Source organism: Pseudomonas sp. 01L34, from assembly GCF_056400265.1.
The window spans coordinates 560,862-617,875 of sequence record NZ_JBFTSX010000005.1 but is presented as its reverse complement, the minus strand read 5'-3'; the positions used below and the strand labels follow the sequence as shown (position 1 = coordinate 617,875).

Here is a 57,014-nt window from a genome sequence, read left to right as displayed (position 1 = left end):
TCGCGCTTGCCTTCCTGGGCGTGTTTGTTGGCTCGGGTCTGGTATTGGGTCCAGAGGCCAGACAATTCTCCACTCCAGACCCGGTCCTTCTGCACCTGAGCACCGAGTTTCTCGAAACGCTGCTCGACTGCTTTCAGGTAACGCGGCAGTTCCTTGAGCCACGGCATCGGCGTTTCCCGCACGAACCCCGGGTACACCAGATGGCTGAGCTGCTGCTTGATGTCGTTCAAGGCCACGGCTTGCGCCAGGTCGATCTTGCCCTTGAAGCGTTTTTGCAGGCCGTGCCAGTGCTTGAGAATCTCCAGGGTCAGCCTGGCCAGACGCTCGGCGTGCTCGGTCCAGGCACCGCGTTTACGTTCGGCCAGGGACGCCAGTGCGGCACCATCGCGTGGCAACGGGTCTTCGCCGTCGAGGATGCAACTGTCCAGACTGGCCAGCAGAATGTCTTCCACCAGGCTGTCGATGCGCCCCAGCTCGCGGTACATCAGGCCCAACTCGGTCAGCCCCGGCAACTTGCCGCGCAAGAACTTCGCCGGCTCCGCCAGTTGTTGCATCAGCAAGCGCTGCAAGGCCCGGCGATGCTGGAACTCGGCTTCGGCCGGGGTCGAGAAACGTCCTTCCTTGACCGTCCCGGCCTCTTCCACCAGCGCCGGATACACCGTCATCGACAGTCCGGCGATCTTCTGCTGGGTTTTCTCGGCGACGGCGGCAAAGACTTTCGCCTCCACCGGTTGCTGGCTTTTCGCGGTTTGCGGCACGGCCAAGGCGGCCTGGCTGGCCTCGGCAAAGCGTGCGGTCAACTCCGCCAGATCACGCCCTTCGCCAAGGAACTTGCCCTGGCCGTCGACGATTTCCAGGTTCATCCGCAAATGGCTTTCGACCTGCTGCGACGCTTCGGCCCAGGCCTCATCGCTGACCCGTGCGCCGGTCATGCGCAATAACTCGCGACCCAGCGCCAGAGGCAATGAGCCCTCGCCGAAAGTCATGCGCTGCATCGCGGCTTTGACGAAATCCGGCACCGGCACGAAATTCTTGCGCAGGGCCTTGGGCAGGTTGCGCACCAGCGCAATGCACTTGGCCTCGATCACGCCTGGCACCAGCCATTCCAGGCGTTCCGGCGGCAGCATCGGCAACAGCGGTGCGGGCACGCGCAAGGTCACGCCGTCACGCGGATGGTTGGGCTCGAAGTGATAACTCAGCGCCAGTTCCAGGTCGCCGATGTGCAGGGTGTCGGGGTAATGCGCGGCGGTGACTTCACTGGCTTCGCGGGCCAGCACGTCTTCTTCGCGCATGATCAGCAGCTGCGGGTCTTTCTGGCTGTTGATCCGGTACCAACTGTCGAAGGTCGCGGTCTGATGGATCTCCGCCGGCAGGCGCGCATCGTAGAAGGCGAACAGGGTTTCTTCATCGGCCAGAATGTCTCGGCGACGCGCCTTGGCTTCCAGTTCGTCGAGCTGTTCCAGCAGTTGCTTGTTGGCCGTCAGGCACTTGGCTTTGGATTGAATCTCGCCACGCACCAAGGCTTCGCGAATAAACAATTCGCGGGACACCACCGGGTCGACCGGGCCGTAATGCACCGGCCGGCGTCCGACTACGATCAGCCCGAACAGGGTGATTTGCTCGAAGGCCACGACCTGCCCACGCCTCTTCTCCCAATGGGGTTCGAAGTGATTTTTCTTGATCAGGTGCCCGGCCAGCGGCTCGATCCAGTCGGCGTCGATCTTGGCGACCATCCGCGCGTAAAGCTTGGTGGTCTCCACCAGTTCGGCGGTCATCAGCCATTGCGGGCGTTTCTTGCCCAGTCCCGACGACGGGTGAATCCAGAAGCGTCGCTGACGGGCGCCGAGGTAATCGCCGTCTTCGGTTTTCTGGCCGATCTGGCTGAGCAAACCCGACAGCACGGCTTTGTGCAGCTTCGGGTAATCCGCCGGCTCTTTGTTGAGGCTCAGCTGCATGTCGCGGCAGATCAGGCTCAACTGGCGATGGGAATCGCGCCACTCGCGCAGGCGCAGGTAATTGAGGAAGTTCTTGCGGCACCAGTTACGCAGCGGACTGGCCGTCAGGGCCTGGCGCTGTTCTTCAAAACCCCGCCACAGATTGACCAGCCCGGCGAAATCCGAGTCCACGTCTTTCCACTGGGCGTGGGCCTGATCGGCGGCTTGCTGACGCTCCGGCGGACGCTCGCGCGGGTCCTGGATCGACATGGCGCTGGCGACAATCAGCACTTCCTGCAAGCTGCCGAGTTTGGCCGCTTCCAGCAGCATGCGGCCCATACGCGGGTCCACCGGCAGCCGCGCCAGTTGCCGGCCGAGCGGGGTCAGCTGGCTGTTACGATCCACCGCCGAGAGTTCTTGCAGCAGGTTGAAACCGTCGCTGATGGCCTTGCCATCCGGCGGTTCGATAAACGGGAAATCAGTGATCTCGCCGAGGCGCAGATGGAGCATCTGCAAAATCACCGCCGCGAGGTTGGTCCGCAGGATTTCCGGGTCGGTGAATTCCGGCCGGCCGATGAAATCTTCTTCGCTGTACAAGCGCACGCAAATACCCGGCTCGACCCGCCCGCAGCGACCTTTACGCTGGTTGGCACTGGCCTGGGAAATCGCTTCGATCGGCAAACGCTGGACCTTGGCGCGGTAGCTGTAACGACTGATGCGCGCGGTGCCGCTGTCGATCACGTAACGAATGCCCGGCACCGTCAGAGAGGTTTCCGCAACGTTGGTCGCCAGAACCACTCGACGCCCCGGATGCGACTGGAAAATCCGCTGCTGTTCGGCCGGCGACAACCGCGCATACAACGGCAGAATCTCGGTGTGCTTGAGCTGTGCCTTGCGCAGCATGTCCGCCGCGTCGCGAATCTCGCGCTCGCCGGGCAGGAACACCAGCACGTCGCCGGGGCTCTTGCGCTCACTGCGTTCGAACGCGGCGATTTCGTCGAGGGTGGCTAGGATCGCCTGATCCACGGTCAGGTCATCCTCGACACGGTTGCCCTCCTCGTCCTGCTCCAGGGTCAGCGGGCGATACCAGGTTTCCACCGGGAAGGTGCGACCGGAGACCTCGACAATCGGCGCGTCATCGAAGTGTTTGGAGAAACGCTCCAGGTCGATGGTGGCCGAGGTGATGATGACTTTCAGGTCCGGACGACGGGGCAGCAGGGTTTTCAGGTAACCGAGCAGGAAATCGATGTTCAGGCTGCGTTCGTGGGCTTCGTCGACGATGATCGTGTCGTAGCGCTCGAGGTAGCGGTCGTTCTGGGTTTCCGCCAGCAGGATGCCGTCGGTCATCAGTTTGATCAGGGTGTTGGCATCGCTCTGGTCCTCGAACCGCACCTGATAGCCCACCAGCGCACCCAACGGTGTCGCCAACTCTTCAGCGACCCGGCTCGCCACGCTGCGGGCGGCGATTCGACGCGGCTGGGTATGGCCGATCAGGCCGTGCTGGCCGCGGCCGATTTCCAGGCAGATCTTCGGCAACTGGGTGGTTTTACCCGAACCGGTTTCGCCGGCAATGATCAGCACCTGATGTTTGAGCAACGCCGCTTTGATTTCGTCGCGCTTGGCGGCGATCGGCAGGCTGTCGTCGTAGCGAATCACCGGCAGGCTGGCGCGCCGCGCCAACACCTGATCACAGGACGCCTGTGTGCGCGTCACCCACTGGGCCAGCTTGGCCTCGTCAGGTTTCTTGCGCAGCTCAAGCAACTGCCGCCGCAGCCGGTGGCGGTCGGCGAGCATGGCGTGATCGAGGTTTTTCAGCAGTTTGTCGATGGAAGGCGATTCGTCAGTCATCAGGTACGCAAAAGTCGTCTAGTGGCGCAGGAGGCGGATTGTCGCAGATTTGGGCACATGTCGACGAATGCAACCTGCTTTTGTGGCGAGGGGGCTTGCCCCCGTTCGGCTGCGAAGCAGCCGTAACCTGGCACTCGCGGTTTTTCTGAATCACCGCGCTGGCTGTTTTTTGGGGCGGCTTCGCCACCCAACGGGGGCAAGCCCCCTCGCCACAGTGTGTTCACTCAGGCGGTCTATTCGTTATCCAGGCCCTTGCGCCGATACGGAAACACATCAATCACCTTCCCCGCCCGAATCGCTTCCTGCAGCCCCTTCCAGTAATCGGCGTTGTACAGCTCGCCGTGCAACTGATCGAACAACTTTCGCTGCCCGGAATCGGCAAACAGGAACGGTGGAAACTCCTCGGGGAACACGTCCAGTGGCCCGATCGAGTACCACGGTTCGGAGGCCATTTCGTCTTCCGGCGTGCGCGGTTGCGGGATGTGGCGGAAGTTGGCTTCGGTCAGGAAGCAAATTTCGTCGTAGTCATAGAACACCACGCGACCGTGACGGGTGACGCCAAAGTTTTTCAGCAGCATGTCGCCGGGGAATATGTTCGCCGCCGCCAGTTGCTTGATCGCCAGGCCATAATCTTCCAGCGCCTCGCGCACCTGCGCCTCGTTGGCGTGTTCCAGATAAAGGTTCAACGGTGTCATCCGGCGTTCGGTCCAGCAGTGACGGATCAGCACCGTATCGCCCTCCACCGACACCGTGGACGGCGCCACTTCAAGCAACTCCTCCAGGCATGCCGGCTCGAACTTGCTCAACGGGAAACGGAAGTCGGCGAACTCCTGCGTGTCGGCCATGCGACCGACCCGGTCGACGCTTTTTACCAGGCGATACTTTTCGATCACCGTGGCACGGTCGACGTTTTTCGAGGGTGAGAAGCGGTCCTTGATGATTTTGAATACGGTGTTGAAGCCCGGCAGCGTAAACACGCTCATGACCATCCCGCGCACGCCGGGGGCCATGATGAACTGGTCGTCGGTGTTGGCCAGGTGATTGATCAGCGCCCGGTAGAACTCGGACTTGCCATGCTTGTAGAAGCCGATCGAGGTGTACAGCTCGGCGATGTGTTTGCCTGGCAGGATGCGTTTGAGAAAGCCGATGAACTCCGCCGGTACCGGCACATCGACCATGAAGTACGAACGGGTGAAGGAGAAGATGATCGACACCTCCGCCTCGTCGGTGATCAGTGCATCGATCTGGATGCCCCGCCCTTCGCGGTGCAGCAGCGGAATCACCAGTGGCCATTGATCGTCCTGGGTGAAGATGCGCCCCACCAGATAGGCGCCCTTGTTGCGGTAAAGCACCGAGGAAAACAGCTCGACACTCAGTTCCGGGTCCTTGCAGACCCAGTCCGGCAGGTTCTCGCGCAATTGCACTTCGAGACGGCGCAGGTCGCCGGGCAAATCGGCGTAGTCCTCGCTGAAGCGATAGTCGGTAAAAATACTCGCGAGCATGCCGGACAACTGGCCATGGGGCTTGTAGGTGCGGGTTTGCGCCGCCCGGGCGCGGCGCAAGCTTGGCCGTGTAGTGTGGATGAACATGCAGCCGTCGCTGATCAGGTCGTGGCTGAACAGCCCGCAGAAAATCGAGTTGTACCAGGTCTCGGACAGTTCATCGTCGAAGCGCAGGTCGATCAGGCTGATATAGGCGCTTTTGACCAACGGCCAGCTGCTGACGTCCATCAGCACATCGGCGGCGAACGACTGATGCAGGCGCCCGACCGTTTCGCCGACTTTCTCTTCGTAGAGGTTGATCCGCGCCGCCGACGCGACTTGTGTCGCCTGCCACTGGGCTTGCTCGAAGCGGCCTCGGGCACCGTCGGTGATCTGACGGAAATGCTCGCGGTAATCGTCAAAGCCATCGAGGATCATTCGGGCGATGTCGGCGGCTGGCCATTGCTGCGGCATGGTGAAACCTCTGCGGCTGTTCTTATCGTTGGAGCTTGAGCTTAGTGGCCCCGTGTGACGCAACGCAACCATTGCCTTGTACCCCGACTGGCGCGACACTTGCGCGCCAATCAAGGAAGGAAAGTGCTGTGAACCCCGTCGATATCCTGCGTTTGTTGTCACTTGCCGCCATTTGGGGGGCGAGCTTTCTGTTCATGCGCATTATCGCCCCAGTGATTGGCACAATCCCCACTGCCTTTTTCCGTGTATCGATTGCCGCTGTCGGGCTGCTGGTGATCGTCGGGCTGCTGGGTATCAGCTGGGATTTCAAAGGCAAACTCAAGACGGTGATGCTGCTCGGAGTGATCAACTCCGGGGTTCCGGCGACGCTCTATTCCGTGGCCGCGCAAGTGCTGCCGGCCGGCTATTCGGCGATTTTCAACGCCACCACGCCGTTGATGGGCGTGTTGATCGGCGGGTTGTTCTTCAGTGAAAAACTCACCGGAGCGAAGGTCTGCGGGGTGTTTCTCGGACTGTTTGGCGTCGGCATCCTCACCCGTGCAGGTCCGGTGGCGTTCGATATGCAACTGCTGATGGGCGCACTGGCGTGCCTGATGGCTACCACCTGTTATGGCTTTGCCGGCTTCCTCGCCCGCCGCTGGCTCGACCAGGCCGGCGGCCTCGACAGTCGCCTGTCGGCCCTGGGCAGCATGCTCGGCGCCACCTTGTTTTTGCTGCCGCTGTTCGGCTACAGCGTGATCAGCCAGCCACCGGCGAGCTGGGGCGGCTGGAGTGTCTGGTTGTCGTTGCTGGGATTGGGCTTGGGCTGCACCGCGTTTGCCTACATCGTTTACTTCCGTTTGCTCAGCTCGATCGGCCCGGTGAAGTCGATGACCGTGACCTTCATGATTCCACCGTTCGGGGTGTTGTGGGGCGCGCTGTTGCTGGATGAGCCGCTGTCGATGGCGCACCTCTATGGCGGAGTGTTGATTGCGGCGGCGTTGTGGCTGGTGTTGAAGCCAGCCGTGGTGAAGCCGGTTGAGGTGGTTGCCCGATAAAACGCCTTCGCAGGCAAGTCGGATCACTTACAAGGCCCGGAGCTCATGAGCAAGCGCGCATAAAAAAACCGCTCCCAAGGAGCGGTTTTTTCATTCCATGGTCGGCCTCAACCGAACAACCAATACCCCAACAACGTCAACACCACCACCGCCAGCACCGGTCGCAGCACGCGATAGGCTTTGGGGTTGCGGCGCTTCCACTGCTTGACCATACCGCTGAATTTGTCGCTGAAAGTCTTGCTCCAGGCATAAGCCTGGTTAATCCCGCCAACGCGCTCATCGTCAAGGTTCTGCGGCGCAGTAGCACGCCCCAGCCAGCCGCTGATCCAGCGGTTGATGCGGGTCATCAGGCGGTTGCTCAAGGGGCGTTCGATGTCGCAGAACAGGATGACGCGGGTTTGCTCGGTTTCGTTCTTGACCCAGTGCACGTAGGTTTCATCGAACATCACGTCTTCGCCATCACGCCAGGCGTAGACCTGACCGTCGACGAAGATGCGGCAATCGTCGGAGTTCGGCGTCGACAACCCCAGGTGATAACGCAGGGAACCGGCGAACGGGTCACGGTGCGGGTTGAGGTGGCTACCGCCCGGCAACAGGGCAAACATCGCGCCTTTCACATTGGGGATGCGGCTGACCAGCTCGACGGTTTTCGGGCAGAGCAATTCAGCCGATGGCAGCGGTTTGTCGTACCACTTGAGGTAGAAACGCTTCCAGCCCTTCTTGAAGAACGAACCGAAACCGGCGTCGTTGTTCTTTTCGGCGGCGCGAATGTAGCCCTCGTCGAACAGGTGCATGGCTTCGTCGCGGATAACTTCCCAGTTGTCCCTGAGCACGTCGAGCTCCGGGAACTTGCTGCGGTCCAGATAGGGCTTGGACGGCACACCGGAGAACAGGTACATCAAGGCGTTATAGGGCGCGAACAGGGCCGAGTGATTGACGAACTGACGCAGGACCGGCAAACGCGCCTTGCCACGCAAATGCACATAGAGCGTGCTGCCGAGGAACAGCAGCAACACCGACGCCTTCGCGACAAAGGAAAAGCTCATCTACGACTCCTTGAGAATAGGAAACTCCGCACAACGCCTTTTACCCGACGTGGCAGTCGGCCATGATAAACACTACCGGCCTCGGGAAAAACCCGTATTACTCAACATTCAGTGTTAAGGATTGTGCAATAAAGCACTTCTTAACATAGGGTTCCTGAACGGGGGCTGACCTGAATCAACCCCCTGATCGGCTTCAAAACAGCCATAAAATCTTATTGCTGATTTTCCTGTTCGGTAAACAAGTCACTGAACAGCATGCTCGACAGGTAGCGTTCGCCAGAGTCGGGCAGGATCACCACGATGGTTTTGCCCTGCATTTCCGGGGTTTCGGCCAGGCGTACAGCCACCGCCATGGCGGCGCCGCAAGAGATGCCACTCAAAATCCCTTCTTCTTGCATCAGGCGCAGGGCCATCGCCTTGGATTCGTCGTCGCTGACCAATTCCACTCGGTCGACCATCGACAGGTCCAGGTTCTTGGGCACAAAACCAGCGCCGATGCCCTGGATCTTGTGGGGGCTCGGTTTGATCTCTTCCCCGGCGATCGCCTGGGTGATCACCGGGGACACCATTGGCTCCACCGCCACCGAGAGAATCGGTTTGCCCTGGGTATTCTTGATATACCGCGAAACCCCGGTAATGGTTCCACCCGTTCCGACGCCCGCCACCAGCACGTCGACCGCACCGTCGGTGTCGTTCCAGATTTCCGGGCCGGTGGTTTTTTCGTGGATGGCCGGGTTGGCCGGGTTTTCGAACTGCCCCGGCATGAAGTAGGTGGACGGATCACTGGCGAGGATTTCGGCAGCTTTCTCGATCGCGCCTTTCATGCCCTTGGCCGGCTCCGTCAACACCAGTTCGGCGCCAAGGGCCTTGAGCACCTTGCGTCGTTCGATGCTCATGGACGCGGGCATGGTCAACATCAACCGATAACCACGGGCGGCGGCAACGAATGCCAGGCCGATACCGGTATTGCCCGAGGTCGGTTCGATGATGGTCATGCCGGGCTTGAGTTTACCGCTGCTTTCAGCATCCCAGATCATGTTCGCGCCGATTCGGCACTTGACCGAATATCCAGGGTTGCGCCCTTCGATCTTGGCCAGAATGGTGACACCGCGCGGGGCGATACGGTTGATCTGCACCAGCGGCGTATTGCCGATGGAGTGGGCGTTGTCAGCATAGATACGGCTCATGGCTGGGTCCTTATACCGCGTTGAATTAGCCCACCAAGGTATGCCTGTTGCTCGAGGTCGTCCAGTCAATCGAACGTCCGGTTAGCACAGCAGTCAATCGCTTTATACCGCCAGAGATTTGCTGCCATGAAGCGTCGATACAGTTGGCCTCTGTGGACCCTCGCCGGCCTCTTTTTATTGCTGGTTGCCCTGCACATCACCCTGCCCTATCTGGTACGCGACTACCTGAATGAGAAACTGGCGGACATGGGCGATTACCGGGGACAGATTACTGACGTGGACCTGGCCTTGTGGCGTGGCGCCTACAAAATCAACGGGCTGAAAATCGTCAAGGTCGAGGGCAAGGTCCCGGTGCCGTTCGTCAACGCGCCATTGATCGACCTCTCCGTCAGCTGGCACTCGCTCTGGTACGACCACGCCGTGGTGGCCAAGGCGCAGTTCGACAAACCCGAGGTGAACTTCGTCGATGGCGGCGCCAACAAGAAAAACTCCCAGACCGGTCAGGGCACCGACTGGCGGGCACAGTTGGAAAAATTGCTGCCGATTACCCTGAACGAAGTGCGGATCAACGATGGCCGGGTCACCTTTCACAACTTCAATTCAAAACCACCCGTGAACCTGAGCGCTACTCAGGTCAATGCCAACATTTACAACCTGACCAACGTAGTCGACACCAAAGGCAAACGCGATGCCCGTTTCGATGGCAAGGCGCTGTTACCGGGGAATGCACCGCTGGAAACAACGGCAACCTTCGATCCGCTGAGCAATTTCGAAGACTTCGAGTTCCGCCTGCGCGCCAGGGACCTTGAACTCAAACGCCTGAACGACTTCGCGTCGGCCTACGGCAAGTTCGACTTCAATGCCGGCCATGGCGACCTGGTCATCGAGGCCAAAGCCAATAAGGGTCAACTCACCGGATACATCAAGCCACTGTTGCGGGACGTCGAAGTGTTCAATTGGCAACAGGACGTGGAGAACAAAGACAAAGGGATTTTCCGCTCCATTTGGGAAGCGCTCGTCGGCGGCACCCAGAATGTATTGAAGAACCAGGCGAAAAACCAATTCGCCACTCGCGTCGAACTCAAGGGCAACGTGCATCAGCGGAATATCAGCGCGTTCGAGGCGTTTTTGCAGATTTTACGCAACGGTTTCATCCAGGCGTTCAATGCCCAGTACGAACGACCCAAACCGGATGCGGGATGAGTCACGAAGTGACGCCCCATTCAGAGACTGAATAACCCGTCTGCGTTCACAGTCGACCGACCTGCGCGTTATAGTCGAGCCTGACCATTTATTGCGCCCCGCCCTGCCTCGCTCAGGTCGGCGTTACCGTTCGAGGATTAGCAGATGAAGTTCGAAGGCACCCAGGCCTACGTCGCCACCGATGACCTGAAGCTGGCGGTCAACGCCGCTATCACCCTGGAGCGGCCACTGCTGGTCAAGGGTGAGCCAGGCACCGGCAAGACCATGCTCGCCGAGCAACTGGCCGAGTCCTTCGGCGCCAAGTTGATTACCTGGCACATCAAGTCCACCACCAAGGCGCATCAAGGCCTGTACGAGTACGACGCGGTCAGCCGTCTGCGGGATTCGCAACTGGGCGTGGACAAGGTCCACGACGTTCGCAACTACCTGAAAAAGGGCAAGCTCTGGGAGGCGTTCGAGTCCGAAGAGCGGGTGATTCTGCTGATCGACGAAATCGACAAGGCCGACATCGAGTTCCCCAACGACTTGCTGCAAGAACTCGACAGGATGGAGTTCTACGTTTACGAGATCGACGAGACCATCAAGGCCAAGAAACGTCCGATCATCATCATTACCTCCAACAACGAAAAAGAACTGCCGGACGCCTTCCTGCGCCGCTGCTTCTTCCACTACATCGCGTTCCCGGATCGCGTGACGCTGCAGAAGATCGTCGACGTGCACTACCCGGACATCAAGAAAGACCTGGTCAGCGAAGCGCTGGACGTGTTCTTCGACGTGCGCAAGGTGCCGGGCCTGAAGAAGAAGCCCTCGACCTCCGAACTGGTGGACTGGCTGAAACTGCTGATGGCCGACAACATCGGCGAAGCGGTATTGCGCGAACGCGATCCGACCAAGGCCATTCCGCCGCTGGCAGGCGCCCTGGTGAAGAACGAACAGGACGTGCAATTGCTTGAACGTCTGGCGTTCATGAGCCGTCGCGGCACTCGCTAAGTACCAATAAGGGCGATCGCCATGCTGCTCAATCTGTTCAACGAAATGCGCGCAGCCAAGGTGCCGGTCTCGGTGCGTGAGCTGCTGGACCTGATCAACGCGCTGAAACAGCGCGTGACCTTCGCCGACATGGACGAGTTTTATTACTTGTCGCGGGCGATCCTGGTGAAGGACGAACGGCATTTCGACAAGTTCGACCGGGCGTTCGGTGCCTACTTCAATGGTCTGGAAAAACTCGACGATCACCTTCAGGCGTTGATCCCCGAAGACTGGCTGCGCAAGGAATTCGAACGCTCCCTGACCGACGAAGAGCGGGCCGCGATCCAGTCCCTCGGCGGCCTGGACAAGCTGATCGAAGAGTTCAAGAAGCGCCTGGAAGAACAGAAAGAACGCCATGCCGGCGGCAACAAATGGATCGGCACCGGCGGCACCAGCCCGTTCGGTTCCGGCGGTTTCAACCCGGAAGGCATTCGGGTCGGCGATGCCGGTAAGCGTCAGGGCAAAGCGGTGAAAGTCTGGGATCAGCGCGAGTACAAGAACCTCGACGATTCGGTGGAACTGGGCACGCGCAACATCAAGGTCGCCCTGCGTCGCTTGCGTAAATTCGCCCGTCAGGGCGCGGCGGAAGAACTGGACATCGACGGCACCATCGACCACACCGCGCGCGATGCCGGGTTGTTGAACATCCAGATGCGTCCGGAGCGGCGCAACACCGTCAAGTTGCTGCTGCTGTTCGACATCGGCGGCTCGATGGATGCCCACGTGAAGATCTGCGAAGAGCTGTTCTCGGCCTGCAAGACCGAGTTCAAGCATCTGGAGTACTTCTACTTCCACAACTTCATTTATGAATCGGTGTGGAAGAACAACATGCGCCGCACCTCCGAGCGCACCGCCACCCAGGACTTGCTGCACAAGTACGGCGCCGACTACAAAGTGATCTTCATCGGCGACGCCGCCATGGCGCCCTATGAAATCACCCAGGCCGGCGGCAGCGTCGAGCACTGGAACGAAGAAGCCGGTTACGTGTGGATGCAGCGCTTCAAGGAAAAGTACAAGAAGCTCATCTGGATCAACCCGTACCCGAAAGACACCTGGGGCTACACCTCGTCGACCAACATCGTGCGGGATTTGATCGATGATCAAATGTATCCGCTGACGTTGCGGGGGTTGGAGGAAGGGATGCGGTTTCTTTCCAAATAAAGATTGTTGTTGTCTGTGATGCCGCCTTCGCGGGCAAGCCTCGCTCCTACAGGTTTCGGTGTTCGTGCGTCATGCATTGAACCTGTAGGAGCGAGGCTTGCCCGCGAAGCTTTTAACGGTTAACAAACCGGCGCAAATACTCGACTTGTTCGCGATGCGCGACGTCCTGCACCACCGGTTTCAACCGCACCGTCGCCCCCGGCAGACACTGCGCCAGCCGCGCCAACGCCAACGGTGTCAACGCCCCCAACCGCGGATAACCGCCAATGGTCTGCCGGTCATTGAGCAGCACAATCGGCTGCCCATCCGGCGGCACCTGGACCGCCCCCAGCGGGATGCCTTCGGAAATCATCGGCTTGCCCTGATACTGCAATGCCGCTCCCAACAGACGAATGCCCATGCGATCGGCGCGACTGTCGAGGGTCCAGGCGCTGTTGAATGCGTCAAACAGACTCTGCCCGCTGAATTCACCGATTTGCGCACCAAGCACCAGGTCCAGCGGCGTATCGAGGTTGAAATCCGGAACGTGCTCGCGAGGCAGTTCCCGTACCAGCAGCGGCGCCTCGGTGGAGTACTTCAACGACGATCCCTTGGCCAACGCCCGGCCCATGCCGTCGAGGCCGCCGAGTTCCTCACGCACCACAGTCGCAGTGCTGCCCAGCACCTTCGGCGCATCAAACCCGCCTGGTGCCGCGAGGTACGCCCGAGCGCCAAGCAACGGTTGCGTGAATTGCAATCGTTGACCTTTGCCCAGTTTGAAACTGCGCCACGGCGCCAGGGGCTGGCCATCAATCTGCGCCCCAAGATCGGCACCAGCCAATGCCAGCAAGCAATCGTCCTCGGCCACCACACTGAACCCGCCGAGGGTGATTTCGATCACCGATGCATCCAGCCCATTGCCCAGCAACCAGTTGGCCCACGACATCGACCGCCAATCCAGCCCGCCGCCCTGGGTCACGCCCAGATGCCGCACACCAAATCGCCCGGCGTCCTGCAACAGGCAAAGCGGTGTACTTGCTTCAATCGTCAGTCGGCTCATGCCAAGGTCTCCAACGGCGTGTCGTCACCGCCCAGGTTGATGAACTCGGCATGACTGACCGCCTCGAAGCGCACCGTGTCGCCCGGTTGCATCAAGCTGTAGCCGTCGCGTTCACGGTCGAACAATTTGGCCGGTGTGCGACCGATCAGGTTCCAGCCGCCGGGGGACACTACCGGATAAGCCGCCGTCTGGCGTTCGGCGATGCCGACACTGCCGGCGGCGACTTTTTTGCGCGGGGTACTCAGACGCGGTGCGGCCAACACTTCTTCCACCAACCCCATGAACGCGAACCCCGGCGCGAAGCCCAACGCGAACACCTGATACTCGTGTTCGCTGTGACGGCGGATCACTTCATTCACCGCCAAGCCGCTACGCTGGGACAACAGGTTCAACTCCGGCCCAACGCTCAAGTCATACCAGACCGGCAGCACATGGCATTTACCCTTGGCCCGAGCGTTGGGCGTCAGATCGATCAGGGCTTGAGCGATCAACTCCCGGGCCTGGGCCGGGTTCAATGCCATCAGATCGTAATGCACCATCAACGTTGTGTAGGACGGCACCAGATCGATCAAATGGCTGGCGAATGCTTCTCGCAAACGCTCACTGGCAGCCAGCATCCACGGCATGTTGGCCTCGGCAATTTCATCGAACAGGCGCACCATCAGGCAATCGAGCGCCACCACTTCCACCCGTGGTTTCATGATGCGCTCTGCTGATTCAAGGCCTCGCGAATGCGCCGCACGGCGGCCACCGAACTGGCGTTGTCACCGTGTACGCACAAGGTATTGGCCTGCAAGTGCAAGGCGCTGCCATCGTTGGCCGTGAGGTTGTCACCGCGGGCAATGATCAGCGCCTGTTCGATGATTTTCTCGGGATCGTGATGCACCGCCCCCGGCAGTTGCCGCGAGACCAGCATTCCGACGCTGTCGTAAGCGCGATCGGCGAAGGCTTCAAACCACAGGGTCACGCCGTATTCGTCGCCCAACTGCTGGGCGGCACTGTTGTCGCGAGTGGCCATCAGCATCAGCGGCAGCGTCCGGTCATAGGCCGCCACGGCCTGGATCACCGCGCGCAATTGCGCCGGGTTGGCCATCATGTCGTTGTACATCGCGCCGTGAGGTTTGACGTAACTCACCCGCCCGCCCTGAGCCCGGCAAATGCCGTCGAGGGCACCGATCTGGTAGTGCAACAGGTCCTGCAGTTCCTGGGCGGTATACGCCATGGAGCGGCGGCCGAAACCGACCAGATCCTGATAGGCCGGATGCGCGCCGATCTGCACGCCGTTGCTCAGGGCCAGGCTGACGGTCTTGCGCATGATGCTCGGGTCGCCGGCATGGAAACCGCAGGCGATGTTGGCGCAGTCGATGAAGGGCATGACCTCGGCGTCCAGACCCATGGTCCAGTTGCCGAAACTCTCGCCGATGTCGCAGTTCAATAGCAGGCGGTTCACGGTGAACACTCCTGTAGGCTTTTGTCTTTTTAGCTGAAGGGCATCTGCCCCTCAGATTATCAGTTACCGGACATTCGGTTATTCGGCGTCGAGTTGTTTACCACAGGTTTCCGGCAAGCTGAGCGCCGCCAGGATCACCACCCCGTAGGACACCGCCGCGAAAGCCCCGATTCCCACGCTCAATGGCACCTTCTGACTGAGCAAGCCGATCAGCAGCGGAAACAACGCCGCCAGTGCCCGACCGATGTTGTAGCAAAAACCCTGGCCCGAGCCGCGAATCCGCGTTGGAAACAACTCGGTCAGAAACGAACCCATGCCGCTGAAAATCCCCGAAGCGAAGAAGCCCAAGGGGAAGCCCAGCCAGAGCATCACGCCGTTGCTGACCGGCAATTGGGTGTACAGCAAAACAATGGTGAACGAGCCGACGGCAAACAGAATGAAGTTCTTTTTACGACCAAGGATGTCAGTCAGATACGCGCTGATTACATAACCGACGTAAGACCCGATGATCACCATCGCCAGATAACCGCCCGTGCCGAGTACGCTCAAGCCCCGCTCGTTCTTCAGAAACGTCGGCAGCCAGGAGGTGATCGCGTAGTAACCGCCGAGTGCGCCGGTGGTCAGTATCGACGCGCGAATCGTGGTGAAGAGGATGCCGGGGGCGAAAATCTCGTAGAACTTCGCCGGGTTGCTTGGCTCTTGCCTGGCTTTGGCTTCGCGGTAGATTTCCGGGTCCTTGACCAGGCGACGGACGAAGATCACGAAAATCGCCGGCACGATGCCAAGAATGAACAGCGCACGCCAGGCGTCTTCTGGCGGCAACACCGAGAACAGCAGCGCATACAGAATGGCTGTCAGCCCCCAACCCAATGCCCAACCCGATTGCACCATGCCGACGGCTTTGCCACGGTCCTTGGCGCGAATTACTTCGCCCATCAGCACCGCGCCAGCGGTCCATTCACCACCGAAACCGAAGCCCATCAACGTGCGGCTGATCAACAGTTGCTCGTAGTTCTGGGCGAAGCCGCAGAGGAAAGTGAAGAACGCAAACCACAGCACCGTCAGTTGCAAGGTACGCACCCGACCGATGCGGTCGGAGAGAATCCCCGCCACCCAACCACCGATGGCCGAGGCGATCAGGGTGCTGGTGTGGATCAGCCCGGCCTGGCCGGTGGTGATGCCCCACATGGCAATCAGGGTCGGTACCACGAAGCTGAGCATCTGGGTGTCCATGCCGTCCAGGCCATAGCCGATCTTGCAGCTCCAGAACGTGCGACGCTCCTGTTTGTTGATGTTGCGGTACCAGTCGAAAGGTCCCGGGCGAGCCGTGGTTTTGGGGATGTCGAGGGTGTCGGGCGCACTCATGGCAAAATCTCCGTGCATATTTTATTGGTATTGTTCTGAGCCCCGACGACGCCTATCGTGGGAACCGGATGGCCTGATTTTTGGGCGGTTGGCCCCGCTGCGTCCAACTAATAAAACCCCGCCCTAGACATAAGAAAAACTTTATTCACGAGCTGACCCCATGAACCTGAAGTTTCTCGAGACGTTTGTCTGGGTCGCCCGACTCAAGAGTTTTCGCCTGACGGCGGACAAGCTCTTCACCACCCAGGCGTCGATTTCCAGCCGCATCGCCGTGCTCGAAAGCGAGCTTGGGGTGAAGCTGTTTCTGCGCGACTCCCGCGGCGTGAGCCTGACCCCCGAAGGCCTGAAAGTGCTCGAATATGCCGAGCAGATGATGGAGACGATGCAGTCGCTCAAGCAGTCGATCGAAACGCGTTCGAGCAAGGCCGGGCGGGTGCGGATCGGCGTCATGGACACGGTGATCCACACCTGGCTCAGCCCGTTGGTGGCACAGATGATGGATCACTATCCGCTGGTGGAAATCGAGCTGGTGGCCGATACCGCGCTCAACCTCTGCGATCAGCTGCAAAAAGGCTTTCTCGATCTGATCCTGCAAACCGACCTGCTGCGCCAGGAAAGCGTGCGCAGCCTGGAGCTGGCCAGTCATCCGATGGGCTGGATCGTGGCCAGCAATTCCATCTACAACCGTGAGTATTCAGGTGTCGCCGACCTGGCACGGGAGCGGATCATCACCTATTCGAAAAACTCCCGTCCGCACCAGGACATCTTGAGCCTGATGCAGGCCAACGGGGTCATGGCGCCACGGCTGAACTGCGTGAACTCGGTGTCGGCGATTACCCGATTGCTGCGGGACGGTTTCGGTATAGGCGCACTGTCGCCCGTGCTGGTGGCCGAGGAATTGGCCCGGGGAGAGTTGACCTTGCTGGCCATCGATCAGCGACCAGCGAATTTGCCGGTGGTGGTGTCGTGGCGGGTGGGTGTGGAGTGGGTCGAAGAAATCGTGGCGCTGTGTCAGCAAGTCGTGGAGTGTTATGCGCAGAAAGTGGGCGAGCACTACATCGTCTTGAGCAAACCGCAGGCCAGAGCCTGAAAGGCATTTTCCTAAGTGTAAATATGAACCACTATCATTTGCATTAATTTTTCAAAACGGTATTCTTTGCGCGCTTTCAGAATCAATTGTCCAGAAGGAGTCGGACCTGATGCGCGATTACACGCAACAACAGCAGCAATTGCTCGCTCACTGGAGCGAAGCTCTCGGTACTCAGGCTTTCCAGTCCCACCGCATCACGCTCGATCATTTGAGCAATGCCCTGGAGCCCGCCGCCCAGCGCTGTTTCCAACGCCTGATCCAGGCGCTGTTCCGTGAAGAGCTGATTGATCCCGACACCTGCGAATACGACGACACTAGCCGCTGCTGGCTGCCGCTTGGCGATGGCGCGCACCTTTGCTTCGAGCATTTGTCCAGCAGCAGAATGAACAGCTGGGACGTACGCGGCAGCATCGTCCTGCACACCCCCGACAAACTGCCGCACAAAATCCAGTTGCCCAGCGAACTGCTCGCTCACCTCAGCACTCAGCTCAATCCGCCAGCCTCCCCGCAGGTACTGGAACGTCTGGCCCGGGAGCTGGATGACAGCTTCAGCAACGACACCCTGTGCCTGGCGTTTCACCACGGATGGACCGAGCGCCTGAGAGAGCAGATCGACACCGGATACGATGACAATCTGCTCGCCTGGCTCAAAGCCAGCCCCTGCCACCAGAACCCTACATCGCTGCTCGAACAGTGGGGGACTCTCGGCCATCCGTGGCACCCGAACTACAAGACCAAACTGGGCTTGAGCGCCGCTCAGGTCATCGCTTTCTCGCCAGAATTCGAAGCGAGTTTTCCGATCGTGCTGTGCGCCCTGCACCGCCAGTACGCACATGTTGAAGCGCTGGCTGGCACCACGGACTACTGGGATTGGTGGCAAGGTCACTTCCCACAAGCCGCCGAGCAATTGCAACGCCATTTGCAGCAGCTGGGCCTGGACGCAAAGGACTACCTCCCGCTGCCGTCGCACCCATGGCAAGCCCATGAAGAGCTGCCACATTCATTCGCCAACGAGATCGCCGACAACCTGCTGATCGTCACTGACATCGTGGCGTTTACCGGCCACCCGACCATGTCCTTCCGCACGGTCCTGCCGCAGGCCAGTCGCACGGCACCGATGGTCAAACTGCCGGTGGCTTTGCGCCTGACCAGCGTGCAGCGCACCGTGTCGCCGCGCTCGGCCCGGATGGGTCCGCGCATCAGCCAACTGGTATTGGATATCCTCGATCAGGAACCGCAGATTCAACGCCTGCTGAACATCGTTCCAGAGCGCATCGGTGTGCATTACGCACCACTGCCGGCCGATGACGAACGCTCCCGGCATGCTGGCGTGCTGTATCGCGACAACCCGCTGACCCTGCTGCAAGCAGGCGAGTTGGCGGTGCCGGTCGGCAGCCTGTTCGCCGTCAACGAATTCGAACAACCGTTGCTGCGTGATTGGGTCAGACTGGCTCAAGGCCGGGACGACAGCGAGGCCATGCTGACGTTCTTCGATGATTACCTGTCGATTGCCGTACCAAGTCTGCTGGGCATCTATCTGATGTACGGCGTGGCGTTCGAAGCGCACCAGCAAAACAGTTTCATGGTGATGGGCGCTGACGGGCAGCTGAATCGGCTGCTGTTGCGTGATTTCGGCGACGTTCGTATCGATCGCAAAACCCTGCACGCCAAGGGTCTGGATATCCAGCTGCACGATCCGAAAATGACCCTGTATGACGACGCAGGCTTTGTCCGCGACAAACTCCTGCACACCACCTTCATGTGCCACCTCGGTGAGCTGACGTTGCTTTGTGCCCGCCACTGGAATGTGCCGGAAAATATCCTGTGGGAGCGATTGGCAGCGCGCGTTGCACAGTGCTTCGAGACCTTGCGCGAGCGCGTTGAACCGGCACGCTGGGAAAGCGAACGCCAGGCCTTGCTGGAACAGGATTGGCCCGCCAAATCGTTCATGCGCATGCGCTTGCTCGACAGTCATGCCGACATCGTCGGACGCCTGAGTAACCCGCTGCGACCCAACACCCATGCTCGCTGACGGTCGCGCCTTGCGACTGCTGATCGTCATCCAGTTTGTCTCCATGGGCGCCATGGAGATGAGCGGCCCGTTCTGGCCCTTGCAGATCCAGCATCTGCTCGGGCCCGAAGGCGCCGGCTACACCGCGCTGTTATCGGCGATGGTCTATGCCGGCCCGATGCTGGCGGCCATGCTGCTGACCCCCCTGTGGGGTCGGCTGGGGGATCGCACCGGGCACAAACCGATGATTGTTCGGGCGTTGCTGGCCCTCGCGCTGTGCCAAGGCTTGGCGGCCATCACTCTCGACCCGTGGCTGCTGGTGGGTATTCGCGTGATGCAAGGCGCGTTGGCCGGTTTTCTCGCGGCCGCGCAAGCCTATGCCTTGGCCTGCTGCGACGGTGCCAGACGGGGTCACACCCTGGCCCGCCTGCAATCGGCAACCGCCGTCGGCTCGTTGATCGGCCCGGTGCTGGGTGGCTGGCTGATGGACGTCTCGGGGTTTGCCTTGCTGTGTTATGGCGCGACGGTGATTTGCCTGCTGTGCGCACTGGGGAGTTTTTTCCTGCCGGCCGACAAGGCGCGAACCGCGAAGAAAAAACCTGTTGAGCCGGTGGCCCTGCCCAAAGGCTGGCTCAGTGGAATCCTGTTGGTGATCGTGTTGATTCAGGCGGCGAAGATGATGCCGCAGTCGTTCTACGCCCTATATGTCGCGAACATTCTGCATGCCCCAAGCTGGCTGATCGGCGCCACCTACGCGGCGAGCGCCGCGACCCTGGCCATTTCCGCCCCGCTGTGGGGACGCCTGTTCGACCGCTGGCAGCCGGCCTACACCCTGCGCGTCATCGAAGGCGTGGCCTGGTTATGTGCCCTGACGCTGGCGGCCACGGCATTGGCCAATGAATGGCTGGGCTTTCTCGTCAGCCGACTCGTCTGGGGCATCTGGCAAGGCGCCCTGCTGCCCGTCGCCTATGCCCTGATCGCCAACACCGTTTCCATCACCCAGCAGGGCTTCGCGCTCGGCCTCGGTAACAGTGCGGCAAAGGCTGGTGCTCTGCTCGGTGTCGTCCTTGGCGGTATCGGCATGGGCCTGGTGGGCCTGGCCCACAGTTTCTGGCTGGTGGCACTGACCTACGCCATAGCCGCCATCGGCATCCGCTGGGTGCGGTCGTTCAACGCCACGCCTGACCGCTCGACCTTATCGCCCCACACTTATCACAACTAAAAAAGACCACGTCATGACCCGAACCAAACTCTCCCTGCTGATCCCGCTACTTGGCACCTTCAGCGCCCAGGCCTGGGCCGAGGACACCGAACAGCAGCCCGGCACCTTGAACATGCAAGCCACCGTCGTCTCCGCGACTCGCAGCGAAGCGAGCATCGCTTCGATTCCGGGCTCGGTCCAGGTGATCGACGAGCAGCAAGTCCGTGAGCAGAGCGGCGCGGGTCGCCGGGTCTCCGACATCCTCGGGCAATTGGTCCCGGGTATTGCGCCATCCAGCGGCGGGATGAGCAACTTCGGCCAGACCCTGCGCGGGCGCAACATGCTGGTGTTGATCGACGGCGTGTCGCAGAACGCCACCCGTGACAACTTCCGCCAGCTCAACAGCATCGCCCCGGCCAGCATCGAACGCATCGAAGTGATCTCCGGCGCCAGCAGCATTTACGGGGCCGGTGCTTCAGGCGGCATCATCAACATCATCACCAAGCGCAATCAGGGCCAGGACATTGCCTACAGCAGCAAACTGGGCCTGACCAGCGGTAACAACCTCAATAGAAAAGGCTTCGCCTACGAAGCTTTCCAGAGTGCCACCGGGCGCAAGGATGCGTTGGACTGGTATGTGTCCGCCGACCTGACCCAGCGCAACGACCAGTTCGACGGCAACGGCAACCGCATCCCCCAGGACACCTCCCAGGGCAGCAACATGGATACCGAAACCTATGACCTGCAAGGTCGTTTCGGTTACGAACTGGATGCCGACAAGAAAATCAGCCTGTCGCTGCAGGACTACAAGGACCAGCAGGACACCGGCTACACCAAAGACCCGAAAAACTCGCAGCAAGCGGTGGCCGTCAAAGGGCTGAAACTCGACGACCAACCCTATACCCATAACCAGGCGGTCAATCTCAACTACACCGACAAGGACTTCTACGGTCAGGGCCTGCAACTGGAAAGCTACTGGCGCCGCGCCGATGCACTGTTCTTTCCGGACCTGTCGCGAGGCAGAGCCGGGATCTCCAACAACAACAGTGTGCAGGACGTCTACGGCCTGCGCGCGGCCATCGACACGCCGCTGCCGGCGATCGGAAGCGCCACGGGCAATCTGGTCTGGGGCGCCGACTATGACAATGAGCGCTCCCGTCAACGAGGTGATCAATACACGCTCAATGGCCTGAACTACACCAAGACCGGCACCACCTACGAGCTGGGCCCGGACATCGAAACCACCACCAAATCGCTGTTCGGGCAGATGTCCTGGGACATCGGAGACTGGACCTTGCGTGGCGGAGTGCGCCGTGAATGGATCGAAAGCGACGTCTCCGACAGCATCGCCTACGGTCAGATCGTCCAGACCGGCATACGCGCAACGCTGCCCGGTGACACCCTCAAATACGACGCCACGCTGTACAACCTGGGGGCGGTCTACCACCTGAGTGAAAACCAGGACGTCTTCGCCAATTACAGCCAGGGGTTTTCGCTGCCGGATATCCAGCGCTTCATGCGTGACGTCAGCAGCACCTTCGACATCCAGAGTCTTAACGCCCAGGCCATCAAGGTCGACAGTTACGAGTTGGGCTGGCGTGGCAATTGGGACCAGTGGCAAGCCGACGTCACCGTGTACGAAAACACCTCGGACGTGACCCAGTTCTACGATGCCAATGATCGAGTATTGCGCCTGATCAACCAGAAAGAGCGAGTTCGCGGCATCGAAAACAGCCTGACCTACCGCGCGACCGATCACTGGTCGGTGGGTGGCACTTATGCCTGGGCCAAAGGCGAGACCGAGCAGAACGGCAAATGGATCGATCTGCCGGCCACACGCATCTCACCCGCCAAGACCACACTGTTCGTCGGCTACACCGAAGACGACTACAGCCTGCGCCTGCAAGGCATGCGTTTGGCCAATTACGATGCCGCCGCCAAGGACGACAATGGACGCGACATCGAAGGTTATACGCTGGTGGACCTGCTCGGCTCCGTGCAACTGCCGGTCGGTCGTCTTGAAGGCGGCGTGTACAACCTGACCAATCGCACGTACCAGAACCTGTTCACCCAAGCCAACGCCAGAGCGCCGTACGCCAATGCCGAAGGCCGCACGCTGAGCATGAGCTACTCGGTCGATTGGTAAAAACAGGAGCCGGCTTGCCAGCGATGCGATCTCGCGGCAATCGCCAGCAAGTCGGCTCCAGTGTTACAACCCGCGCAAATCCCGCTCTTCGATCGGCCGGCTCTGGCGCAGGCGCTTGCCGCCCAGCACCACCCAGTCGATCAGTCGGAACAGGCATTCAATGCCGAACGACAGCAGCAACGCGCCGCTCATGCCCCAGATCATCGCTTCCGGCGTCAGCAGGATCTGGTAGCTGTAGCCGTTCCAGGTTTCCTTGCGAATATCCGGGTCGGCCGCCAGCACCACTTGCAGGAAGCGGATGTACCACGGGCCCTGCATGGCCTGGAATTGCTTGTCGAGGGCCAGTTGACGGGTGAGCAAGGCGCTCAGGCTGTCGGCATCGCTGCGAAAGATCGGGTCTTCGCTGGCACGGTAATGGGCCACCAACGCCTGCATGTCGCCCTTGAAAAACTGATTGGCAGTGCCCTGAAAACCGCTCAAACCGCTCTGCGCCTCGATCAGATGCGCCTCGACCCGCTTGGCATAGTCACTGATGAACCCAGGCACCTGGACGCCGATCAACAGGCCTGCCGCAAACAACACCAGCCGTAGATAACTGAGCAACATGGGGGGAGAGATCCTTATTCGGTATTGCCCTGGCTGACGCATTCACCGCGTCGCCAGAGGCTCCATTGGCCCGGTTCGTAGCGGGTCCAGGTTTCGTTTTCGGTCAAGGGTTCGGTCGCGATCACCGTGACCACGTCGTTGGGCGTGGTTTCGGCCTGGAAGTCGACGATCACATCGACGTCCTTCAAGCGTGCCGGGCCGAACGGGGCACGGCGAGTGATTTGCGCCAGTTTGGTCGAGCAGTAGCAGAACAGCCAGTCGCCGTCGCTGAGCAAGCAGTTGAACACGCCTTTGCTGCGGTACTCGGCGCAAGCGGCCACCAGGTCCGGCAGCAGTTCTTCGATCTCTACCGGCTCAGGGAACGCAGCACGCACCCGGTTGAGCAAATCGCAGAATGCCGCTTCGCTGTCGGTATCGCCGACGGGGCGGTAGAAACTGGCGGTCGGGTTGAAGTCGGCCAACTGGCCATTGTGGGCGAAACACCAGTTGCGCCCCCACAACTCGCGCACAAACGGATGGGTGTTGGACAGGCAGACCTTGCCGACATTGGCCTGGCGGATGTGGCCGATCACCACTTCGCTCTTGATCGGATAGCGCTGCACCAGGTTCGCCACTTCCGACTCGCTGCTCGCCGCCGGGTCCTGGAACAGGCGTAAGCCACGGCCTTCATAGAAAGCGATGCCCCAACCGTCACGGTGCGGTCCGGTGCGGCCGCCGCGCTGCATCAGCCCGGTGAAGCTGAACACGATATCGGTCGGGACATTGGCGCTCATGCCCAATAACTCACACATGCTCGGACTCTCGATGAAAGGCAGGGGCACAGTTACAGACGCGGCTCGACCCGCAGTCGCTGCGGGTTGCTCGGCACCGGTGGCCGACCGTAACGATCATCGCCGGCACCGCCGAACGGTTGATCGCCTTCGGGTTCGTCGGTGCGCGCTGCAGCCTTGGCCGCCTCTGCCCGCTCCTTGCGAGCCTTGGACGCGCGCTCGATGGGGAAACGGATCGCCACGAGAACCAGGTAAAGGCCGAAGGCAATCATGCTGTACATGAACAGGTCGGAAATCGCCCGCCAGGCGTTGTTGCCGACCTTGAACAGCAGATCCAGCACAGTAATGGCAATGGCCGGGGCGACCTTTTCCTTCACCGGGTCAATGATGGTCGGGCTGAACAGCAACACTGCCATCAGCAGCCGCAGCGGCTCACGCAGCCAACGCCACATCCAGCGGGTGATGCGCATCCACACCAACAGGCAGCCTAAAGCGGCAAAGGCGTAGAGGCCCCAAGCGATCAGATAGTCGTTCTCGGTCATGGTGTCCATGGCAAGGCAGGCAAAGAGGCGCTTATAGTAACGACTTTTCGCACTTCAGGCTGCCCCGCCGTCTGCGATCCCCCAATTTCGTACAACGTTCGAGAGTCCTTCATGCCCCTATCCGCCAACGTTTCCGACGCGCCCATTGCCCACAAGGCCGACGGCGATGACCCGTATGCCTGGCTGCAGGAGCGCGACACCGACGCAGTGCTCGATTACTTGAAAGCTGAAAACCGCTATCAGGAGGCGCAAACCGCCGATCAGGCCGGGCTGCGCGAAATCCTGTTCGAAGAGATCAAGGGGCGGATTCTCGAAACCGATCTGTCGCTGCCCTCGCCCTGGGGCCCGTACCTGTATTACACCCGCACCACGGCCGGCGACGAATACGCCCGTCATTACCGCTGCCCACGTCCGACCGATGGCAGCCTGCACATCGACGAAAGCCAGGAACTCCTGCTGCTCGATCCGAACGTGCTGGCCAAGGGCGGTTTCTTTTCCCTGGGCGCGTTCAGCGTCAGCCCGGACCACCAGCGCCTGGCCTACAGCATCGATTCCAGTGGCGAGGAGGTTTACACGCTGTTCGTGAAGGAGTTGTCCAGCGGCCGCGTCAGCGAACTGGAATTCCAGGACTGCGACGGCAGCATGACCTGGGCCAATGACAGCCTGACGCTGTTCTTCGGTGAACTCGACGACACCCATCGCCCACACAAGCTGTTCCGCTATCGGCTGGACGGCACCGCCGCCGAAGAAGTGTTCCATGAACCGGACGGCCGATTCTTCCTGCATTGCTACCGCTCAAGTTCCGAACGGCAATTGCTGCTGTCGCTGGGCAGCAAGACCACCAGCGAAGTCTGGGTGCTCGACGCCTCACTGCCCCATCAGGCCTTTACCTGCCTGGCACCACGGGTCGAAGACCATGAGTACGATGTCGACCACGGCAAACTCGATGGCGAGTGGACATGGCTGATCCGCACCAACCGCGACGGCATCAACTTTGCCCTGTACCAGGCCGCCGACACCGGCGTCGCGCCGACCGAAGCCGACTGGCAGAACCTGATCCCCCACAGCGACGCGGTGATGATCGATGGCATGAGCCTGAACGCCGAGGCCATGACCTTAAGCCTGCGTGAAGGCGGCCTGCCGATCATTGAAGTCCGCCCACAAGGCCTGGCGCCGTATCGCGTGCAATTACCGGATGCGGCCTACAGCCTGCATGTGCAGAACAGCCTGGAATTTGTCAGCGACAGAATCCGTCTGCGCTACGAGGCCTTGAACCGTCCGGCGCAAATCCGTCAACTGATCCTGGCCACCGGCGAGCAGAAAGTCCTCAAGGAAACCCCGGTGCTCGGCCCGTTCGACGCCGACGCGTACGTCAGCCAGCGGCTTTGGGCCACGGCGACGGACGGTACACAAGTGCCGATCAGCCTGGTGGTCAAACGCGAATTCCTCGGTAAACCGACGCCACTTTATCTGTACGGATATGGCGCTTACGGCGAAAGCCTCGACCCGTGGTTCTCCCACGCCCGCCTGAGCCTGCTGGATCGCGGCATGGCGTTTGCCATCGCGCATGTTCGCGGCGGCGGTGAATTGGGTGAAGCCTGGTATCGCGCCGGCAAGCAGGAACACAAGCACAACACTTTCAGCGACTTCATCGCCTGCGCCGAACACCTGATCGCCAACGGTTTCACCACCTCATCGCAGCTGGCAATCAGTGGCGGCAGCGCCGGTGGCCTGCTGATCGGCGCGGTGCTCAATCAGCGGCCGGAGCTGTTCGGTGCGGCAATAGCCGAAGTGCCGTTCGTCGACGTGCTCAACACCATGCTCGACCCAGAGTTGCCGCTGACCGTCACCGAATACGACGAATGGGGCAACCCGCAAGAGCCAGACGTCTATGATCGGATCAAGGCCTACGCCCCGTATGAAAACGTCACCGCGCAAGCCTATCCGGCAACGCTGGTGATCGCCGGCTACAACGACAGTCGCGTGCAGTACTGGGAAGCGGCCAAGTGGGTGGCGAAATTGCGCGCGACCAAAACCGACACCAATCCCCTGCTGCTCAAGACTGAATTGGGCGCCGGGCATGGCGGGATGAGCGGTCGCTACCAGGGATTACGTGACGTAGCCCTCGAATACGCATTTGTTTTGAAGGTTTTGGGCATTGCCTGAGGAACTTGGCCCGGCGTCCCGGTCTTAACACCAGACGCCGGGCGCGCCTGGAACAGCAACAGACACAAGAAAAAGACCGTGACGACATGTCAGAACCGACCTTACTGAACAAAGAAATTCGCGACTGGCTGATGGACTGCGGCCTGTTCGATCAACTGCTGCCGGCCGACTTCGTGGCGGCTTCGGGTTACTTCAGCATCAGCACCATCGCCGAAGGTGAAGAGATCTTCCATGAGGGCGATGCCGGCAGTTTCATGTGCATCATCCACACCGGCCAGGTTGCGGTGCAGAAGACCAACAGCGAAGGGCAACGGGTGACCATGGCCACCTTGCGCAGCGGTCGGGCGTTCGGCGAAATGGCCGTGCTCGACGGCGAACGGCGCTCAGCCAGTTGTGTGGCCGCGAGCAACTGCCAGTTGCTCAACCTGGGCAAGGACTCCCTGGAAAAGATGCTCAACGAGGCGCCGAAAATCGCCGCCAAGATCATCCGCGCCCTCGCCGTCTCCCTCTCCAAACGCTTGCGCATGGCCGACGGGCAACTGCTCTCGCAGCAGATCTAGACACTATCCGCCCGGCGTTTTGATTTTCGTCGTGCTCGGCTCAAGGCCCGGCAAGGTCTGGTCCTTGGGCGGGTTGGGCATTTCGATCGGCGGCAACAATGTTGGCCCACCGTTGCCGGTCTTGGGCACAGTGGTCGGGGTAATCTGCGGGTACGGCGTCGGCGTAGCAGTGCCGGGCGAACCGGGTATCGGCGTAGGGCCGGTGGGGATGGTTTGCTGCTCCTGGGCCTGCACTGCAGTTATCGAGAGCGCGGCCAAGGCAATGGCCGTTAGAATGATGCGCTTCATCAATGGCTCCGTTGGCCTTGTGGTCTATTGCAGGCTACTCCCAACTGCGCTCGTTTGCCTTCTTCCGCCTGTCATTTTCTCCTCAAGAGAGCCCCATGAAACGTTTCGTTCTGCTCGACACCACCCCCATTCCTGAAAACGGCGGTGCCCTGTGCCTGTTCGAATACGGCGAGGACTTCGTCATCAAGATTCAGGGCGGCGATGGCGGGCAGTTGATGAACACCCGCATGCACGGCTCCGAAGATGCCCTGGCGCAAATCCCCTGCCGCAAGGTCGCCGGCCGGCCGAATTCGCGGGTATTGATCGGCGGCCTGGGCATGGGCTTCACCCTCGCCTCGGCGCTCAAGCATTTGGGCAAGACCGCTGAAGTGGTGGTCGCCGAACTGGTGCCCGGCGTGGTGGAGTGGAACCGTGGGCCGTTGGGGGAAAAAGCCGGCAACCCATTGCTCGACCCGCGTACGGTGATCCGCATGGAAGACGTGGCCAAGGTGCTGCAAGCCGAGCCGCAGGGTTTCGACGCAATCATGCTCGACGTCGACAACGGTCCCGAAGGCCTGACCCAGAAAGCCAATAGCTGGCTGTACTCCGCCGGTGGCCTGAGCGCCTGCGCCAAGGCCCTGCGACCCAAGGGCGTGCTGGCGGTATGGTCGGCCAGCGCTGACCGGCAGTTTTCCGACAAGCTGAAAAAGGCCGGCTTCAAGGCCGAAGAAGTGCAGGTCTTCGCCCACGGCAACAAAGGCACCCGCCACACCATCTGGATTGCCGAGAAGCTCAAGGGCTAGGCTAAACTTCAACACATAACCGTCATTAGTCTTTTACAAAGGTGAACCCATGAGTTCGTCAACGCCTCCAACCAACACCTCAAAGTTGGACCGCATCCTCGCCGACAACCAGCGCGACAAGGAAATGGGTTACCGCGACAAGGCCCTGAAGATGTACCCGCACGTGTGCGGCCGCTGCGCCCGTGAGTTCTCCGGCAAACGCCTGAGCGAACTGACCGTGCACCACCGCGACCACAACCACGACAACAACCCGCAGGACGGCTCGAACTGGGAGCTGTTGTGCTGTTATTGCCATGACAACGAGCATTCGCGTTACACCGATCAGCAGTATTTCGACGAAGGCTCGCTGAGTACGCCAAAGATTGCCAAGGCGACGCATAACCCGTTTGCGGCGTTGGCCGGACTGATGAAGAAAGAAGACTGAAGGTCTGCTGATCGTTCCCACGCTCCGTGGGTACGATCATCTCCAAACTGAACACCCCTCCCCCAATCCCCGTATAATCGCGCTTTTTTCCCGAAGGCACCCCGCTCGTGGCAGACAAACGGTACAGCTGCATTGGTTTGTATAACCCCAAATCACCGGAGAACGTCGGTTCGGTGATGCGCGCCGCCGGTTGCTATGGCGTGGCGTCGGTGTTTTACACCGGCAAGCGCTATGAGCGCGCCGCCGACTTCGTCACCGACACCAAGAAAGTCCACTACGACATTCCGCTGATCGGCATCGATGACCTGAAGAAAATCCTGCCGCTGGGCTGTGTACCGGTCGCGGTAGAACTGGTCGACGGCGCCCGCTCGCTGCCGGAATACACGCACCCGGATCGCGCCCTCTACATCTTCGGCCCCGAAGACGGTTCACTGGATAAAGAGATCCGCGACTGGTGCGAAGACGTGGTCTATATCCCGACCACCGGCTGCATGAACCTGGCGGCCACGGTCAACGTGGTGCTGTACGACCGCATGGCCAAGGGCAACAACACCCGCTCAGGCCCGAAATTCCGCTGAATCACCGCACATCCGATGGAACGAGCCGACCGCCTCGGCAGTCAGCTTAATTATCCATTCTTGAAGCCTGGAGACAGATCATGAGCGACCTCAAACGCGTAGAGCGCATCGAATCCACCCCGTTCCAGACTCAGCCCGCGCAGAACGTCCAGGGTTGGGAGCGCATCGGTTCCCTGGCCGGCGGCGTGGTGATGGTCGGCAAAGGCCTGCGGCGCGGTGGTGTGTTCGGGTTGATTCAAGTGGCCATTGGCGGCGTAGCGATGGCGCGGGGTATTACCGGGCACAGTTCGGCGAAAAGCTTTCTGGAAAAGAGCCGTCAGGACATGGTTAACGCTCGGGCCAGGATTGAGCGTGCCGGGGAAGAGTTGAGTCGGTTGAAGGCCAATGCCGAGGCGGCGACCAAAACCGCCACCGTGACCGGGAATGATTCTTTGAAGTCGCCGAAAGCCGGGGTTTGATCCGGCATTTGCGGTGAGGCTCAGGGCCTCTTCGCGACCCGACTTGTCCGCGAAGGCGGTATTACTGAAGCAATCCGGTATCAAGCACCTTGGAAGACTCGCCAATAACGCTCTCACTGAGCTGAACGAATTCCTTGGTATCGACACTCTCCAAACGCATCGCCCCACGCAATACATCATCCAGCGAACGCTTGTTGCGAGTCTTCAGGCGAATCTCGCGATCCAGTTCCTGCAGCAACACCACCGCTTTGGCCACCTGCGCCGGGTTGATCTGCTCCCCGCGCAAGGTGGTGACCTTCTGGCTGTCCTTGGCCAACTTGCCCTGCAGGCTCTCATACCGCTCATCACTCATGCCGCCCGCACGGCGCACCAGTTCGATGGCGTAATACTCGGCAAACCCTTCGCTGATCCAGCCGCTGCGCTGGCTGTCGTTGATCCGCCCGAACACCTGAGCCAATTCACGCATCAAGGCACTGGTGCCGCTTTCGCTGACCAGCGGCAGGCGGCTATTGAGATAGATCGATTCCCGCGCGGCCAGGCTGCCACGCCACATCGGGTCATTGGCGCCGACGATCAGCAATTTGCTGGGGTGACGCGGAAAAACTTCCTGCACTTGCGGCCACACGAACGTCAGCAGCGTCAGCACATCCATGCGGCGCATCCCCTGGCCTTGGGGCGAGGCCACGGTGACTTCGGTTTCCCCCAACCGCGTGCGACGGCTGCCGAGGTTACCGGCGAGCATCCAGCCAGTGGGACGGTCGAACAGGCGCGAGACGTTATCGATGCGGAACTTGTTTTTGCCGATCCGCGGCCAGGCGGTTTCGACGCTTTTCCAACCGGTGGGCAATTCGAATTCCAGGCGTGACACCAACTCGATACCGTCCTGCTGATCGAGTTTCGCCGCGGGCACCAGGTCATCGCCACGCATCAGCGCCCACGTTGGCGTCATGCGTGTATCGAAGCTGCCGCTCTTGCGCCCGTGGCTGATGCGCACGCGGTAGGTCAGGCTGGCCTTGTCGGCGGCCGGGCGCCAGACACCACGGGCCTGCGTGCCCGGTGTGAGCTGCCATTGGCCGTCGGCCTTGAAATCACTGTAGTGACTGCCGTCGCCCAAGTCGAAATCCAGACTGCGCACTGCCGAGCCTTGGGCCAGGGTCAGGCGCACTTCGGCCTGATCGCTTTGCGGCAACAGGCGCACGTGATAATCCAGATCGACTTTCTTCGCCGCCCACACGGGCGAACTCAGGGCCAGCAGCCCGACAGCCAACGCCCGGAGCACTCCCACCGCCATACACACTCCTATTGTGGCGAGCGAGCTTGCTCGCGCCGGGCTGCGTAGCGGCCCAAAATTCTTGTGATCACCGCCGATTTTGTGAGTGCTGCGCACTGGAGCGCCAGCCCGGTCAAGCGGGGGCAAGCTCCCTCGCCACAGACTAAATGGCATCGGGAATTAACCCGCGCGAAAAATCAGATGATCTTCCCAATCGTCTTCGGCCACGCTGCCTTCGGCGAGCATGCGCCCGGACTGGGAAATACGTTCGTGATGCACCGCATCACGATCACCGCATACCAGGTGATGCCAGAGCGGCAGGTCCTTGCCTTCGCTGACCAGTCGATAACCGCAGGTCGGCGGCAACCATTTGAACTCATCGGCCTTGCCCGGCGTGAGCTGGATGCAATCGGGGACAAAGTCGCGACGGTTGGGGTAATCGGTGCACTGACAGGTTTTGAGGTCCAGCAGTTTGCAGGCGATACGCGTGTAGTAGACGGCGTTGTCGTCTTCATCCTCGAGCTTTTGCAGGCAGCACAGGCCACAGCCGTCGCACAGCGATTCCCATTCCTCTTGATCCAGTTGATCGAGGGTTTTGCGTATCCAGAACGGTTCGACTTTGGCGGCCATGGCTCAAGCATCAACATCAGGTGGTGAAAAGGCCGCCAGTCTAGTGCCAAGGCATCGGCGGGCCAAGCATTGGCGACTGCCGGTACGACGGCACTTGTCAGTTTTTGCGCCACCCAGTAGCTTTGCCAGTCGCAAGGAGCCCTCCCCAAGTGCCATTAACGCTCAACCGCGTTGCATTCAGGTGAACTGCTGGCTCAAAAAAACTGGCGCTCAGCTCAACTGTACCCGCCGGTTTTTCGACGCCCCCCACTTTCAAACGTAAAGGAATCTCTTGATGAGTGCTAATCCACGCGTTGCCGATTACGCCATTCACCCTCAGTTCACCGATCGCTGGTCGCCCCGCGCCTTCACCGGTGAAACCATTCCCGAAGAGACCCTGCTGAGCTTCTTCGAAGCCGCCCGCTGGGCACCATCGGCGTACAACTCGCAGCCTTGGCGGTTTCTCTATGCGCGTCGCGACACGCCGAACTGGGAGCGTTACCTGGGCCTGCTGAACGAGTTCAACCGCAGCTGGGCGCAGCACGCCTCGGCACTGGTGATCGTGATCTCGAAAACCACCTTCGTGGCACCTGGCGCCAGCGAAGAAACCCCGGCGCTGTGGCACACCTTCGACACAGGTTCCGCCTGGGGCCACCTGGCGTTGCAAGCGAGCATCAGCGGCTGGCACACCCACGGCATGGCCGGTTTCGATCAGGAGCTGACCCGCAAGGAGCTGAACATTCCTGAAGGCTACGCGCTGCACGCCGCCGTGGCGATCGGCAAGCTGGGCGACAAGGCGACACTGGCCGAGTACCTGCAAGCACGTGAAGAGCCAAGCCCGCGTCGTCCGCTGAGCGAGTTGGCGGCTGAAGGTAATTTCACCCTGTAAAAACAAAAGATCGCAGCCTGCGGCAGCTCCCTACAGGTGTTCACAAAGCCCTGTAGGAGCTGCCGCAGGCTGCGACCTTTTCAGCTGCGCCTCAATACCCGCGCGCGAAATCCACTTCCCCACGCAACGCTTCACCCGCCTGATACGCCCGCAGGTTCTCGACAAACAGCTTCACCATCGCCGGTGGCGAGGTCGGTGCCGAGCTGTGGCCGGTCAGCAGCAGGCCCCACGCGGTCCAGAACGGATGACGTTGCGGCAGTGGTTCCTGACGGCAGACGTCGATCACAGCCCCGGCCAGATGCCCTTCCTTCAAGGCTTCCACCAGATCCGCATCGACCACCGCAACGCCGCGTCCGACGTTGATGAACAACCCCGTCGCCTTGAACTGCTTGAACAGGGCAGCGTCATACAGGTCGTGCGTATTGGGGGTATTCGGCAGCAGATTGATCACGTAATCCACCTCACCGACCAGGCGCGGCAAATCGCTCAGCGCGCCGACTTCGACAAAGGGCGCCTGCTCCCGGGCAGTGCTGGCGATGCCGTATAACTCGACGCCAAACGGCAGCAGAAACTGCGCCACTGTCTGACCGATATCACCGGTGCCGACAATCAGCACCTTTCGTCCAGCCAGGCTTTGCCCCTGGCGATTGTCCCATTTGCGCTCGACCTGGCTGACCAGCCGCGCCAACACTTCGCGCTCGTGGCCGAGCATGTAAGTCAGCACGTATTCAGCCATGACCTGACCAAAAATCCCTACCGCGCGAGTCAGCCGATAGTGCCGTGGCAAGCCATCGGCCAGCAGCGGCGTGATACCGGCCCAGGTCGACTGCAACCATGCAGGCGTGTGGCCCTGACGCAACAGCGTCGCCAGCAGGTCCGGCTGACCGAGCCAAACCTGACAGTCGGCGGCCTGACGGGCCAGTTCGGCGGAGTCGCCGCTGGTCAATACTTCCAGATCAGGCGCTGCCTGACGCAACAGTTGGGCATACACAGGGTGGTCGTGTTCAGCAATCAGAACGCGCATGTTTCAAACCTTTCAAAAGCAGTGCAGACGACCGCCGACAGAGGATCACTCCATCGTCACGGCCATCGCCAAAATCATTCCAGTGTTTCATAAGGCTCTGAATAGAGCCTGTCTGCCGATTACATCGGGTCGTTGCGGCGTAGCAATTCTTCCGGCAAGTGTTCGATGTATTCATCCTCGGCCGGTGGCATTTGCAGGTGGTAGCCCTGCTTGTCGAGGTTCTCCAGTACTACAGCAATGTCTTCGCGCGACAGCTTGCGCTCGGGGGTCAACACCAGGTCGAAAGCGTGGATGGCTTTGCCGAAAGCCGCCATCAGGGGTTCAGGCACGCGCTCCAGTGCATCGCTTTTGAGCACATAGAGGTACATCCCGCTTTTCTTCGAGCTTCGATAAATCGAGCAAATACGTTTCAAGGCTGTTCTCCGGCGGTGGCCAGGCTGTCGAGCAGCGCCTGGCCCATCAATTCGCGGCGCCAGCCACGCAGCGAATCAGGCAATTGGTAAGGACCATTGGGGAAGCCGCTCTTGAGCAGCGCTTCCAGGGTTTTCTTGCGCAGCATCAGCTCCGGCGCGATGTTCAGGCGCTCGGCTTCGGCCTGGCCGATGGCGCGCAGCTGTTTGACCAGCGCGGCGGCTTCCACCGGCAATGGCTCCGGCACCGCTGGCGGCCACTGATCAGGCGACACACTGCCAGAGCGCTTGATCAGATCAAGCAGAAATTCGCCGTCCTGACGCACGGTGCGCGGGTGCATGTCTTCGATTTTCGCCAGTGCGCCGAGGTTGTCCGGTTGGGTGCGTGCCAACGGCCACAGTGAATGTTCACGGATAATGCGGTTGCGCGGCAGATCACGGGCGCGGGCTTCACGCTCGCGCCAGGCGCAGAGTTCACGCAACACGGCGAGTTGGGCGCGGGACAGCTTCCAGGCCAGTTTGGCGTCGCGATAGACCTCGTACGGGTCGACCTCGCGCCGCAGATTGGCGACCAGCTCGGCACCGTCTTCCAGGACCCACGCGTATTTTTCGTCAGAAAGCTTCGGACGCAGCTGTACGAAAACCTCCGCCAGATGCACGGCATCTTCGGCGGCGTAGCTGATCTGAGTCTCGGACAGTGGACGTTGCAGCCAGTCGGAACGGGTCTCGCCCTTCGGCAGGTCGATGCCGAGCACGTCCTGCACCAGCCGCGAATAGCCCATGGAGAAACCCAGGTTCAGGTAAGCAGCGGCCAGTTGGGTGTCGAACAGCGGCACCGGCAGGCTGCCGGTCAGGCGCAGCAGGACTTCGAGGTCTTCGCTGCACGCATGCACGACCTTGACTACGGCCTGGTTTTCCAGCAACGCGGCCAGGGGCTGCCAGTTGTCGATGGTCAGTGGGTCAATCAGGTAAGCGCGTACGCCATCGCCGATCTGCAGCAGGCCTGCGATCGGGTAAAAGGTGTCGACCCGCATGAATTCGGTATCGAGGGCAACGAATGGCAGCTGCTGCCACTCGGTGCAAAACTGACCGAGGCTATCGTTGTCGCGAATCCAGTGAATATCGATGGCCACACGGCTCTCCCTTGAAGAATGGCGCGCAGTATATATCGCCCCCGGCGATTTCCGCGCATCCACTGAACAAGAGCTTTAGCGAAAATACCTGCCGGACAGCAAGAATTGTCTGAAAGGCTAGCTGTCCTTACGCAACACGTAGACCCGCATCCGCGTGCAACCCGGTACCAAGTCCTGATGACTGAGCAAGCAGAAACCCGCTTGCCTGAACTCGGCCTCAAGCTCGGCCTTGCTGGCCTGTGGCTGGGCCTGTGCGCCCTCCACGTCCGAACGCTCGAGCTTGAAACGCCCATCAACCCGCACCGCCACAATCACGGTATCGCGACTGACCCGGTGGAACTCGCCCAGCATGGCCAATCGATGCTCGGGACAGGCGATGCGTTGAAACAGTTGCAGGCAAAAAATGCAGTCAACCGCATTCGCCGACAAGCCGATGGTGAAGGCAGAACTCTGAAAGGTCTTGATCCGTTTCAGCAGGTTCTGCGGATGGTGGGTGCTGGCGTGATCGAGCATGTCCTGAGACGGATCGGTCGCGAGAATCACCCGGTTCGCATGCTCGGCCAGAACTGGCCAGAAACGCCCGACCCCGCAGGCCACATCAAGAATCAATCCCGGTTCGCCAGCGACCTGAAGCGCGTTACGCACCAATTGCTCTTCGCGCCAGAACGTCAAACGCCCCGCCAGGCCACGCGGTCGCGGCTGTTTACAGACGCGGGCGTGTTCCTGATCGTAGCGCCGGGCGAACTCAAGCTCGAAGGCGGATGGGGGCTGCGCGGACATGTGTAATGGCTCTTGTTGGATGTTCCAGGCGCCGCAGATTAGCGGTCGTTACGTGAAAAAAAGCTCGAGTCGCTCATTTTTTGGCCAGCACACCGTCGCCCATTGCGCCGCGGCATCCGGCGAACATATCCAGACCCGGGTTGTAGACCGTGCTGTTGACCTCCAGCAGACCGAGCATCGAATGGAACAGGTTGTCCTGGCTCAAGGGTTTTTCACGATTCAGTTGCAGGCAATGGGTGTCCACCGAGAACGACTTTTGATAGCTGTCGGAGAACCACGCCAGCATCGCTACATGTTTCTGTTGTTCCGGTGCGAGCATGTAAGGCGTGCCATGCAGGAACAGGTTGTATTCGCCCAGCGACTCGCCGTGGTCCGACAGATACAGCATCGCGGTATCGACTTTGCCCTGGTTGCTGCGCAACAGATCGATCAGGGTCGACAGCACGTGGTCGGTATACACCAGCGTATTGTCGTAGCCATTGACGATGCTTTCGCGGCTGCAATTGTTCAGCGCATTGCTTTCACACACAGGTGTGAAGTGTTCGTATTCTTTCGGGTAGCGCTTGAAGTATTCCGGACCGTGACTGCCCATTTGGTGCAGGACCAGCACGGTGTCTTTATTCAGCGTGTCGATGAAGTGCTGCATGCCTTGCAGGAGAATTTCATCGCGGCACTCGCTGTTGGCGCACAGCACAGGGTCTTTCAGGTCACTCACGTCATCGACAGTGACCCGATCGCAGGTGCCTTTGCAGCCCGACTGGTTATCGCGCCAGATGACCTCGAGACCGGCACGCTTGAGCACGTCCAGCAGGCCTTCCTGGTTCTTCGCCTTGCTGGCGTCGTAATCCTTGCGACCCATGTTGGAGAACATGCAGGGCACCGACACCGCCGTTTCCGTGCCGCACGAATGCACATCGGTGAAGGCAATCAGGCCGGATTCCTTACTCAGTTTCGGCGTGGTGTCGCGGTCATAACCCAGGATGCCGAAGTTCTCGGCCCGGGCACTTTCGCCCACCACCAGTACCGTCAGGGATTTACGGTCGTGGGCCTGCCAGGCCGGTTTTTTCTGGGCATCTTCACCCAGTTTGGCGAAAGGTTGCCGTGCAGACACCACTTGCTCACGCAGATAACCGAACGAGGCACCGATGTAGTTGCTCGGCACCACCATCAGACGCAATTCATGGTGATTGCGAAACAACGACGACAGGCCTTGATAATTGACCAATGCGACACCGCCGATCACCGCAACCGACGCGACACTCACCAGCACTTTACTTAATAACTCACGGTGCCAGCGACGATAATTAACCGGGATTTTCCACAACAACCACGACGGCAAGACGCCGAGCAGCACGATATAAACAAACAGTTTTAGCGAGAGTAAGTCGCGTACTTCCGTGGCATTGGTTTCGGCGAAGTTACGCAACATACCGGCGTCGATCAGCACGCCATATTGGCTCATGAAGTACGCCACACCGGCACTGATCAGAAAGATCAGCGTCAACACGGGTTTCATCACGGGTCGGAATGCCAGCAAGGTCAGCACAATGTTGAAGGCCGCCAGGATCATCAGCCCGAACGCGACACGCATGACGATGCCTTGACCGTCTGCTGCGGTGATATCGAAGAGGTGTTGCCAGAGAACTAAATTGAACCCTGCCAATAGAAAGGCACTGGAAACCAACGTCACCCATTCGGGGCGCACGGCTTTGAACTTCAACATGTGATCGGCTGTTCCTGAAAAGAAGTGCCCGCGGCAAATGTGAAAATTTCATTGACCGAGACGCCACAAATCTTAATCAGTCAACCATCAATATTTCGTGAAAAAGAAGCCAACGAATAGTTGGCTTCTGGTATTAGGCCAAAACTTCCAACACTGGCGACCCGTTTCAAGCCTGATGCAGATACCAGCGCCAGTCCTGCTCACCGACTTCGCCCATGAATTGCCGGTATTCGGCGCGTTTCACTGCCAGATAGACACCTAGAAACTCACTGCCGAATGCTTCCCCGGCCCAATTCGAGCCTTCCAGCGCTCGCAACGTGGTCAACCAGTCGGTCGGCAACAATTGCGCGGCCTGGGCGTAACCGTTGCCCTCCACCGGCGCCCCGGGGTCAAGTTGCTCGCGGATGCCGCGATGAATACCGGCCAGGATCGCCGCCGCCGCCAGATACGGGTTGGCGTCGGCACCACAAATACGGTGCTCGATATGCCGGGAGAATGCCGGCCCGCCGGGCACTCGCAAACTCACGGTGCGGTTGTCCACGCCCCAAGTGGCCGCCAGGGGTGCGTAGCTGTTGGTCTGGAAACGACGGTACGAGTTGGCGTTCGGACAGAACAACAGCAACGCATCGAGCAATGTGGCGAGCATCCCGCCGACCGCGTGTTTGAGCAGCGGCGTGCCGACCGGGGCCTCGCTGGCGAACAGGTTATTGCCGTCCTTGTCCGCCAGGCTGACATGCATGTGCATGCCGGTGCCGGCCAGGTCATCGAACGGCTTGGCCATGAAACAAGCCGTCATCCCGTGCTTGTGCGCCACGCCCTTGACCAGCCGCTTGTAGCGCACGGCTTCGTCCATCGCCTGCAAAGCGTCGGTGCGGTGTTCGAGGGTGATTTCCACTTGCCCCGGCGCGTATTCGGAAATCGCCGTGCGCGCCGGAATGCCCTGGAGCTTGCAGGCGCTGTAGAGGTCGGCCAGAAATGGCTCGATCTGTTCCAGTTCACGCAAGCCGTAGACCTGAGTCCCGCGTGGCCGCCCGCCATCGACATCCCGCGCCGGTTGCGGCCGACCGTTGCCGTCGCGCTGCTGATCCAGCAGATAGAACTCCAGCTCCGCCGCCATCACCGGGTAATAACCGTCGGCCTGCAAGCCTTCGATGACCTTGGCCAGCAGGTGCCGTGGGTCGGCGATGGTCGCGGGCATGCCCTCTTGCGGATGCATGCTGACCTGCACCGCCGCCGTGGGAATCAATCGCCACGGCATGCGCTGCAAACTGCCGCTGACGGGATAAGCGCGGCAATCGATATCACCGACGTCCCAGACCAGACCGGAGTTTTCCACGTCATCGCCATTGATGGTCAGGCCCAGGATGGTACTCGGCAGCGGTCGACCGCTTTCGTACACCGCCAGCAACTCATCGCGATGCAGTAATTTGCCGCGTGGCACTCCGTTATTGTCGAGGATGAACAGCTCGAACATCTCGATATCCGGGTTCTGTTCAAGAAACGTCAGGGCTTGTTCTTTCGTAGCGAAGGATGTCGTGGCACAGCTCATGGGAGTCCTCGTCTTTCCGCGTCAGGCAAACGCACAGGCGCCGCCGGTTTGATCCCGGCGCACAGCGCGGGACCTGTCAGAACAATCAGCGGGAGATGCAGGAATCCGGCGGGCGCGCGTGACGGCAGTGCCACAGCGCCCAGAAGGCCAGTTCGGAAGGGAGTGCGACTGGACAACCGTCCATAGGGAAGACCGCGATAAACAGATGAGCAGCAGCGTCACACGGGCGGTTAAGCCGTTAAATCGGGATTTGAAGAACCTTGGGTGTGGATTGGCTAAACAATCGATTATTCGCTAAAGGGGATTAGCCGAGCGGTACAGTTATTTAATTTCTAAATACTGCTCCAGACTTTCTGATTTGCCGCCTCCAGGGCTCGCGCGCCTAATCGGCTCCTTGTTCCTGAAGGTCCGATTATGGAAAACGTTCGCGCAACCTCCCGCCCTGCCCCCTGGCTGATGTTCAGCATCATTCTTGTCGCCCTGAATCTGCGTCCGTCCATGGCCGCTGTCGGCCCGTTGCTGTCAGCCATTCGCGGTGATATCCCGCTGAGTTTCAGCCTGGCCTCGCTGTTGACCATGCTGCCAGTCATGGCCATGGGACTGGCAATGTTCTTTGGTATCGGTATCAGTCAGCGCTTGGGCGAGCAGCGCACCGTAGTGCTGTCGCTGCTGATCATCGGCCTGGCCACGGTGTCGCGGTTGTTCCTTGATTCGGCGACGGAACTGATCCTGAGCGCCGTGCTGGCCGGCGTCGGCATTGCGCTGATTCAGGCGCTGATGCCCGCCCTGATCAAGTCCCGTTTCAGCGACAACGTTTCCGTGTGCATGGGTCTCTACGTGACGTCGATCATGGCCGGCGCGGCAATTGCGGCGTCATTCGCGCCGTTGGTGATGACCCGCACCGGCAGTTGGCGAGTGGGGTTGGCGATCTGGGCGGCACTGGCGCTGGCGGCGTTGCTGTTCTGGTGGGTTCAACGCACGGGAATGCCGACATTAGGGGAAAAGTCGTCCCGCAAAGAATCCTTTTTCCGCAATTCCCGCGCCTGGTTACTCGCAATCTTCTTCGGCCTGGGCACGGCGTCCTACACCTGTGTCCTGGCCTGGCTGGCACCGTACTACGTGGAAAAAGGCTGGAGCGAACAACAGGCCGGCTTGTTACTGGGCTTTTTGACGGCCATGGAAGTGTTGTCGGGGCTACTGACGCCCGCCATCGCCAACCGCAGCCGTGACCGGCGCCCGGTGCTGGTGGTGTTACTGGCACTGATCATGGCCGGTTTTTGCGGGCTGATTCTGAGCCCGCAACACCTGAGCCTGCTGTGGCCGTGCCTGCTGGGACTGGGCATCGGCGGGCTGTTCCCGATGAGCCTGATCGTGTCGCTGGATCATCTGGACAATCCCCAACGCGCGGGCGGGTTGACCGCCTTCGTGCAAGGCATCGGTTACCTGATCGCCGGCCTCTCGCCGCTGATCGCCGGGATGATTCGCGATCAACTGGGCAGTTTCGAATGGGCCTGGTGGTCATTGATGGGCGTCATGGCACTGATGATTCTGATGGTTCTGCGCTTCGATCCGCGGCATTACGCCAAACACATTCATTAACCCGGAACCCCCACCATGAAACGCACAGGTTTTGCTGCCGCTCACGTTGGCATGTTGCTCTGGGCACTGTTGATTGCCGTCTCGTTTTCCGCGGCAGCCCAGGTCAGCCAGGCCATAGACCCGATTCTGCTGACCGGGTTGCGCTTGTTGTGTTGCGCTCTGGTGTTTTTACCCCTGCTGCTGTTCAAGGGCGATACCGCCATGACCGCCCGCGGCCTGCTCGGTCATGCCGTGCTCGGCATGTTGTTGGCACTGTACTTCGGCTCGTTGTTCGAAGCACTGCGTTACACCTCGGCGGTGAACACCGGGACGATGTTTACTCTGGTGCCGTTGCTGACGCTGCTGTTCGAAGCCATCCTGACACCCGACAGCCGCCTGAAACAGCGCGTGTTGCCCATGCTGGTTGCCGCGGCCGGCGCCGTACTACTGGTATTGAAAGGCGCAGGCCCCGGCGAACTGCCGTCGCTGTACGCGGTATCGGTGTATGTGGTCGGTTGCCTGGCAATGGCGCTCTACTCGCCCCTGAGTCAACGGCTCAAGGCCAACAGCCTCAAGGGGCGCGGCCCGGTGGGCATGACTTTCTGGAACATGCTGTTCGGCGCACTGTTTCTATTGGCGTTTTGTGGATTCAGCGGCGGCTGGCGTTCGGCGTCGTTGCTGAGCGCGAGCGATCTCTGGTGGTTGATCTACCTGGCCCTGTTTGCCACCCTGGCGACTTTCTGGCTGCTGCATCGAGCCATTGGTGTGATTGCCCCTTCCTCGGTCATTTCCTACATCTACCTGAGCACCCTGTTCATCACATTGTTCCACTGGTTGTGGCTACGTCAGTCGCCACGCGCCCTGGAAATCATCGGCGCGTTGCTGGTGGGCGTCGGCATGTTGGCGCTGTTAATATCCAGCCGCGATGCGATGCCTGCACAGCAATCAGCGCTAAAGGCCTCTGGCCATGTTTCGGGTGATTGAACTCACAAGTCGTGTTCATAACACTATCTGTCCCACAACTGACCATGAAACATCCTACAAGGCATTCTCTTGGTACTATCGTTCCGCTAAGATCATTCGCACACGTTTGCGCACGGTCAGCGCAAGGAGCACAGCGAGACAGAACGGATGCTGAACAGTAACTTGCTTAGAAAGCTCGATATGCAAGACCTCATGGTGTTTGTTGCCGTGTATGAGCAAAGCAGCGTCACCGGTGTGTCGGAGGCACTTTGCGTCAGCCAGTCCACCGTGAGCTACTGCCTGAAAAAACTGCGCACCAGTTTCGAAGACGAGTTATTCATCAATACCCGCACGGGTATGCGCCCCACCTACAAAGCCAGCACCATGTATGCCCATGTGCTGAAGATTCTCGAAAGCATCAACCTGTGTCACGCCGGGACACCAACGTTCGATCCGACCTTGCAACCAGTCACCTTCAATATCTGTGCGCCGGAATACTTCGAGCAACTGATCCTGCCGCGCCTGTTGAAGAGCTTCGATTTCGCCGACCTGCCGGTGATGGTCAACATGCACAAGTTCGAAACCGACATCCCGGCCGAAGAACTGCGCGACGGCAGCCTCGACCTGGTGGTCTGTTTCGGCCCGAACTTTCATCGAAGCCACACCGACTTCAACTCCAGACGACTACTGGAGGACGATCTGGTCTGCGTCTTCGACAAACGCGCCACGCCGCTGGAGCCGCGCTTGAGCCTGCAAGCGTTCACTGAACGTCGGCATGTGTTCCCGACGCCCTGGACGTCCACCACCAACATGGTTGACGGCTGGCTGGCTCAACAGGCCCACAAACGCCAGATTGTCGCGCGCTCCAACAGCTACAGCGCGGCACTGAAGATGATCACCGGCACCGACTTCATCCTGACCTTGCCCCGGCGCATCCAGCAATTGCTGGCCAATGAGGCGATCTTCAATCACTGCGAAGCGCCCAATGGTTTACCGGGCTTCACCCTGGACATGCAGTGGAGTCAAAGCGTCGACCAGGACAGCGCCAACACCTGGCTGCGCGAGCAAGTGATCAAGGCCTGCGCCGAGCAGGAAATGGCCTGAAACTCAGAGGCCGATGGCAGTCTTGGTGTAGGACTCTCGATCGATGTCGATGATTTCCACACAGAGTTGAACCTCAACCCCTACCGGCCATTCGCACACATCCTGCACCACCGCCAGCAGGCTGTCAGACAACTGCTTCTTGATCTGCGGCGAGCGACCGCTCAACAACGACAGCTTTACATGCATGAACGCCCGCTCGCCCGGTGCGGTACCCACCCTGAAAGTCTCGACCTTCACCGCACGGGCCTTGATGTCGAACTCTTCAAACTGCCCCGAAGCGACCAGCGCGTTGTTGAGTCGCATCAACGCCACATCGGCATTCAGTTCGGACAGGTTGGCGGTGTATTCCATGTGCAGGTGGGGCATGACGGGGTTCCTGAGGATTGGCAGAAAGATCGTAGATATAACACCGCCCTGCTCACTCTGTCAGCGGAAGGATCGGACGTTCACTCATGAACGCCTCCAGGCGCGAGCGCAGCCAGCGTTCAGCCGGGTCGCTGTCGACATGGCTGAGCCAGACCATGGACAGGTCCAGGGTCGGCGTCTTGAACGGAAACGGCTCCTTGAACAGTTGGCCTGACGCAGCCATCGCCTCCGCCGTGTAGTCAGGCAGGCTGGCGATCAGATCGGTGCCGGCGAGCAACGCCGGCAATGAGCTGTATTGCGGAACGGACAGCACGACGTGGCGTGTTCGGCCAATCTCCGCCAGCCATTCATCGGCGTAGCCACTGACATTGGCGGTGTGGGACACCAGCACGTGCGGCCGCGCGCAATACTCATCGAGGGTCAACGGCGTGTCCGACGCATCTGCACGCAAGATACTGGGCTGGATATGTCGCAACAACTTGCGTTTGGCGTTGGCCGGCAGGCCGCGGGTCTGGCTGATACCAACGGTGATATCGCCAGACGCCAGCAAGTCGGGAATGCGCCAGTAGTCGACATGCTGGACCACGAACACCACCTTCGGCGCTTCCTGGCGCAAAGAACGCAGCAGTGGCGGTAACAGACCGAACTCGACATCGTCCGACAGACCGATGCGAAACGTCATGGTGCTGCTGAGCGGATCGAAATCGTGGGTCAGGCTCAAGGCCACCGACAGCGAATCCAGTGCCGGCGACAGGTGCTGAATAATCTCCTCGGCCCGCGCTGTCGGCTCCATGCGATGGCCGACCCGAATGAACAGCGGATCGTTGAACATCGTCCGCAAGCGGTTCAGCGCCGCACTGATGGTCGGCTGACCGAGGAACAGCTTCTCCGCCACCCGCGTGACGTTGCGTTCGAGCATCAATGTCTCGAACACCACCATCAGGTTGATGTCGGCCTTGCGTAGTTCGTTGCGATTCATCCGTTGCACCCCGGTCCCCAAGACTGGATGACAGTTTAGGGAGGTGTCGCGATCGGCGTCTATGCAGGTTGGCAAACGACCCGATCCATAAAATCCGGGGGCACTTACCACTCAGGAGCGCCCGACTGAAACGAAGCTGCTCTGATTGAGCAGCTTCACCGCCTGGAACCTATATCTCCTTGACCGGTGTCTGCTCTTGAGTCCCTTTGATCAAATCGATGGCATGCACGCAATCAGACTTGTTGACATAAGCCTCCCCACTGGCAATCGTTTCATGATTCCCTGCTCGCAAACGCCAGCGCCATTGGCCCTTGCCGGTCTGTGAGGTGCCACGGGTTTGCCTGTAAATCTCAAAGTACATTGATCGCTCCTTGCGATGGCTGATTACGACAGATCAGAGACCTGCGAAACCAGAGTAGATGAGGAATTTTTGCGGCAACGTCTTTCAATGTCAGGGGATATTTCGAAGGAAAAACCTTGATTGTCGAAACGATCAATGAATACGGGGGACGGTAATCAGAACGACTTGGTGGAGTTACTTTTCCTGTGGACGGACATATCTTTCTTACGCTGTTGTGCTGATTTTTCCGACACCAAAAACTCGGGGGAAAGCAGGACGAATGCGAAAATAGCCCGACGAAAAAAACTGCGTAAACGAAAAAACCCCGTAGATTTTCATCTACGGGGCTTTCTATGTATGGCGGAGAGATGGAGACTCACCTAAACGACATCCCCCTCCAACAAACGCCGTGCTTTAGCACCACCCAAAAAACAGCAAGATTTATTTTCTCAGCCCGAAAACCGAACGCAATTGAAGTACATCGAAAAAATTGGCGCTGGCCAAGAAATGATCAGAAGCAGAATGACTGACGTCTACCTATTTAGGTCTCGCCACCCATTGCCACTTTTGATCCCGGCTTTACAGGCTAGCAGTAGCCGGTTCCCGTCTGACTCCATGGCACCACTACTTAATAGAGTCCCAATCAGTGCAACTGCTGCCGCTATACCCGCCTTCATGATAGTTTTCTTGGTGTTGTGAAAAGCGGTCTCGGATCGCACAGCCGCTGTTGTCCATTCACTTCAATTTGCATGCTTGTGTGAATTTATCCGTTTCTCGTGTAGATCCACCTACGGACACGGTCCCAGACCATTTAGAGTCAAACTCTTCCGACTGGAGCCCAAGTTGGATCACTGACTTCGCCTCACGAAGATCAGCTAAAACCTTGAGGATTTCCTCTTTCTCACGAGTGACGTACTGGGTGTATTGGTTATTGCGTTTCGCGCTCTCTACTGTGAAGCGATGGATCTCTCTACTTTGATGAGAAGTTTCCACTCTGAGCTGGTCCGCCCATCAGCCCATTTTTCTTCTTGCAAGAGTGCGAGGGAGAGGCCATCCGAATCGCAGTCGAATGCAACCGCTTGGCTCGGACTGATGTTGCCGAGAAGCATTGCTTTCTTGTCGCCTGAGAAGATGTCGTCCTGAATGGTTGTATCCCATTGAGCGCTGGCAGTAGATGAAATGGCAATACCGATAAGTACAACCGTTGCCGCTATCCCTGCTTTCATGTCGATATCCTTAGGAAAGATTGGCTGATCTTAGCTGCTCTCTGGGCACCTTGCCATCACATCACTCGTTCACCCTAGGCTCAAAAGCGGATGGCTAATGCACCTTAACGATGTCCACATATCAATTGGGTTTTCTTGTTAGCTGATATCACCTAGGCTTTCCAACTGATCAACAGCTGAAATTACAAGCCAAGGAGAAGATGGCATGACGGTAGATAAAGCCTGCCCGGTAGTGCTACGGAGAAGTGAAACGCTAGAAATTTTGGCTTTTGAGCATCCGCTGGCAGGTCTGCAATTGGTCAAAGGTAGCGTGGAATCCGGAGAGTCAACTGAAGTGGCCTCTGCACGAGAGCTGGTCGAAGAAGCCGGGATTCAAGGCAAGGTGATACGAGATTTGGGTACGTTGCGCTCGCATATAACAGGACACATGTGGGCATTCCATGAGTGTCATGTTGCGCAAGACCTGCCTGATACCTGGGTTCATCATACTGAAGATGATGGAGGACATGAGTTCATTTTTTTTTGGCATCCATTAATGAGTGAGCCCTCAGAAGCGTGGCATCAGATTTACAAAGATGCGTTGGGATTTATAAGACTTAGTCTCGCTAAAGCGCCAATGGAGAATTGACACTCAATTGCCACCTGTACGGCACGCCCATTTATGCAGTAGCAGTTCGGTAATCTCACTAGCCTGCTGCGTCGGCATAATCATTAAGGCGCGTCACCACCTCTACGCTAGCAGCTTAGCTGTTAGCCGTCACCTGACGCGCTCATAGTCAAGAGTCCATCTCGCCCAACTACTTACTACCACGAGGTTTGGTGCCGTATTTTCCAGTGTACGGGTTCACATTCCCTTTCGTACTGTAGTTATTATTCCTAGTGGTATCTGGATTTGTAGCGTGGGAAGGTCCGACATACGTTCCGTTACTTCGCGTATACCCACTGATGGTATGATCAGAACGACTTCCGTAAGAATAACTAGACTTGTACGAAGAATGCCCGCCGTAACTGCTACCACGAGCATAAGCATCCCCTGAAAGCGCTACTGCCGCCACCACAGCCGCCAAAAACAATGCCTTTCTCATACAACCTCCCGTTTCAGATCAATGAGAGCTCAACGATGCTGTCATCAAGTCACTCATTCCTCTTCGTCGTCATCCGATGAGGCCACTCCGCTGCCGTCTTCAACGTACGACTGACAACCTTCGTTGAATGACTGAGAAGGCGTGCTGCATGAGTTCTCGTCATCAATATCATTCTGCTCTGCCCAGTTATACCCAGCCTGATGCCCTGAGCAGTCACCCTGGCATTGATAGCCATCGAATGTGGCTGCGTAAGCCATCGCGCTGCCCAACAACAGCATTACCAGCGCGATGAATGCTCTCATTGGTGAGACTCCATCGGTAATGCTTGCGAGCATGATTCTCTCCAATTGAAAGCGCCACTTCGTGGTTACACAAACTGTAGCTCACTTTCTCTAGCGAGTTGCTGGGATTGGTGGAATGCCCGGAGTATCACGTCGCTCGCGGCGACTTCGCACTGCTTCATTCCGCTGCGTGATGACTGCGACTTGTTTGATGTCATCGCACGACGTATGGATGCGGAGCCCTCCTCCCCAAGCGAGCAGAAGGGCACTTAAACGCGCGATCCATGAAATGTGCGGTGAGCGCTTAGAGAGAGCCGAAAAGTCTTCCGGCTGCTTATGAGACGGGCAAACCACCCGTAATCCACAACTAGCTTATGCGATCTTAAATGCGCCCAATCCTCTGATGCTGACCCGTTTAGGATCATGTTTGGGCCTTCTATTTTATCGGCGATGTAACCGAGCCAACCAACCTTCGCTCTTGCCCTAAAAATGCCCTAAACCAAAAAACCAGAAACGAAAAAGCCCCGTAGATTCTCATCTACGGGGCTTTTCTATGTATGGCGGAGAGATAGGGACTCACCAGAAACGACAAAAACACCCAACAAACGCCGCACATAAGGGGCTACAGCTCGATTAGTAGTACAATTGAGTAGTACAATCGACTGTATCACTACCCTACCCCACGGCGTGCCAATGGCTGACAATCTGATCCAGAAAAAAGGTGAATCCACTTGGTACGTGCGACTTGCAGTCCCTGCCGATGTACAGAAAGCAATTGGCGGGAAAAAGGTTTTGATTCACTCCTTGAAAACCGGACTGCGGTCTGAGGCCATGAATCGACGGCTTCCCGTCCTTGCGGCTTGGAAAGCACAAATTCAAGCTGCACGGGATAATCGAACGAGTCGTGGTGACGGATGGAAAGAGCAAATTTCGACATCTACTCAATCATTTGCCCAGATTTTTCGCCAACTCAAGACAGATGTGGTGCTTGGTGAAGTGAAGGATGTACCTCCGTACGACCCAGCGGATATTCAAGGGCTTTACCAGTTCGTTTTCGACGACTCCGAAAATGGAAGACGGCGACGTGCAGAAGCAGACCGCGTTTACTCTATGCAAGGTCTCGAAGGTGAAATCGCTTTGCATGACTTCGCCCACAGGATGCTACTCGAAACGTTTGGCGAAGTAGTCGCATCAGTGCAGGAACTGTCGCCAGCCGAAGCAACAGAAATGCAAAATATCTTGATCGATCCAAAAGCCCACAAACCGAAATCACCAATCACGAAAGCCCGACTGACAATATTCCGTGAGTACCGGGAAGCTCGCAGTGTCGCTCCTAAGACTATCGACCAACAGGAATCAAAGCTGGAGAAGCTTTCCACGTTCTTGAAAAAGGAGGAACGAGGTCTCGACTTTGATGCCGTCTCTGCATGGTTGGACTCCCTCAAGTTGGCGAGTAAAACACTCACACAATACCTGTTGGCCGGTAACGTGTTCTGGAAGTGGGCAATGAGGCACGACCCTCGCTGGCGAGAGGATTTTAAGGATCGGGCAAACCCCTTCGAGAATCACGAACTACCGCAGGTAAGGGGCAAAGCCAAGGCCGATGGCCAGAGGAAGGACTTCAAATTGGATGACATCAGCAAGCTGCATAATGCTGCGCTTGCAGAGGGTCACAACGTATTAGCAGACCTGATCCTTCTTGGCACCTATACCGGTGCCCGGATCGAAGAGCTATGCCAACTGAAAGCCGAACATGTCATAAAGCCTGATGGCGTCCAAAGCTTCGATATTGTGGATAGCAAGACTGCTGCCGGTATCCGCGTCGTACCTGTACACCCTGCCCTATCAACTCTCGTTGATCGTCTGGTTGAGAACTCCAAGGGTGAGTATCTGGTGCCGTCTGACTGTAAGAATAAGTACGGCATCAGGTCGGACGCACTGTCCAAGGCATTTGGCAGGCTCAAGGAGACACAAGGTTTCGGACCCCAGCACGTGTTCCACTCCATCCGTAAAACCGTCATCACTCAGCTCGTAAGGGCATCCGTGCAAGGTACGTTGATCGCTGAGTTGGTAGGGCATGAAACGGGAACCGTGACATTCGATGTGTACAGCCAGGGTGCAAGTGCAGCACAGAAACTGGAGGCGATATCCAAACTTCCCACTCTCCCTTGAGGCTCCTATCAACCGTTGGGAGTTTCGAGGCCGCTTTAACCAGCATCGGACCCCCATCGTATACCCTCGGTAACCCCAGCAAAACCTACACCAGATTCGTCAACTTCAGAGTACCCACTTCCGCTCCGCCCAGTGTTTACGGGCTTACATGGCTGTCTGGACTAAGCAGGAGGCGTTCTCCCTTGCTGAAACCGGTTTTGTGCTGATTTAAGCCATTGGAGGCGTGTGGGGATGGGGTGCTTAGATGCCGCAGTGAGATTCAGAGTTATCAACCAGCGTCAACTAGTTCTTGACAAAAAGTTTCGATCTGATACTATGACCATCTCAGACAAACATGCCGAACACGTCCCGCACCCATACAGTGCTAGATGATCGGTATTGTGCTGTCTATATATTGGCTGACCACCAGCGACGGTTATAGTTACAACGTGAGACTAACCATGAATCATCTACAAATGATCCAACTCAGAAACGAGGCCGAGCACCGACGCTAACAGAGTTCATTCCTTCCTTGAAGATAGAACGATGACGACGATGCCGACCTTTGAGTCGGTTTTTTTACGTCTTTTTTTTACTATCTAGGAGGAACTCATGAAGCACAGCAATGAACAGTTCAGCATCAAAACCGTTTACGTATACCCGGAATTCTTCGGCATCCATCTCGACTACTCATTGGGTGAAGAGGCTCCCCTCTTTGCTCCACCACGAGACGCCAAGCTGCTCTGTGGAGTTGGCTACAATTCGGCGGTAAGACGCAAAGCTTTGGGTATGCCTTATCACGAGACTACATGTCGTTCATTTCAGCGATGGAAAGACATGCTTAATCGGTGCTACAAGTCGGGAGCTACTGCATATGCCGGCTGTACGGTTTGCCCAAAATGGCATGACTTTCAAGAGTTTGCAGATTGGTTTGTGGATCAGCCTTACGCATCTGAGGCGGACATGGAGCTGGACAAGGATATTCTTGATCCACTCAATACCGTGTACTCGCCGGAGTTCTGCTCGCTTGTTCCGAGGGTGATCAATCAGATATTTCGAGATACTCGAAGTCAGCGAGGGGTGCTTCCCATTGGCGTAACTGTTGCGGCGAGAGGCGAAGGTTTTATATCTCGTCTTTCGATGTATGGGAAGTCAGAGTACCTAGGGAAATGCCACAACATTCTCGAAGCTTTCGAGGCGTACAAGACAGCTCATCAGATCTATTGCAATGAGTTGGCAGATACGTATGAAGGGTCGATTGATGCTCGTGTGATTGAGCGACTACGCAGTTATACGCGCCACATTCATGATTAAAGAGCTGTAAAGATGTACTGCCGCAGGCACTCGCTTGCGGCCACTACCCAACGAGGCTCATGCCTATGAAATGAAATTGAACAGGAGAATCATAATGCAGCACGCTTTCGCCTCAGATTTGGTAACCGACGTAGTCAATCCTAAAACCACCTCCGTTTACCTGCCTCAATTCCAAAATTGCCGAACCAGTATTATTGATGGTTTCAGAATCGATAAGCACACTGGCGAAATCTATGGGCAGTTTGTCGTTTCATCACTCCAGGCCACCATCGAACAGTACCGATGTGGAATTCCACGACCACCAGCCAGCCCGAGCCAGTACCTGCATCCGATGGATGTCAGGAAAAACGATAATGTGGTGTACGTAGATTTCGGTGGGCCAGCGCCAGCTAAACCAACAACCGCTGGCGATGTTCCCAGCTCCAAATCAAAGCGCGGCCCCAAACCGAAGGTATGCTTAAATCCGTTTGCTGCGATCATCCAGCTGGCGATTACTGAGAATGCTCACTGGATCGAAGATGCCGTTATGGCAGGCATGTACATCTCAGTTGAAAGCAGCAATGGCAAACTGAACATCAGGCCGGGCTACGTACGGAAGGTCATCACAATGGTGGTGATTTCAACTGACGCGATTGCAGGCAACCCTGTCTTCCGCAACCATGATCTGGAGCCGGTCAGTGAGCGGTATGGTCGATACCTTGCTGCGGCTGGTCGTGTTGCCCTCCGTAACATCGAACGGTATCTGGATACTCACCCAGCAGAGAAGCAGCGTCTGGAGATGAAGATTTTAGAAACCAAAGCATGGGGGGAAGAGTTCGATCTGGATGAAGCGGACTTTGTCGAAGACCCGTTTGGCTCTGTTGGTTAATTACGGCAGGATATAATAAGAGAGCGAAGCGAACGGCGGGCTTTGCACGTGGAGAGGGAACCTCTCGACTTGAGCACGGTGGAACAGCGAAGCCGTAGGGTTGGCACAGGACAGGCTATGCCTGACATTTAGCACAGTTGAAACTTGACCCTATTGAAGAGGTAGGCTGATGGAATGGATTAATAAATCCATCAGCATTCAAAGAGGATTACTATCCACAGGCTAGCCTGTGGTGCTCACTACTATTGTGAACGTCCTACTATTGTGAACACGTGCTAACCCTACGGCTACGCCGTTCGACCGTGCTAAAGCTTTGACCGTAGGTCAGTGGTAATTCGCCTTTACAGGGTGAACGATTGAAAGCTTATCGCTTTCGGTGCAAACACTCCAGCGGAGCTGGGGGAGTATCTCGCTCAAAGCTCCGCTTTACGCGTGCAACAGCTACCGCAGATAGAAGTAAAAACCCACAACCAACCAGTGAGGACGCACAAGCCAACACAGCATCATAGCTTAGTTGGTCCTGCAAGAGCACCTCGACAACAAACTACCCGTACAGCAAACTAGCCCCTTTGCTGGGGCTTTTGCTTTCAAAGAGCTGACTCTGTTTTTAAAAGCTCTTCTCGCACCGAATCGAAATCGGTTTCGTAGAAAATCAGTGCCGGACCCGACTCGAGTTCAATTTTAGTACTTCCATTTGAAATAGAATCCAATAGGTATTTTTTACCTTCCGTGGTAGATGGTCCGAAAACTCTATTGCCATTTAAGCAGAAATAATAAAACTGTATGTATTTCCCATTTATTTTATAAGGGTCTGATGGGTTTGGTCCGCTTGTTTCATTTCTCTTGCATATTCTTTCTGATGTATCCATCAGGTTGATTGATATTTTTCCTTCGCGAATTGATGCCAGCAGAACCGGGCTTTCCTGAGCTTCTGGCTTTATGAAATACGCAGTGCTTGTGAGTCTGTGCCAGTTTGGGTCTATGGTCCCGTCTGGTCTTTTTCGTGGCGTGCCTATTGCAGTATTTGGCGCTGGCTCGCACTTGTTCCACTTTTTTTCATATCCGTATTGCCCTGGCTTGCCCCAGCACCACCCAATTTTCACTAGCTCGGAATATGCTTTGTCTCGATCGTAACAAGCCACATGAGTATTTGGATCGTCGCCTGATCCGCCGCGACATCTTGAGTTTAGAACATCTGCATTGCTAATTAGTTTTTTTACAGTCGCTTCGCTGGTTTCCGCAAATGAGCAAAATGAAAAGCCAGATGCAGCAATAACCAAGGCTAGCAATGAAATTGATTTTATTTGAATTAATTGATGTATTTTAGCCTTCAATTTATATTCCTTTAATTAGGCTAGTGGACTGTGTCATCAGTTGGTGTGTTCACAATTAGAGCACAACACCCCATCATCCGGGAATGCAGCCAAATCAGAATCTCAGAACAACTTCGGTCAACGAGTACGCGAACTGCGTAGCAGTCAGGGGGCTCAGCCAAGAGGCATTTGCCGACCGCTGCGGCTTCGTAAGGACGTACATGTCTCGGATTGAGACTGGGACCGCGAATCCATCCCTCGACGCTGCCAAGGTGCTTGCAGACGGTCTGGGGATGTCGTTATCGGAGCTGCTGGAAGGGGTGTAGACGCGACTGGAACGCTGCCGGTTGGCAGTCTCGAGAAAAATATTTGAGTTTTTTGCTTGAAAAGCCGTGATTTGAAAATCGACCTCACTAAATACATTGAACAGGACATTCGTTCTGCCCAATTTATTAGAGGTTCAAGATGAAAAATTACATTCGCTTCGGCATTACACTGAGTCCCGCAACAACCCGCTTTCAGGCCAAGCAGTTCGAACGCATAATTTACAGTTTCAGATGCCGCTGTCTTCAAGGTACTTGGATCATCCCTATCCCTTCAAAAATGGATGGTGTCAGCGGGGCTAAGCAGCTTCGCCATATTCTGAGTGCAGCAATGGAATCTGCTGACATCTCTACTGTGCGTTACTGGTACTCGCATATGGATGGACCAAAGGAGCATCAGGTTTTGTAGTAGCTACCAGCAGCCCCGTCGGTGATGATGGGGCTTCTTTTGATAGCGGATTACTGTTAAAGCCCTGAAATCAAACTCGCGTAGGAATGTGTTCCTGTAACCAGCCGGGACTGGCTCGAATTCCCTCACACCCTCAAGGATGACACCCAATGACAGACAAGAACGAAGTCATAGCCAATGCCCTAGAGCTGCTGATGATCAATCAGAACGGTATCGGTGCTGCTATTGAAGAACTCGCCAAATGGGTTGCCGAACGAGGTTCAACCGTCATTACTGACAACGCAGTCACAGCTTTACAAGTCCTCGACCTCAACGCCGAAGGAATCACTTCTGTCATCCGCCTGCTACGTCAGGAATAGTCTTAACATATCGTTGATGACCGTCAACAATATGTTAAGATAGCCTTTCATTGGATGGATGAGAGAACGAAGCGATGAAACAGGTGGTGGCTTATGCACGGATGTCTACAGATGATCAGTGTCTGTCTGTAGCTGGTCAGTTTGCTGCTATCAAGATCGCCGCCGAGGCAAACGATTGGGACATCGTTGCTCAGTTCATAGATGAGGGAGTATCAGGTAGCGTCGATCCTCTGGAACGTCCTCAGTGTCGTCTGGCTCTCGCCATGGCTAAAGGATTGTCTTGTCCGGTGGTCGTGCACCGCCTAGATCGTCTTAGTCGTGACCATGCCCACTTCGTCACGCTGCAAAAGCGCTACACGTTTATAGAAGCCGAGGATGTACACGGCAGTAGTCTGGTGCGGAGCATAAAGAGTCTGCTCGCTGAAGAAGAGCTGTTGAAGATTCGCCAGAGGACCAAGGATGGCTTGGCTGAATTGAAGGTGCTCGCTGATCGTGGTGATGCTGAGGCGCAGGCCAAGATTTCACGACGTGATGCAGGACGTGAAGCTGCATGGGCAGTAGGCAACGGCGCCGCCCTAGAAGCCAAAGCTGTGAACGCTGGTAATCGTGCAAAGATGTTGGAGCATCACATCAAGGCTTGCCTCTTCGATAAGCACACCACCTATAGCGCTATCGCTAAGTGCCTCAACGCAAAGGGTGTCACCACCGAGCGTGGTAGCGCTTTCCAGCCTATGACCGTTAAGCGTCTGATGGAGCGTCTGACGTTGCCGCTCGTAATTCAGGATTGACCTAGTCCTGTATTGTCCTACAGGCTCGCAATGGTGGTCCACGTCTCGCTGTTGAACCTGGACAGGCTCCTTGGGTATCTAGTCCAGAGCTGTTGTAGAGCCTCTCAGACTGATCCAAAGGGGCGGCAATGTTATTTTGCTTTTCCGTAGCTTTTCATTCACCCCTCTTTGCACACCGCTTAGCGCTTCGGCGGATTCTCTGTAGAACCACTACAATCTGTTCCGCTCTCCCGGTGTGGACAGTGCCCCTCTTCGCTGGATGCAGTACGTCACGCCGGGGGAGCCCCATCATTTTTTATCCAGCCTGAATCTGGATCGCCTCATGAGTTGCACCCTTTTTCCGGCGGCGGGCAAAGGATCTGTGGAAAGCGGTTTTCCCCTGCGTCGATTAGTATCTGGGCCAGTGCATCACTATCAGCAAGGAGCGTTTATGAGAATCCCGCAGGAAGTTTTGAAGGTGGTCGGGGATGACCCGATTGAGGGGGCAATCGGCATTTGTCGCTTCGCTATTAACTTTCGCAGTGACTCAGGCGACTGGACCGAAGATGTTCACGGCGTTCTTTTGGAGGCTACTGCCGCACTTATGAGTCTCGAGGAACACGGCCTCGTTGAGAACGGCAATGGCCATCCCGATGTTGAAGGACATATGGGTTATGTCTGCAACAACATGCAGCGTTACCTTTTTGACAGTCTGGCTGATTTTGTTGGGCAGTCTTCTGCGAAGAAACTGGAGGCTCTGAAGAAGAGTTTCGGTATCACGCTTGCGAACGGATTTGCTTATGAGTTCACTGACGGCGACCTCAACAGAATCCAAGACCTGATCAACGAATTGCGTGGTTTGTTAGCGAGTGATTCCGCACTTGATGATGGCCATAAGCGACGCCTGTTGAAGCGATTGGAAGAGTTGCAGAAAGAGCTGCACAAGAAGGTCTCTGATCTGAGTCATTTCTACAGCTTGATGGGCGATTTCGGTATTGCCACAGGTAAACTGGGCAAAGACGCTAAGCCATTCACTGATCGAATCGGTGAGTTGCTTAAATTCGCATGGAAAGCCCAAGCCCGTGCGGAACAATTACCAAGCAGTGCGGAAAATCCGATGCTAGGCCATGACAGTGAACCCCCACGGCTGGAGTGATCGGCGTCTCACGCATTTCGGGGGGGGGGGGAACCACCAAATCAGCGAAAGCTTGGTGGCTTGTCACTAGGTCTTACCGAGGTAGACTACGGTGATGTTGGCACACATCCTCCCACGCTCCATTGCGAAAGCGTTGGTACTGACGGACGTGAACGGTCTTTTCACGAGTTACACTGCGAGTAAAGCTATTTTGGTTTTGCATGGCGTTAGCCTCTAATTTACGTGGGAGTTGTTCGCACGTACCCAGAGGCGACCACCGATCAATCACCAATTGACGCAATGGCGTCAATTGGATTAAATGGCGTCCTTCTCTTGATACGTGCTCAAACGCATGCGTCGGAGGATGCGAGTAGTTGCGTTTCTGTCCGTCAAAACTAAGACGCGACTGCTCGTAGACATCTTCAGCCGAGACCGCCTTCATTGGCGGTTTCTGCGTTTGTGCGGGAACTATATCGACTTCAATGCACCCCTGCAAGCCTCTCTGGTGCATTCAGAGCAATTTTCTCGATCTGACCGCCTCATCTTTCGCCTTTGACGTCAAAATCGCCCATATAGCCCCTCAGGAGTCCCTAATGAGGCCCTCTAAAGGGTGCTTCGAGACGTAGTTGGCGCCTCCGATTAAAGAGCTTTCTTCGCGAGAGTGGGCGTTGCAGGGTGCGTAAACCCCAACATGTAGGGTTTTGTAGGAAGGCGACCACAAGATAATGCGTTTTGGCGGGGTGTTGCAACGTACTACCTGTGGATAAACCTATGCGTAAATTGTGTGTGAAAGAGGGAGTCTGCGTGTAGGTCGCGAATTCGCTGGTGTAGATCGTGCATCGCTGTTTTCGCCAATTAGAGCGCTTTTTTGCGAAAACGAGCGCTATCGCAAAATCCCTCTATATATAGAAGGTGGTAAGTGGTCGATTTCGTGGGCATAAATGCTCACTTCTTTTCGTATCTCCGTAGGCATAGCCCATGCGTGCCGTCTCCCGTTCAGCTTCTCTCCGGTACATGTCACTCAGCGTCTATCACAGACGCTCATGCTCAATCTTCAGAGCGGCCAGCTCCTTCGTGCAGTCTCGGTACATGACGACTATGTCTGCAATATTGCGATGAGCCCTTCGTAAATCCTGACGTGTCGTGTCCAACTCAGCACACAGCAGATCAAACTGATGCTTCAGCAGCTC

The 57,014-nt window shown here is 57.9% G+C and carries 52 protein-coding genes (1 of these 52 only partly in view); 26 read left to right on the top strand and 26 right to left on the bottom strand.

What is annotated here, in order from left to right:
* Nucleotides 1–3,782, bottom strand: partial view of an ATP-dependent RNA helicase HrpA gene (gene hrpA / locus AC1DQM_RS18515; RefSeq protein WP_018926739.1) — the 5' portion only. It extends 130 nt beyond the left edge of the window; only the first 3,782 of its 3,912 coding nucleotides appear in the window; the start codon lies at nt 3,780–3,782; its stop codon lies beyond the left edge, outside the window.
* A 233-nt stretch (nt 3,783–4,015) separates the two neighbouring features.
* Complete coding sequence (gene aceK / locus AC1DQM_RS18510; protein WP_018926740.1) at nt 4,016–5,737, bottom strand: bifunctional isocitrate dehydrogenase kinase/phosphatase; 1,722 nt, start codon at nt 5,735–5,737, stop codon at nt 4,016–4,018.
* A 128-nt stretch (nt 5,738–5,865) separates the two neighbouring features.
* Between aceK and AC1DQM_RS18505 the strand changes: the two genes are divergently transcribed.
* A complete protein-coding gene (locus tag AC1DQM_RS18505) occupies nt 5,866–6,774 on the top strand; it encodes a DMT family transporter (protein WP_477746645.1) in 909 nt (302 codons plus the stop codon).
* A gap of 107 nt (nt 6,775–6,881) precedes the next feature.
* Here the strand turns inward: AC1DQM_RS18505 and AC1DQM_RS18500 are convergent, their stop codons facing one another.
* Both AC1DQM_RS18500 and cysK read right to left on the bottom strand, forming a co-directional pair.
* Nucleotides 6,882–7,820 carry an aspartyl/asparaginyl beta-hydroxylase domain-containing protein gene (locus tag AC1DQM_RS18500; RefSeq protein WP_018926742.1) on the bottom strand — a complete coding sequence of 313 codons (939 nt, stop codon included), beginning with the start codon at nt 7,818–7,820 and terminating at the stop codon, nt 6,882–6,884.
* 212 nt (nt 7,821–8,032) lie between these two features.
* Nucleotides 8,033–9,007 (bottom strand): cysteine synthase A, encoded by a 975-nt coding sequence (gene cysK / locus AC1DQM_RS18495; RefSeq protein ID WP_018926743.1) that lies wholly within the window; start codon nt 9,005–9,007, stop codon nt 8,033–8,035.
* 126 nt (nt 9,008–9,133) lie between these two features.
* On the opposite strand from cysK, the gene AC1DQM_RS18490 reads away from it, so the two are divergent.
* The 3 genes from AC1DQM_RS18490 (at nt 9,134) to AC1DQM_RS18480 (ending at nt 12,400) form a co-directional block, all read left to right on the top strand.
* A complete protein-coding gene (locus AC1DQM_RS18490) occupies nt 9,134–10,210 on the top strand; it encodes a DUF748 domain-containing protein (protein WP_477746644.1) in 1,077 nt (358 codons plus the stop codon).
* Between the two features lie 144 nt (nt 10,211–10,354).
* The gene (locus AC1DQM_RS18485) at nt 10,355–11,200 is read left to right on the top strand and encodes an AAA family ATPase (protein ID WP_018926745.1); all 846 of its coding nucleotides are present in this window, start codon (nt 10,355–10,357) and stop codon (nt 11,198–11,200) included.
* A gap of 21 nt (nt 11,201–11,221) precedes the next feature.
* On the top strand, nt 11,222–12,400 hold the full coding sequence (locus AC1DQM_RS18480; RefSeq protein WP_007934103.1) for a vWA domain-containing protein: 1,179 nt from the start codon (nt 11,222–11,224) through the stop codon (nt 12,398–12,400).
* Between the two features lie 112 nt (nt 12,401–12,512).
* Here the strand turns inward: AC1DQM_RS18480 and AC1DQM_RS18475 are convergent, their stop codons facing one another.
* From AC1DQM_RS18475 to AC1DQM_RS18460, 4 genes are all read right to left on the bottom strand, one after another.
* Nucleotides 12,513–13,439 (bottom strand): 5-oxoprolinase subunit C family protein, encoded by a 927-nt coding sequence (locus tag AC1DQM_RS18475; protein ID WP_477746643.1) that lies wholly within the window; start codon nt 13,437–13,439, stop codon nt 12,513–12,515.
* Complete coding sequence (pxpB, locus tag AC1DQM_RS18470; RefSeq protein WP_018926747.1) at nt 13,436–14,140, bottom strand: 5-oxoprolinase subunit PxpB; 705 nt, start codon at nt 14,138–14,140, stop codon at nt 13,436–13,438. Before pxpB ends, AC1DQM_RS18475 begins: the two co-directional genes overlap by 4 nt.
* The gene (locus AC1DQM_RS18465) at nt 14,137–14,889 is read right to left on the bottom strand and encodes a 5-oxoprolinase subunit PxpA (protein ID WP_477746642.1); all 753 of its coding nucleotides are present in this window, start codon (nt 14,887–14,889) and stop codon (nt 14,137–14,139) included. Before AC1DQM_RS18465 ends, pxpB begins: the two co-directional genes overlap by 4 nt.
* Nucleotides 14,890–14,967: 78 nt before the next feature.
* Nucleotides 14,968–16,254, bottom strand: a complete 1,287-nt coding sequence (locus tag AC1DQM_RS18460) for an MFS transporter (RefSeq protein ID WP_064619666.1) — start codon at nt 16,252–16,254, stop codon at nt 14,968–14,970.
* A 160-nt stretch (nt 16,255–16,414) separates the two neighbouring features.
* On the opposite strand from AC1DQM_RS18460, the gene AC1DQM_RS18455 reads away from it, so the two are divergent.
* From AC1DQM_RS18455 to AC1DQM_RS18440, 4 genes are all read left to right on the top strand, one after another.
* Nucleotides 16,415–17,344 (top strand): LysR family transcriptional regulator, encoded by a 930-nt coding sequence (locus AC1DQM_RS18455; protein ID WP_018926750.1) that lies wholly within the window; start codon nt 16,415–16,417, stop codon nt 17,342–17,344.
* A gap of 109 nt (nt 17,345–17,453) precedes the next feature.
* Nucleotides 17,454–19,376: an IucA/IucC family protein gene (locus tag AC1DQM_RS18450; protein WP_477746641.1), complete on the top strand. Its 1,923-nt coding sequence runs from the start codon at nt 17,454–17,456 to the stop codon at nt 19,374–19,376.
* Nucleotides 19,366–20,577 (top strand): MFS transporter, encoded by a 1,212-nt coding sequence (locus tag AC1DQM_RS18445; RefSeq protein WP_064619677.1) that lies wholly within the window; start codon nt 19,366–19,368, stop codon nt 20,575–20,577. The genes AC1DQM_RS18450 and AC1DQM_RS18445 overlap by 11 nt, the downstream gene beginning before the upstream one ends.
* Nucleotides 20,578–20,590: 13 nt before the next feature.
* Nucleotides 20,591–22,702 (top strand): TonB-dependent receptor, encoded by a 2,112-nt coding sequence (locus AC1DQM_RS18440; protein ID WP_018926753.1) that lies wholly within the window; start codon nt 20,591–20,593, stop codon nt 22,700–22,702.
* Between the two features lie 63 nt (nt 22,703–22,765).
* On the opposite strand, the gene AC1DQM_RS18435 is transcribed toward AC1DQM_RS18440, so the two are convergent.
* From AC1DQM_RS18435 to AC1DQM_RS18425, 3 genes are read right to left on the bottom strand one after another with little or no spacing between them, the layout of a single operon-like run.
* On the bottom strand, nt 22,766–23,308 hold the full coding sequence (locus tag AC1DQM_RS18435; protein ID WP_018926754.1) for a DUF2937 family protein: 543 nt from the start codon (nt 23,306–23,308) through the stop codon (nt 22,766–22,768).
* Nucleotides 23,309–23,322: 14 nt separating this feature from the next.
* Entirely contained in the window at nt 23,323–24,099 is a 777-nt protein-coding gene (locus tag AC1DQM_RS18430; RefSeq protein ID WP_018926755.1) for a class II glutamine amidotransferase, read from the bottom strand.
* Between the two features lie 32 nt (nt 24,100–24,131).
* Complete coding sequence (locus AC1DQM_RS18425) at nt 24,132–24,629, bottom strand: hypothetical protein (RefSeq protein ID WP_026286473.1); 498 nt, start codon at nt 24,627–24,629, stop codon at nt 24,132–24,134.
* 102 nt (nt 24,630–24,731) lie between these two features.
* Here AC1DQM_RS18425 and AC1DQM_RS18420 point away from each other — a divergent pair, with 102 nt between their 5' ends.
* Both AC1DQM_RS18420 and AC1DQM_RS18415 read left to right on the top strand, forming a co-directional pair.
* Entirely contained in the window at nt 24,732–26,786 is a 2,055-nt protein-coding gene (locus tag AC1DQM_RS18420; protein ID WP_477746640.1) for a S9 family peptidase, read from the top strand.
* An 86-nt stretch (nt 26,787–26,872) separates the two neighbouring features.
* A complete protein-coding gene (locus AC1DQM_RS18415; RefSeq protein WP_019648005.1) occupies nt 26,873–27,346 on the top strand; it encodes a cyclic nucleotide-binding domain-containing protein in 474 nt (157 codons plus the stop codon).
* A 3-nt stretch (nt 27,347–27,349) separates the two neighbouring features.
* Here AC1DQM_RS18415 and AC1DQM_RS18410 read toward each other — a convergent pair whose 3' ends face one another.
* Nucleotides 27,350–27,634: a hypothetical protein gene (locus AC1DQM_RS18410; RefSeq protein WP_477746639.1), complete on the bottom strand. Its 285-nt coding sequence runs from the start codon at nt 27,632–27,634 to the stop codon at nt 27,350–27,352.
* A gap of 95 nt (nt 27,635–27,729) precedes the next feature.
* Here AC1DQM_RS18410 and AC1DQM_RS18405 point away from each other — a divergent pair, with 95 nt between their 5' ends.
* The 4 genes from AC1DQM_RS18405 to AC1DQM_RS18390 all read left to right on the top strand — a co-directional run bounded on the left by AC1DQM_RS18405 (nt 27,730) and on the right by AC1DQM_RS18390 (nt 29,876).
* Nucleotides 27,730–28,416, top strand: coding sequence for a spermidine synthase (locus AC1DQM_RS18405; protein WP_018926760.1), 687 nt, complete (start codon nt 27,730–27,732; stop codon nt 28,414–28,416).
* Between the two features lie 49 nt (nt 28,417–28,465).
* Nucleotides 28,466–28,840, top strand: coding sequence for a YajD family HNH nuclease (locus tag AC1DQM_RS18400; RefSeq protein WP_477746638.1), 375 nt, complete (start codon nt 28,466–28,468; stop codon nt 28,838–28,840).
* Between the two features lie 107 nt (nt 28,841–28,947).
* On the top strand, nt 28,948–29,418 hold the full coding sequence (locus AC1DQM_RS18395) for an RNA methyltransferase (RefSeq protein WP_007942196.1): 471 nt from the start codon (nt 28,948–28,950) through the stop codon (nt 29,416–29,418).
* Nucleotides 29,419–29,498: 80 nt separating this feature from the next.
* The gene (locus AC1DQM_RS18390; RefSeq protein WP_018926761.1) at nt 29,499–29,876 is read left to right on the top strand and encodes a YgaP family membrane protein; all 378 of its coding nucleotides are present in this window, start codon (nt 29,499–29,501) and stop codon (nt 29,874–29,876) included.
* 61 nt (nt 29,877–29,937) lie between these two features.
* Here the strand turns inward: AC1DQM_RS18390 and AC1DQM_RS18385 are convergent, their stop codons facing one another.
* On the bottom strand, nt 29,938–31,167 hold the full coding sequence (locus AC1DQM_RS18385; protein WP_477746637.1) for a hypothetical protein: 1,230 nt from the start codon (nt 31,165–31,167) through the stop codon (nt 29,938–29,940).
* A gap of 159 nt (nt 31,168–31,326) precedes the next feature.
* Nucleotides 31,327–31,776 (bottom strand): YcgN family cysteine cluster protein, encoded by a 450-nt coding sequence (locus AC1DQM_RS18380; protein WP_007942199.1) that lies wholly within the window; start codon nt 31,774–31,776, stop codon nt 31,327–31,329.
* 274 nt (nt 31,777–32,050) lie between these two features.
* On the opposite strand from AC1DQM_RS18380, the gene AC1DQM_RS18375 reads away from it, so the two are divergent.
* A complete protein-coding gene (locus AC1DQM_RS18375) occupies nt 32,051–32,644 on the top strand; it encodes a nitroreductase family protein (RefSeq protein ID WP_007942200.1) in 594 nt (197 codons plus the stop codon).
* 91 nt (nt 32,645–32,735) lie between these two features.
* Here AC1DQM_RS18375 and AC1DQM_RS18370 read toward each other — a convergent pair whose 3' ends face one another.
* The 6 genes from AC1DQM_RS18370 to AC1DQM_RS18345 form a co-directional block, all read right to left on the bottom strand.
* On the bottom strand, nt 32,736–33,668 hold the full coding sequence (locus tag AC1DQM_RS18370; protein WP_018926763.1) for a D-2-hydroxyacid dehydrogenase: 933 nt from the start codon (nt 33,666–33,668) through the stop codon (nt 32,736–32,738).
* A 119-nt stretch (nt 33,669–33,787) separates the two neighbouring features.
* Nucleotides 33,788–34,081, bottom strand: coding sequence for a YcgL domain-containing protein (locus AC1DQM_RS18365; RefSeq protein WP_019580824.1), 294 nt, complete (start codon nt 34,079–34,081; stop codon nt 33,788–33,790).
* On the bottom strand, nt 34,078–35,211 hold the full coding sequence (gene rnd / locus AC1DQM_RS18360) for a ribonuclease D (protein WP_477746636.1): 1,134 nt from the start codon (nt 35,209–35,211) through the stop codon (nt 34,078–34,080). The genes AC1DQM_RS18365 and rnd overlap by 4 nt, the downstream gene beginning before the upstream one ends.
* A gap of 117 nt (nt 35,212–35,328) precedes the next feature.
* A complete protein-coding gene (locus tag AC1DQM_RS18355) occupies nt 35,329–35,991 on the bottom strand; it encodes a class I SAM-dependent methyltransferase (RefSeq protein WP_086944842.1) in 663 nt (220 codons plus the stop codon).
* 73 nt (nt 35,992–36,064) lie between these two features.
* Nucleotides 36,065–37,714, bottom strand: a complete 1,650-nt coding sequence (locus AC1DQM_RS18350) for a phosphoethanolamine transferase (RefSeq protein ID WP_018926767.1) — start codon at nt 37,712–37,714, stop codon at nt 36,065–36,067.
* A 166-nt stretch (nt 37,715–37,880) separates the two neighbouring features.
* Nucleotides 37,881–39,263: a glutamine synthetase family protein gene (locus tag AC1DQM_RS18345; protein WP_477746635.1), complete on the bottom strand. Its 1,383-nt coding sequence runs from the start codon at nt 39,261–39,263 to the stop codon at nt 37,881–37,883.
* A 414-nt stretch (nt 39,264–39,677) separates the two neighbouring features.
* Between AC1DQM_RS18345 and AC1DQM_RS18340 the strand changes: the two genes are divergently transcribed.
* From AC1DQM_RS18340 to AC1DQM_RS18330, 3 genes are all read left to right on the top strand, one after another.
* The gene (locus AC1DQM_RS18340; RefSeq protein ID WP_477746634.1) at nt 39,678–40,862 is read left to right on the top strand and encodes a cyanate transporter; all 1,185 of its coding nucleotides are present in this window, start codon (nt 39,678–39,680) and stop codon (nt 40,860–40,862) included.
* Between the two features lie 15 nt (nt 40,863–40,877).
* Complete coding sequence (locus AC1DQM_RS18335) at nt 40,878–41,825, top strand: DMT family transporter (protein ID WP_086944838.1); 948 nt, start codon at nt 40,878–40,880, stop codon at nt 41,823–41,825.
* 147 nt (nt 41,826–41,972) lie between these two features.
* The gene (locus AC1DQM_RS18330; protein ID WP_019020897.1) at nt 41,973–42,908 is read left to right on the top strand and encodes a LysR family transcriptional regulator; all 936 of its coding nucleotides are present in this window, start codon (nt 41,973–41,975) and stop codon (nt 42,906–42,908) included.
* A 3-nt stretch (nt 42,909–42,911) separates the two neighbouring features.
* Here AC1DQM_RS18330 and AC1DQM_RS18325 read toward each other — a convergent pair whose 3' ends face one another.
* The 4 genes from AC1DQM_RS18325 to AC1DQM_RS18310 form a co-directional block, all read right to left on the bottom strand.
* Nucleotides 42,912–43,274: a 5-carboxymethyl-2-hydroxymuconate Delta-isomerase gene (locus AC1DQM_RS18325; protein ID WP_019647992.1), complete on the bottom strand. Its 363-nt coding sequence runs from the start codon at nt 43,272–43,274 to the stop codon at nt 42,912–42,914.
* Between the two features lie 52 nt (nt 43,275–43,326).
* Nucleotides 43,327–44,253, bottom strand: coding sequence for a LysR substrate-binding domain-containing protein (locus AC1DQM_RS18320; RefSeq protein WP_018926773.1), 927 nt, complete (start codon nt 44,251–44,253; stop codon nt 43,327–43,329).
* Nucleotides 44,254–44,422: 169 nt separating this feature from the next.
* Nucleotides 44,423–44,614 (bottom strand): YegP family protein, encoded by a 192-nt coding sequence (locus AC1DQM_RS18315; protein ID WP_018926774.1) that lies wholly within the window; start codon nt 44,612–44,614, stop codon nt 44,423–44,425.
* A 926-nt stretch (nt 44,615–45,540) separates the two neighbouring features.
* On the bottom strand, nt 45,541–45,819 hold the full coding sequence (locus tag AC1DQM_RS18310; RefSeq protein WP_477746633.1) for a hypothetical protein: 279 nt from the start codon (nt 45,817–45,819) through the stop codon (nt 45,541–45,543).
* Between the two features lie 205 nt (nt 45,820–46,024).
* On the opposite strand from AC1DQM_RS18310, the gene AC1DQM_RS18305 reads away from it, so the two are divergent.
* Nucleotides 46,025–46,447, top strand: a complete 423-nt coding sequence (locus AC1DQM_RS18305; RefSeq protein ID WP_064619717.1) for an NUDIX hydrolase — start codon at nt 46,025–46,027, stop codon at nt 46,445–46,447.
* Nucleotides 46,448–46,957: 510 nt separating this feature from the next.
* On the opposite strand, the gene AC1DQM_RS18300 is transcribed toward AC1DQM_RS18305, so the two are convergent.
* Entirely contained in the window at nt 46,958–47,239 is a 282-nt protein-coding gene (locus AC1DQM_RS18300) for a hypothetical protein (protein ID WP_237229566.1), read from the bottom strand.
* A 639-nt stretch (nt 47,240–47,878) separates the two neighbouring features.
* On the opposite strand from AC1DQM_RS18300, the gene AC1DQM_RS18295 reads away from it, so the two are divergent.
* From AC1DQM_RS18295 to AC1DQM_RS18285, 3 genes are all read left to right on the top strand, one after another.
* On the top strand, nt 47,879–49,357 hold the full coding sequence (locus AC1DQM_RS18295; protein ID WP_477746632.1) for a tyrosine-type recombinase/integrase: 1,479 nt from the start codon (nt 47,879–47,881) through the stop codon (nt 49,355–49,357).
* A 591-nt stretch (nt 49,358–49,948) separates the two neighbouring features.
* Nucleotides 49,949–50,650: a hypothetical protein gene (locus AC1DQM_RS18290; RefSeq protein ID WP_477746631.1), complete on the top strand. Its 702-nt coding sequence runs from the start codon at nt 49,949–49,951 to the stop codon at nt 50,648–50,650.
* A gap of 94 nt (nt 50,651–50,744) precedes the next feature.
* Entirely contained in the window at nt 50,745–51,518 is a 774-nt protein-coding gene (locus tag AC1DQM_RS18285) for a hypothetical protein (protein ID WP_477746630.1), read from the top strand.
* A gap of 587 nt (nt 51,519–52,105) precedes the next feature.
* On the opposite strand, the gene AC1DQM_RS18280 is transcribed toward AC1DQM_RS18285, so the two are convergent.
* Nucleotides 52,106–52,852, bottom strand: coding sequence for a hypothetical protein (locus AC1DQM_RS18280; RefSeq protein WP_477746629.1), 747 nt, complete (start codon nt 52,850–52,852; stop codon nt 52,106–52,108).
* Nucleotides 52,853–52,935: 83 nt separating this feature from the next.
* Between AC1DQM_RS18280 and AC1DQM_RS18275 the strand changes: the two genes are divergently transcribed.
* The 4 genes from AC1DQM_RS18275 to AC1DQM_RS18260 all read left to right on the top strand — a co-directional run bounded on the left by AC1DQM_RS18275 (nt 52,936) and on the right by AC1DQM_RS18260 (nt 55,845).
* On the top strand, nt 52,936–53,157 hold the full coding sequence (locus AC1DQM_RS18275; protein WP_477746628.1) for a helix-turn-helix domain-containing protein: 222 nt from the start codon (nt 52,936–52,938) through the stop codon (nt 53,155–53,157).
* A gap of 555 nt (nt 53,158–53,712) precedes the next feature.
* Nucleotides 53,713–53,922: a hypothetical protein gene (locus AC1DQM_RS18270; protein WP_477746627.1), complete on the top strand. Its 210-nt coding sequence runs from the start codon at nt 53,713–53,715 to the stop codon at nt 53,920–53,922.
* Nucleotides 53,923–53,996: 74 nt separating this feature from the next.
* The gene (locus tag AC1DQM_RS18265) at nt 53,997–54,710 is read left to right on the top strand and encodes a recombinase family protein (RefSeq protein ID WP_477746626.1); all 714 of its coding nucleotides are present in this window, start codon (nt 53,997–53,999) and stop codon (nt 54,708–54,710) included.
* Between the two features lie 322 nt (nt 54,711–55,032).
* The gene (locus AC1DQM_RS18260) at nt 55,033–55,845 is read left to right on the top strand and encodes a hypothetical protein (protein ID WP_477746625.1); all 813 of its coding nucleotides are present in this window, start codon (nt 55,033–55,035) and stop codon (nt 55,843–55,845) included.
* The last annotated feature ends 1,169 nt before the right edge of the window (nt 55,846–57,014 follow it).

Bases quoted from the DNA above. Each gene is read 5' to 3' on its own strand.
- cysK (WP_018926743.1), bottom strand. From the start codon at position 9,007: ATGAGCCGTATCTATGCTGACAACGCCCACTCCATCGGCAATACGCCG.
- AC1DQM_RS18270 (WP_477746627.1), top strand. From the start codon at position 53,713: ATGACAGACAAGAACGAAGTCATAGCCAATGCCCTAGAGCTGCTGATG.
- AC1DQM_RS18340 (WP_477746634.1), top strand. From the start codon at position 39,678: ATGGAAAACGTTCGCGCAACCTCCCGCCCTGCCCCCTGGCTGATGTTC.
- AC1DQM_RS18410 (WP_477746639.1), bottom strand. From the start codon at position 27,634: ATGAAGCGCATCATTCTAACGGCCATTGCCTTGGCCGCGCTCTCGATA.
- AC1DQM_RS18455 (WP_018926750.1), top strand. From the start codon at position 16,415: ATGAACCTGAAGTTTCTCGAGACGTTTGTCTGGGTCGCCCGACTCAAG.
- AC1DQM_RS18345 (WP_477746635.1), bottom strand. From the start codon at position 39,263: ATGAGCTGTGCCACGACATCCTTCGCTACGAAAGAACAAGCCCTGACG.
- AC1DQM_RS18425 (WP_026286473.1), bottom strand. From the start codon at position 24,629: ATGGACACCATGACCGAGAACGACTATCTGATCGCTTGGGGCCTCTAC.
- AC1DQM_RS18435 (WP_018926754.1), bottom strand. From the start codon at position 23,308: ATGTTGCTCAGTTATCTACGGCTGGTGTTGTTTGCGGCAGGCCTGTTG.
- AC1DQM_RS18350 (WP_018926767.1), bottom strand. From the start codon at position 37,714: ATGTTGAAGTTCAAAGCCGTGCGCCCCGAATGGGTGACGTTGGTTTCC.
- AC1DQM_RS18490 (WP_477746644.1), top strand. From the start codon at position 9,134: ATGAAGCGTCGATACAGTTGGCCTCTGTGGACCCTCGCCGGCCTCTTT.
- AC1DQM_RS18320 (WP_018926773.1), bottom strand. From the start codon at position 44,253: ATGAATCGCAACGAACTACGCAAGGCCGACATCAACCTGATGGTGGTG.
- AC1DQM_RS18485 (WP_018926745.1), top strand. From the start codon at position 10,355: ATGAAGTTCGAAGGCACCCAGGCCTACGTCGCCACCGATGACCTGAAG.
- AC1DQM_RS18415 (WP_019648005.1), top strand. From the start codon at position 26,873: ATGTCAGAACCGACCTTACTGAACAAAGAAATTCGCGACTGGCTGATG.
- AC1DQM_RS18385 (WP_477746637.1), bottom strand. From the start codon at position 31,167: ATGGCGGTGGGAGTGCTCCGGGCGTTGGCTGTCGGGCTGCTGGCCCTG.
- AC1DQM_RS18420 (WP_477746640.1), top strand. From the start codon at position 24,732: ATGCCCCTATCCGCCAACGTTTCCGACGCGCCCATTGCCCACAAGGCC.
- AC1DQM_RS18440 (WP_018926753.1), top strand. From the start codon at position 20,591: ATGACCCGAACCAAACTCTCCCTGCTGATCCCGCTACTTGGCACCTTC.
- AC1DQM_RS18450 (WP_477746641.1), top strand. From the start codon at position 17,454: ATGCGCGATTACACGCAACAACAGCAGCAATTGCTCGCTCACTGGAGC.
- AC1DQM_RS18375 (WP_007942200.1), top strand. From the start codon at position 32,051: ATGAGTGCTAATCCACGCGTTGCCGATTACGCCATTCACCCTCAGTTC.
- AC1DQM_RS18285 (WP_477746630.1), top strand. From the start codon at position 50,745: ATGCAGCACGCTTTCGCCTCAGATTTGGTAACCGACGTAGTCAATCCT.
- AC1DQM_RS18460 (WP_064619666.1), bottom strand. From the start codon at position 16,254: ATGAGTGCGCCCGACACCCTCGACATCCCCAAAACCACGGCTCGCCCG.
- AC1DQM_RS18275 (WP_477746628.1), top strand. From the start codon at position 52,936: ATGCAGCCAAATCAGAATCTCAGAACAACTTCGGTCAACGAGTACGCG.
- AC1DQM_RS18305 (WP_064619717.1), top strand. From the start codon at position 46,025: ATGACGGTAGATAAAGCCTGCCCGGTAGTGCTACGGAGAAGTGAAACG.
- AC1DQM_RS18405 (WP_018926760.1), top strand. From the start codon at position 27,730: ATGAAACGTTTCGTTCTGCTCGACACCACCCCCATTCCTGAAAACGGC.
- AC1DQM_RS18295 (WP_477746632.1), top strand. From the start codon at position 47,879: ATGGCTGACAATCTGATCCAGAAAAAAGGTGAATCCACTTGGTACGTG.
- AC1DQM_RS18265 (WP_477746626.1), top strand. From the start codon at position 53,997: ATGAAACAGGTGGTGGCTTATGCACGGATGTCTACAGATGATCAGTGT.
- AC1DQM_RS18445 (WP_064619677.1), top strand. From the start codon at position 19,366: ATGCTCGCTGACGGTCGCGCCTTGCGACTGCTGATCGTCATCCAGTTT.
- aceK (WP_018926740.1), bottom strand. From the start codon at position 5,737: ATGCCGCAGCAATGGCCAGCCGCCGACATCGCCCGAATGATCCTCGAT.
- AC1DQM_RS18335 (WP_086944838.1), top strand. From the start codon at position 40,878: ATGAAACGCACAGGTTTTGCTGCCGCTCACGTTGGCATGTTGCTCTGG.
- AC1DQM_RS18325 (WP_019647992.1), bottom strand. From the start codon at position 43,274: ATGCCCCACCTGCACATGGAATACACCGCCAACCTGTCCGAACTGAAT.
- AC1DQM_RS18300 (WP_237229566.1), bottom strand. From the start codon at position 47,239: ATGCTCGCAAGCATTACCGATGGAGTCTCACCAATGAGAGCATTCATC.
- AC1DQM_RS18500 (WP_018926742.1), bottom strand. From the start codon at position 7,820: ATGAGCTTTTCCTTTGTCGCGAAGGCGTCGGTGTTGCTGCTGTTCCTC.
- AC1DQM_RS18290 (WP_477746631.1), top strand. From the start codon at position 49,949: ATGAAGCACAGCAATGAACAGTTCAGCATCAAAACCGTTTACGTATAC.
- AC1DQM_RS18480 (WP_007934103.1), top strand. From the start codon at position 11,222: ATGCTGCTCAATCTGTTCAACGAAATGCGCGCAGCCAAGGTGCCGGTC.
- AC1DQM_RS18330 (WP_019020897.1), top strand. From the start codon at position 41,973: ATGCTGAACAGTAACTTGCTTAGAAAGCTCGATATGCAAGACCTCATG.
- AC1DQM_RS18355 (WP_086944842.1), bottom strand. From the start codon at position 35,991: ATGTCCGCGCAGCCCCCATCCGCCTTCGAGCTTGAGTTCGCCCGGCGC.
- AC1DQM_RS18390 (WP_018926761.1), top strand. From the start codon at position 29,499: ATGAGCGACCTCAAACGCGTAGAGCGCATCGAATCCACCCCGTTCCAG.
- AC1DQM_RS18380 (WP_007942199.1), bottom strand. From the start codon at position 31,776: ATGGCCGCCAAAGTCGAACCGTTCTGGATACGCAAAACCCTCGATCAA.
- AC1DQM_RS18400 (WP_477746638.1), top strand. From the start codon at position 28,466: ATGAGTTCGTCAACGCCTCCAACCAACACCTCAAAGTTGGACCGCATC.
- AC1DQM_RS18315 (WP_018926774.1), bottom strand. From the start codon at position 44,614: ATGTACTTTGAGATTTACAGGCAAACCCGTGGCACCTCACAGACCGGC.
- AC1DQM_RS18370 (WP_018926763.1), bottom strand. From the start codon at position 33,668: ATGCGCGTTCTGATTGCTGAACACGACCACCCTGTGTATGCCCAACTG.
- pxpB (WP_018926747.1), bottom strand. From the start codon at position 14,140: ATGAAACCACGGGTGGAAGTGGTGGCGCTCGATTGCCTGATGGTGCGC.
- AC1DQM_RS18260 (WP_477746625.1), top strand. From the start codon at position 55,033: ATGAGTTGCACCCTTTTTCCGGCGGCGGGCAAAGGATCTGTGGAAAGC.
- AC1DQM_RS18430 (WP_018926755.1), bottom strand. From the start codon at position 24,099: ATGTGTGAGTTATTGGGCATGAGCGCCAATGTCCCGACCGATATCGTG.
- AC1DQM_RS18475 (WP_477746643.1), bottom strand. From the start codon at position 13,439: ATGAGCCGACTGACGATTGAAGCAAGTACACCGCTTTGCCTGTTGCAG.
- AC1DQM_RS18310 (WP_477746633.1), bottom strand. From the start codon at position 45,819: ATGAAAGCAGGGATAGCGGCAACGGTTGTACTTATCGGTATTGCCATT.